66 protein-coding genes and 2 pseudogenes (2 of these 68 only partly in view) are annotated in these 53,536 nt (G+C 73.8%); 42 read left to right on the top strand and 26 right to left on the bottom strand.

The window, feature by feature from the left end; all coding sequences use genetic code 11:
- Both AC1VL8_RS13990 and AC1VL8_RS13995 read right to left on the bottom strand, forming a co-directional pair.
- Window positions 1-615: the start of a DEAD/DEAH box helicase gene (locus AC1VL8_RS13990; protein ID WP_483075577.1), read on the bottom strand. The gene continues 1,260 nt to the left of window position 1, outside the view; the window shows 615 of its 1,875 coding nt (coding positions 1-615); its start codon is at window positions 613-615; its stop codon lies beyond the left edge, outside the window.
- 221 nt (window positions 616-836) lie between these two features.
- On the bottom strand, window positions 837-1,253 hold the full coding sequence (locus AC1VL8_RS13995; RefSeq protein WP_483075578.1) for a CoA-binding protein: 417 nt from the start codon (window positions 1,251-1,253) through the stop codon (window positions 837-839).
- 151 nt (window positions 1,254-1,404) lie between these two features.
- Between AC1VL8_RS13995 and clsA the strand changes: the two genes are divergently transcribed.
- The 8 genes from clsA to AC1VL8_RS14035 all read left to right on the top strand — a co-directional run bounded on the left by clsA (window position 1,405) and on the right by AC1VL8_RS14035 (window position 6,896).
- The gene (clsA, locus tag AC1VL8_RS14000) at window positions 1,405-2,001 is read left to right on the top strand and encodes a cardiolipin synthase ClsA (RefSeq protein WP_483076260.1); all 597 of its coding nucleotides are present in this window, start codon (window positions 1,405-1,407) and stop codon (window positions 1,999-2,001) included.
- Window positions 1,998-2,975, top strand: a complete 978-nt coding sequence (locus tag AC1VL8_RS14005; protein ID WP_483075579.1) for a DUF881 domain-containing protein — start codon at window positions 1,998-2,000, stop codon at window positions 2,973-2,975. The genes clsA and AC1VL8_RS14005 overlap by 4 nt, the downstream gene beginning before the upstream one ends.
- Window positions 2,972-3,304 (top strand): small basic family protein, encoded by a 333-nt coding sequence (locus AC1VL8_RS14010; RefSeq protein WP_213282098.1) that lies wholly within the window; start codon window positions 2,972-2,974, stop codon window positions 3,302-3,304. The genes AC1VL8_RS14005 and AC1VL8_RS14010 overlap by 4 nt, the downstream gene beginning before the upstream one ends.
- Window positions 3,305-3,307: 3 nt before the next feature.
- Complete coding sequence (locus AC1VL8_RS14015) at window positions 3,308-4,096, top strand: DUF881 domain-containing protein (protein WP_483075580.1); 789 nt, start codon at window positions 3,308-3,310, stop codon at window positions 4,094-4,096.
- A 110-nt stretch (window positions 4,097-4,206) separates the two neighbouring features.
- Window positions 4,207-4,704 (top strand): FHA domain-containing protein, encoded by a 498-nt coding sequence (locus AC1VL8_RS14020; protein ID WP_389228798.1) that lies wholly within the window; start codon window positions 4,207-4,209, stop codon window positions 4,702-4,704.
- Between the two features lie 216 nt (window positions 4,705-4,920).
- Window positions 4,921-5,502 (top strand): transcriptional regulator FtsR, encoded by a 582-nt coding sequence (gene ftsR, locus AC1VL8_RS14025; protein WP_483075581.1) that lies wholly within the window; start codon window positions 4,921-4,923, stop codon window positions 5,500-5,502.
- Window positions 5,503-5,677: 175 nt separating this feature from the next.
- Window positions 5,678-6,115 carry a bifunctional nuclease family protein gene (locus tag AC1VL8_RS14030; RefSeq protein ID WP_483075582.1) on the top strand — a complete coding sequence of 146 codons (438 nt, stop codon included), beginning with the start codon at window positions 5,678-5,680 and terminating at the stop codon, window positions 6,113-6,115.
- A gap of 196 nt (window positions 6,116-6,311) precedes the next feature.
- Window positions 6,312-6,896 carry a MerR family transcriptional regulator gene (locus AC1VL8_RS14035; RefSeq protein ID WP_389228807.1) on the top strand — a complete coding sequence of 195 codons (585 nt, stop codon included), beginning with the start codon at window positions 6,312-6,314 and terminating at the stop codon, window positions 6,894-6,896.
- A 253-nt stretch (window positions 6,897-7,149) separates the two neighbouring features.
- Here the strand turns inward: AC1VL8_RS14035 and AC1VL8_RS14040 are convergent.
- Window positions 7,150-7,918 (bottom strand): annotated as a pseudogene (locus AC1VL8_RS14040) (ParA family protein).
- 102 nt (window positions 7,919-8,020) lie between these two features.
- On the opposite strand from AC1VL8_RS14040, the gene AC1VL8_RS14045 reads away from it, so the two are divergent.
- The gene (locus tag AC1VL8_RS14045; protein ID WP_483075583.1) at window positions 8,021-8,689 is read left to right on the top strand and encodes an MBL fold metallo-hydrolase; all 669 of its coding nucleotides are present in this window, start codon (window positions 8,021-8,023) and stop codon (window positions 8,687-8,689) included.
- 18 nt (window positions 8,690-8,707) lie between these two features.
- Here AC1VL8_RS14045 and AC1VL8_RS14050 read toward each other — a convergent pair whose 3' ends face one another.
- Window positions 8,708-9,703, bottom strand: a complete 996-nt coding sequence (locus AC1VL8_RS14050) for a LacI family DNA-binding transcriptional regulator (protein WP_389228816.1) — start codon at window positions 9,701-9,703, stop codon at window positions 8,708-8,710.
- 178 nt (window positions 9,704-9,881) lie between these two features.
- Here AC1VL8_RS14050 and AC1VL8_RS14055 point away from each other — a divergent pair, with 178 nt between their 5' ends.
- The gene (locus AC1VL8_RS14055) at window positions 9,882-11,063 is read left to right on the top strand and encodes an AI-2E family transporter (RefSeq protein ID WP_483075584.1); all 1,182 of its coding nucleotides are present in this window, start codon (window positions 9,882-9,884) and stop codon (window positions 11,061-11,063) included.
- A 21-nt stretch (window positions 11,064-11,084) separates the two neighbouring features.
- Here the strand turns inward: AC1VL8_RS14055 and AC1VL8_RS14060 are convergent, their stop codons facing one another.
- Entirely contained in the window at window positions 11,085-11,819 is a 735-nt protein-coding gene (locus AC1VL8_RS14060; RefSeq protein ID WP_483075585.1) for a class I SAM-dependent DNA methyltransferase, read from the bottom strand.
- 113 nt (window positions 11,820-11,932) lie between these two features.
- Here AC1VL8_RS14060 and AC1VL8_RS14065 point away from each other — a divergent pair, with 113 nt between their 5' ends.
- From AC1VL8_RS14065 to AC1VL8_RS14080, 4 genes are all read left to right on the top strand, one after another.
- Complete coding sequence (locus AC1VL8_RS14065; protein WP_483075586.1) at window positions 11,933-12,268, top strand: cupin domain-containing protein; 336 nt, start codon at window positions 11,933-11,935, stop codon at window positions 12,266-12,268.
- 165 nt (window positions 12,269-12,433) lie between these two features.
- The gene (locus AC1VL8_RS14070) at window positions 12,434-12,847 is read left to right on the top strand and encodes a YciI family protein (RefSeq protein WP_483076261.1); all 414 of its coding nucleotides are present in this window, start codon (window positions 12,434-12,436) and stop codon (window positions 12,845-12,847) included.
- Window positions 12,848-12,900: 53 nt separating this feature from the next.
- Entirely contained in the window at window positions 12,901-14,133 is a 1,233-nt protein-coding gene (locus AC1VL8_RS14075; protein WP_483076262.1) for an RNA polymerase sigma factor, read from the top strand.
- Window positions 14,123-14,956, top strand: a complete 834-nt coding sequence (locus AC1VL8_RS14080) for a phosphotransferase family protein (RefSeq protein WP_483075587.1) — start codon at window positions 14,123-14,125, stop codon at window positions 14,954-14,956. The genes AC1VL8_RS14075 and AC1VL8_RS14080 overlap by 11 nt, the downstream gene beginning before the upstream one ends.
- Window positions 14,957-14,979: 23 nt before the next feature.
- Here AC1VL8_RS14080 and AC1VL8_RS14085 read toward each other — a convergent pair whose 3' ends face one another.
- A complete protein-coding gene (locus AC1VL8_RS14085) occupies window positions 14,980-15,759 on the bottom strand; it encodes a glycosyltransferase family 2 protein (RefSeq protein ID WP_483075588.1) in 780 nt (259 codons plus the stop codon).
- 235 nt (window positions 15,760-15,994) lie between these two features.
- Between AC1VL8_RS14085 and AC1VL8_RS14090 the strand changes: the two genes are divergently transcribed.
- Entirely contained in the window at window positions 15,995-18,118 is a 2,124-nt protein-coding gene (locus AC1VL8_RS14090; RefSeq protein ID WP_483075589.1) for an EAL domain-containing protein, read from the top strand.
- A gap of 10 nt (window positions 18,119-18,128) precedes the next feature.
- On the opposite strand, the gene AC1VL8_RS14095 is transcribed toward AC1VL8_RS14090, so the two are convergent.
- On the bottom strand, window positions 18,129-18,281 hold the full coding sequence (locus AC1VL8_RS14095; RefSeq protein ID WP_483075590.1) for a hypothetical protein: 153 nt from the start codon (window positions 18,279-18,281) through the stop codon (window positions 18,129-18,131).
- Window positions 18,282-18,293: 12 nt separating this feature from the next.
- Complete coding sequence (locus AC1VL8_RS14100; protein WP_483075591.1) at window positions 18,294-18,947, bottom strand: maleylpyruvate isomerase family mycothiol-dependent enzyme; 654 nt, start codon at window positions 18,945-18,947, stop codon at window positions 18,294-18,296.
- A gap of 252 nt (window positions 18,948-19,199) precedes the next feature.
- Between AC1VL8_RS14100 and AC1VL8_RS14105 the strand changes: the two genes are divergently transcribed.
- Both AC1VL8_RS14105 and AC1VL8_RS14110 read left to right on the top strand, forming a co-directional pair.
- Window positions 19,200-20,237, top strand: coding sequence for an EAL domain-containing protein (locus tag AC1VL8_RS14105; RefSeq protein ID WP_483075592.1), 1,038 nt, complete (start codon window positions 19,200-19,202; stop codon window positions 20,235-20,237).
- A 68-nt stretch (window positions 20,238-20,305) separates the two neighbouring features.
- Entirely contained in the window at window positions 20,306-20,476 is a 171-nt protein-coding gene (locus tag AC1VL8_RS14110; RefSeq protein WP_483075593.1) for a DUF1059 domain-containing protein, read from the top strand.
- Between the two features lie 29 nt (window positions 20,477-20,505).
- On the opposite strand, the gene AC1VL8_RS14115 is transcribed toward AC1VL8_RS14110, so the two are convergent.
- A complete protein-coding gene (locus AC1VL8_RS14115; RefSeq protein ID WP_483075594.1) occupies window positions 20,506-20,892 on the bottom strand; it encodes an STAS domain-containing protein in 387 nt (128 codons plus the stop codon).
- A gap of 116 nt (window positions 20,893-21,008) precedes the next feature.
- Here AC1VL8_RS14115 and AC1VL8_RS14120 point away from each other — a divergent pair, with 116 nt between their 5' ends.
- On the top strand, window positions 21,009-21,470 hold the full coding sequence (locus AC1VL8_RS14120) for an ATP-binding protein (protein ID WP_483075595.1): 462 nt from the start codon (window positions 21,009-21,011) through the stop codon (window positions 21,468-21,470).
- Window positions 21,471-21,489: 19 nt separating this feature from the next.
- Here the strand turns inward: AC1VL8_RS14120 and AC1VL8_RS14125 are convergent, their stop codons facing one another.
- Window positions 21,490-21,831, bottom strand: a complete 342-nt coding sequence (locus tag AC1VL8_RS14125; RefSeq protein WP_483075596.1) for a YciI family protein — start codon at window positions 21,829-21,831, stop codon at window positions 21,490-21,492.
- Between the two features lie 79 nt (window positions 21,832-21,910).
- Between AC1VL8_RS14125 and AC1VL8_RS14130 the strand changes: the two genes are divergently transcribed.
- Entirely contained in the window at window positions 21,911-22,327 is a 417-nt protein-coding gene (locus tag AC1VL8_RS14130) for an HNH endonuclease (protein ID WP_483075597.1), read from the top strand.
- Between the two features lie 16 nt (window positions 22,328-22,343).
- Here the strand turns inward: AC1VL8_RS14130 and AC1VL8_RS14135 are convergent, their stop codons facing one another.
- Together AC1VL8_RS14135 and AC1VL8_RS14140 are read right to left on the bottom strand one after the other, a co-directional pair.
- A complete protein-coding gene (locus AC1VL8_RS14135) occupies window positions 22,344-22,565 on the bottom strand; it encodes a hypothetical protein (RefSeq protein WP_483075598.1) in 222 nt (73 codons plus the stop codon).
- A gap of 81 nt (window positions 22,566-22,646) precedes the next feature.
- On the bottom strand, window positions 22,647-23,222 hold the full coding sequence (locus AC1VL8_RS14140; RefSeq protein ID WP_483075599.1) for a hypothetical protein: 576 nt from the start codon (window positions 23,220-23,222) through the stop codon (window positions 22,647-22,649).
- 177 nt (window positions 23,223-23,399) lie between these two features.
- On the opposite strand from AC1VL8_RS14140, the gene AC1VL8_RS14145 reads away from it, so the two are divergent.
- The 3 genes from AC1VL8_RS14145 (at window position 23,400) to AC1VL8_RS14155 (ending at window position 25,983) form a co-directional block, all read left to right on the top strand.
- Entirely contained in the window at window positions 23,400-24,623 is a 1,224-nt protein-coding gene (locus AC1VL8_RS14145; protein ID WP_483075600.1) for an MFS transporter, read from the top strand.
- 176 nt (window positions 24,624-24,799) lie between these two features.
- Window positions 24,800-24,967, top strand: coding sequence for a hypothetical protein (locus AC1VL8_RS14150; RefSeq protein WP_483075601.1), 168 nt, complete (start codon window positions 24,800-24,802; stop codon window positions 24,965-24,967).
- Between the two features lie 119 nt (window positions 24,968-25,086).
- Entirely contained in the window at window positions 25,087-25,983 is an 897-nt protein-coding gene (locus AC1VL8_RS14155; protein WP_483075602.1) for an oxidoreductase, read from the top strand.
- A 30-nt stretch (window positions 25,984-26,013) separates the two neighbouring features.
- Here the strand turns inward: AC1VL8_RS14155 and AC1VL8_RS14160 are convergent, their stop codons facing one another.
- Window positions 26,014-26,394: a MerR family DNA-binding transcriptional regulator gene (locus AC1VL8_RS14160; protein WP_483075603.1), complete on the bottom strand. Its 381-nt coding sequence runs from the start codon at window positions 26,392-26,394 to the stop codon at window positions 26,014-26,016.
- Window positions 26,395-26,460: 66 nt separating this feature from the next.
- On the opposite strand from AC1VL8_RS14160, the gene AC1VL8_RS14165 reads away from it, so the two are divergent.
- On the top strand, window positions 26,461-27,144 hold the full coding sequence (locus AC1VL8_RS14165) for an SDR family oxidoreductase (RefSeq protein WP_483075604.1): 684 nt from the start codon (window positions 26,461-26,463) through the stop codon (window positions 27,142-27,144).
- Here AC1VL8_RS14165 and AC1VL8_RS14170 read toward each other — a convergent pair.
- The 5 genes from AC1VL8_RS14170 to AC1VL8_RS14190 all read right to left on the bottom strand — a co-directional run bounded on the left by AC1VL8_RS14170 (window position 27,141) and on the right by AC1VL8_RS14190 (window position 30,414).
- Window positions 27,141-27,713 (bottom strand): VanZ family protein, encoded by a 573-nt coding sequence (locus AC1VL8_RS14170; protein WP_483075605.1) that lies wholly within the window; start codon window positions 27,711-27,713, stop codon window positions 27,141-27,143. The two genes, AC1VL8_RS14165 and AC1VL8_RS14170, sit on opposite strands and share 4 nt — an antisense overlap.
- A gap of 154 nt (window positions 27,714-27,867) precedes the next feature.
- On the bottom strand, window positions 27,868-28,125 hold the full coding sequence (locus AC1VL8_RS14175; RefSeq protein WP_483075606.1) for a hypothetical protein: 258 nt from the start codon (window positions 28,123-28,125) through the stop codon (window positions 27,868-27,870).
- 131 nt (window positions 28,126-28,256) lie between these two features.
- A complete protein-coding gene (locus tag AC1VL8_RS14180) occupies window positions 28,257-29,252 on the bottom strand; it encodes a zinc-binding dehydrogenase (protein WP_483075607.1) in 996 nt (331 codons plus the stop codon).
- Window positions 29,249-29,698, bottom strand: a complete 450-nt coding sequence (locus tag AC1VL8_RS14185; protein WP_483075608.1) for a MarR family winged helix-turn-helix transcriptional regulator — start codon at window positions 29,696-29,698, stop codon at window positions 29,249-29,251. The genes AC1VL8_RS14180 and AC1VL8_RS14185 overlap by 4 nt, the downstream gene beginning before the upstream one ends.
- Window positions 29,695-30,414: a helix-turn-helix transcriptional regulator gene (locus AC1VL8_RS14190; RefSeq protein WP_483075609.1), complete on the bottom strand. Its 720-nt coding sequence runs from the start codon at window positions 30,412-30,414 to the stop codon at window positions 29,695-29,697. Before AC1VL8_RS14190 ends, AC1VL8_RS14185 begins: the two co-directional genes overlap by 4 nt.
- Window positions 30,415-30,496: 82 nt before the next feature.
- Here AC1VL8_RS14190 and AC1VL8_RS14195 point away from each other — a divergent pair, with 82 nt between their 5' ends.
- The 7 genes from AC1VL8_RS14195 (at window position 30,497) to AC1VL8_RS14225 (ending at window position 35,577) form a co-directional block, all read left to right on the top strand.
- On the top strand, window positions 30,497-31,222 hold the full coding sequence (locus AC1VL8_RS14195; RefSeq protein WP_483075610.1) for an alpha/beta fold hydrolase: 726 nt from the start codon (window positions 30,497-30,499) through the stop codon (window positions 31,220-31,222).
- A 68-nt stretch (window positions 31,223-31,290) separates the two neighbouring features.
- Window positions 31,291-31,686 carry a nuclear transport factor 2 family protein gene (locus tag AC1VL8_RS14200; protein ID WP_483075611.1) on the top strand — a complete coding sequence of 132 codons (396 nt, stop codon included), beginning with the start codon at window positions 31,291-31,293 and terminating at the stop codon, window positions 31,684-31,686.
- 40 nt (window positions 31,687-31,726) lie between these two features.
- Window positions 31,727-32,437, top strand: coding sequence for a helix-turn-helix transcriptional regulator (locus AC1VL8_RS14205; protein WP_483075612.1), 711 nt, complete (start codon window positions 31,727-31,729; stop codon window positions 32,435-32,437).
- A 119-nt stretch (window positions 32,438-32,556) separates the two neighbouring features.
- The gene (locus tag AC1VL8_RS14210) at window positions 32,557-33,237 is read left to right on the top strand and encodes a hypothetical protein (protein ID WP_483075613.1); all 681 of its coding nucleotides are present in this window, start codon (window positions 32,557-32,559) and stop codon (window positions 33,235-33,237) included.
- Window positions 33,238-33,612: 375 nt separating this feature from the next.
- Complete coding sequence (locus AC1VL8_RS14215) at window positions 33,613-34,392, top strand: DUF4184 family protein (protein WP_483075614.1); 780 nt, start codon at window positions 33,613-33,615, stop codon at window positions 34,390-34,392.
- Between the two features lie 146 nt (window positions 34,393-34,538).
- Entirely contained in the window at window positions 34,539-35,051 is a 513-nt protein-coding gene (locus tag AC1VL8_RS14220; protein WP_483075615.1) for a hypothetical protein, read from the top strand.
- A gap of 103 nt (window positions 35,052-35,154) precedes the next feature.
- Window positions 35,155-35,577: a VOC family protein gene (locus AC1VL8_RS14225; protein ID WP_483075616.1), complete on the top strand. Its 423-nt coding sequence runs from the start codon at window positions 35,155-35,157 to the stop codon at window positions 35,575-35,577.
- On the opposite strand, the gene AC1VL8_RS14230 is transcribed toward AC1VL8_RS14225, so the two are convergent.
- Both AC1VL8_RS14230 and AC1VL8_RS14235 read right to left on the bottom strand, forming a co-directional pair.
- Window positions 35,547-36,302, bottom strand: coding sequence for an ABC transporter permease (locus AC1VL8_RS14230; RefSeq protein ID WP_483075617.1), 756 nt, complete (start codon window positions 36,300-36,302; stop codon window positions 35,547-35,549). The two genes, AC1VL8_RS14225 and AC1VL8_RS14230, sit on opposite strands and share 31 nt — an antisense overlap.
- Window positions 36,303-36,700: 398 nt before the next feature.
- Window positions 36,701-37,228: pseudogene (locus tag AC1VL8_RS14235) on the bottom strand (ABC transporter ATP-binding protein); the annotation flags it as partial.
- A gap of 98 nt (window positions 37,229-37,326) precedes the next feature.
- Here AC1VL8_RS14235 and AC1VL8_RS14240 point away from each other — a divergent pair.
- A complete protein-coding gene (locus tag AC1VL8_RS14240; RefSeq protein ID WP_483075618.1) occupies window positions 37,327-37,956 on the top strand; it encodes a TetR/AcrR family transcriptional regulator in 630 nt (209 codons plus the stop codon).
- A 20-nt stretch (window positions 37,957-37,976) separates the two neighbouring features.
- Here AC1VL8_RS14240 and AC1VL8_RS14245 read toward each other — a convergent pair whose 3' ends face one another.
- The gene (locus AC1VL8_RS14245; protein WP_483075619.1) at window positions 37,977-38,414 is read right to left on the bottom strand and encodes a zinc-binding dehydrogenase; all 438 of its coding nucleotides are present in this window, start codon (window positions 38,412-38,414) and stop codon (window positions 37,977-37,979) included.
- Between the two features lie 214 nt (window positions 38,415-38,628).
- On the opposite strand from AC1VL8_RS14245, the gene AC1VL8_RS14250 reads away from it, so the two are divergent.
- The 6 genes from AC1VL8_RS14250 (at window position 38,629) to AC1VL8_RS14275 (ending at window position 45,995) form a co-directional block, all read left to right on the top strand.
- On the top strand, window positions 38,629-38,862 hold the full coding sequence (locus AC1VL8_RS14250) for a hypothetical protein (RefSeq protein ID WP_483075620.1): 234 nt from the start codon (window positions 38,629-38,631) through the stop codon (window positions 38,860-38,862).
- 175 nt (window positions 38,863-39,037) lie between these two features.
- The gene (locus AC1VL8_RS14255) at window positions 39,038-39,730 is read left to right on the top strand and encodes a tyrosine-type recombinase/integrase (RefSeq protein WP_483075621.1); all 693 of its coding nucleotides are present in this window, start codon (window positions 39,038-39,040) and stop codon (window positions 39,728-39,730) included.
- Window positions 39,723-40,091 (top strand): helix-turn-helix domain-containing protein, encoded by a 369-nt coding sequence (locus AC1VL8_RS14260; RefSeq protein WP_483075622.1) that lies wholly within the window; start codon window positions 39,723-39,725, stop codon window positions 40,089-40,091. The genes AC1VL8_RS14255 and AC1VL8_RS14260 overlap by 8 nt, the downstream gene beginning before the upstream one ends.
- Window positions 40,092-40,293: 202 nt before the next feature.
- Complete coding sequence (locus tag AC1VL8_RS14265; RefSeq protein WP_483075623.1) at window positions 40,294-41,544, top strand: Fis family transcriptional regulator; 1,251 nt, start codon at window positions 40,294-40,296, stop codon at window positions 41,542-41,544.
- Window positions 41,545-42,853: 1,309 nt separating this feature from the next.
- Window positions 42,854-44,260 carry an SIR2 family protein gene (locus AC1VL8_RS14270; protein WP_483075624.1) on the top strand — a complete coding sequence of 469 codons (1,407 nt, stop codon included), beginning with the start codon at window positions 42,854-42,856 and terminating at the stop codon, window positions 44,258-44,260.
- Between the two features lie 85 nt (window positions 44,261-44,345).
- Entirely contained in the window at window positions 44,346-45,995 is a 1,650-nt protein-coding gene (locus AC1VL8_RS14275) for a hypothetical protein (RefSeq protein ID WP_483075625.1), read from the top strand.
- 353 nt (window positions 45,996-46,348) lie between these two features.
- Here the strand turns inward: AC1VL8_RS14275 and AC1VL8_RS14280 are convergent, their stop codons facing one another.
- The 3 genes from AC1VL8_RS14280 to AC1VL8_RS14290 all read right to left on the bottom strand — a co-directional run bounded on the left by AC1VL8_RS14280 (window position 46,349) and on the right by AC1VL8_RS14290 (window position 49,297).
- Window positions 46,349-47,125, bottom strand: a complete 777-nt coding sequence (locus AC1VL8_RS14280; protein ID WP_483075626.1) for a hypothetical protein — start codon at window positions 47,123-47,125, stop codon at window positions 46,349-46,351.
- Window positions 47,126-47,442: 317 nt separating this feature from the next.
- A complete protein-coding gene (locus AC1VL8_RS14285) occupies window positions 47,443-48,183 on the bottom strand; it encodes a hypothetical protein (protein WP_483075627.1) in 741 nt (246 codons plus the stop codon).
- A 346-nt stretch (window positions 48,184-48,529) separates the two neighbouring features.
- The gene (locus AC1VL8_RS14290) at window positions 48,530-49,297 is read right to left on the bottom strand and encodes a hypothetical protein (protein WP_483075628.1); all 768 of its coding nucleotides are present in this window, start codon (window positions 49,295-49,297) and stop codon (window positions 48,530-48,532) included.
- A gap of 289 nt (window positions 49,298-49,586) precedes the next feature.
- On the opposite strand from AC1VL8_RS14290, the gene AC1VL8_RS14295 reads away from it, so the two are divergent.
- Window positions 49,587-50,024, top strand: coding sequence for a VOC family protein (locus tag AC1VL8_RS14295; protein WP_483075629.1), 438 nt, complete (start codon window positions 49,587-49,589; stop codon window positions 50,022-50,024).
- Between the two features lie 3 nt (window positions 50,025-50,027).
- Here the strand turns inward: AC1VL8_RS14295 and AC1VL8_RS14300 are convergent, their stop codons facing one another.
- Window positions 50,028-50,402: a VOC family protein gene (locus tag AC1VL8_RS14300; protein WP_483075630.1), complete on the bottom strand. Its 375-nt coding sequence runs from the start codon at window positions 50,400-50,402 to the stop codon at window positions 50,028-50,030.
- 59 nt (window positions 50,403-50,461) lie between these two features.
- Here AC1VL8_RS14300 and AC1VL8_RS14305 point away from each other — a divergent pair, with 59 nt between their 5' ends.
- Window positions 50,462-51,460, top strand: a complete 999-nt coding sequence (locus tag AC1VL8_RS14305; protein ID WP_483075631.1) for a GNAT family N-acetyltransferase — start codon at window positions 50,462-50,464, stop codon at window positions 51,458-51,460.
- A 21-nt stretch (window positions 51,461-51,481) separates the two neighbouring features.
- Here the strand turns inward: AC1VL8_RS14305 and AC1VL8_RS14310 are convergent, their stop codons facing one another.
- Window positions 51,482-52,162, bottom strand: coding sequence for a LysE family transporter (locus tag AC1VL8_RS14310; protein WP_483075632.1), 681 nt, complete (start codon window positions 52,160-52,162; stop codon window positions 51,482-51,484).
- Window positions 52,163-52,231: 69 nt separating this feature from the next.
- On the opposite strand from AC1VL8_RS14310, the gene AC1VL8_RS14315 reads away from it, so the two are divergent.
- The 3 genes in view from AC1VL8_RS14315 to AC1VL8_RS14325 are tightly spaced (at most 52 nt apart) and all read left to right on the top strand, a layout consistent with a single transcriptional unit that may run on beyond the window.
- On the top strand, window positions 52,232-52,663 hold the full coding sequence (locus AC1VL8_RS14315; protein ID WP_389228985.1) for an Lrp/AsnC family transcriptional regulator: 432 nt from the start codon (window positions 52,232-52,234) through the stop codon (window positions 52,661-52,663).
- A gap of 45 nt (window positions 52,664-52,708) precedes the next feature.
- Window positions 52,709-53,110, top strand: a complete 402-nt coding sequence (locus AC1VL8_RS14320) for a pyridoxamine 5'-phosphate oxidase family protein (protein WP_389228988.1) — start codon at window positions 52,709-52,711, stop codon at window positions 53,108-53,110.
- A gap of 52 nt (window positions 53,111-53,162) precedes the next feature.
- On the top strand, window positions 53,163-53,536 hold the 5' portion of the coding sequence (locus tag AC1VL8_RS14325) for a hypothetical protein (protein WP_483075633.1). 205 nt of this gene lie beyond the right edge of the window; the window shows 374 of its 579 coding nt (coding positions 1-374); it begins with the start codon at window positions 53,163-53,165; its stop codon lies beyond the right edge, outside the window.

Genomic DNA, 53,536 nt, shown 5'->3' on the forward strand with positions numbered 1-53,536 from the left:
GGGCATCGTCGCCGAGAACAGCGCGACCTGCTTCGTCCGCGGGGTGGCCGAGGCGATGCGCTCCACGTCCTCCGCGAAGCCCATGCGCAGCATCTCGTCGGCCTCGTCGAGCACGAGGAACCGGATCGAGTCGAGGTTCAGGCTGCCGCGGTCCAGGTGGTCGATGATCCGACCGGGGGTGCCGACGACGACCTGGGCGCCGTTGCGCAGCGCGCGCTGCTGGGGCAGGTACGGCGAGCCGCCGTAGACGGCGAGGACCTCGAGGCCGGGCATGTTGCGGGCGAACGACTCGAGCGCGTCGGCGACCTGCATCGCGAGCTCGCGGGTCGGGGCCAGGACGACGGCCTGCACCTCGCGGAGCTCGGGGTCGACGGCGGCGAGCAGCGGCAGCCCGAACGCGGCGGTCTTGCCGGTGCCGGTCTGGGCGACGCCGGTGATGTCGCGGCCGGACAGCAGCGCCGGGATGGCCTTCGCCTGGATGGCGGTGGGGGAGGTGAACCCGAGACCGAGGACGGCCTCGCGCAGCGCGGCGGGCAGGTCCAGGTCGGCGAACGTCGGGCCCTGGGGCTCGGCGGTGGCGTTCTCGGGCAGGGCGGCGTCAAGGGCAGACGTCATACGGGTGGCACCGTTTCGTGTCGTTGGGGGGAGCTGCTGGGCCGACCGTCCGGTCGGCTCGCGGTCGCACTCCCACACCCACACATCACGAGGCCGCGCTCAAGAGGAGGGGGCCTCGGCACGCACATCACGGGACACTGCGACGAACTCCGAGTTCCCCCATCGTAGCCGCCGACCGCCCCGGGTGGCGCTCAGGGCGACGGTGACCTCCGGCACAGCACTCACCCGAGGCCGAGGCGCCGCCCCTCGATGGCCGGGCAGGCGTCCATCACGACGTCCATCCCCGCGTCGATCGCCCGCTGCGCGGCGGCGTCGTCGACGACCCCCAGCTGGAGCCACACCGCGCGCGCCCCGACGGCGATGGCCTCGTCCACGACAGCGCCCGCCAGCCCCGAGTTCACGAACACGTCGACGACGTCGACCGGGCCGGGCACGTCGACCAGCCGCCGCACCCCCGGCTCGCCGTGCACCGTCTCCGCCCGCGGGTGCACGGGCACGATCCGCTGCCCGAGCTGCTGGAGGTAGGCGGCCACGCCGTGCGCGGCGCGGGCCCGGTTGGTCGACAGCCCGACGACCGCCCAGGTGCCGGGCGTGGTGAGCAGGCGGCGGATGACGGCGGGGTCGTTGACGGCGGCCATGCGCCTCAGCGAACCACAGCGGCGCCGCCGCGCCACCTACCGAACCCGCGGACGGGCCGCGTGGGTGGCCCGGGGCGCGGGCGCCGGGTGGATAGGATGTGGGCTTCATCAGGTCGGACGAGGCGGGAGTGCTGTGGGGGAGCCGGACGTGGTGGTGAGCGACCGCGTCGTGACCGTGCCCAACGTCATCAGCCTGGTCCGTCTCCTGATGGTCCCGGTCTTCGCCGTGCTCATCGCCCAGGGGCACGACGGGTGGGCCCTGGTGGTGCTGGCCGCCTCGGGCGCGAGCGACTGGCTCGACGGCGTGCTCGCGCGACGTCTGCAGCAGGTCTCCCGCCTCGGCCAGGTCCTCGACCCCGCGGCCGACCGCCTGTTCATCCTCGTCACCCTGCTGGGCCTGGCCGCCCGCGACGTCGTGCCGTGGTGGCTCGTCGTCGTGCTCCTCGCCCGCGAGGCGATGCTGCTGGTCATGCTGGTGTTCCTCGCCCGCCACGGCTACGGCCCGCTGCAGGTGCACCTGGCCGGCAAGGCGGGGACCTTCGCGCTGCTGTACGCGTTCCCCCTGCTGCTGCTCGCGCACTGGGGCGGTCTGGTGGGCGACCTCGCGTCCGTCCTGGGCTGGGCCTGCGCGTGGTGGGGCGTCGCGCTCTACTGGTTCGCCGGTGCGCTGTACGTCCGCCAGGCCTGGTCGCTGCTGGGCCCGCGGGGCGGCGCCGACGCGGGGGAGCCGCGCACGGTGGCTGCGTGACCGGGCCGGCGTCGCGCCGGCCGGACGCCTCGATGTCGCTGCTGACCGAGGTGACCCGCAACCCCCTGGACCCGGACTACCGGGACGCCGCCGAGCGCCGCGCGCGCTCCGGCCGCACCCGTCGCCGGGGCGGTCCCGGCACCGTCGCCGTCGCGCTGCTCGCCGTGGTCCTCGGGGTCGCCACCACCTGGTCGGTCATCGCGCTGCGCGCACCGAAGCCGTCCGAGCTCGCGGCCCGGCAGGTGCTCGCCGAGCAGATCGAGGAGCGCAGCGCCGAGCTCGACCGGCTGCGGGACCGCAGCACCGAGCTCGCCGACGAGATCGCGGTCCTGCAGGAGCAGGCGCTGTCCGCCGCCGACTCGCCGCTGCTCGACCAGATCGCCGTCGACTCCGTCGCGTCGGGCGCCGCCGCGGTCACCGGGGGCGGCCTGAGCGTCACACTCCAGGACGGCGAGCAGGTCGCGGGCGCGGACGACCCGGACTCGCGGGTGCGCGACTCCGACCTGCAGATCATCGTCAACGGCCTGTGGGCCTCGGGGGCGGAGGCGATCGCCGTCAACGGCCAGCGCCTCGGCCCGACCACCGCGATCCGCACGGCCGGGGACGCGATCCTCGTCGACGTCGTGCCGCTGGTCGGCCCGTACCGCATCGAGGCCGTGGGCGACCCGCAGCAGATGCAGACCCGGCTGACCCGGACCTCGGGCGGGCAGCTGCTCGCGGTGCTGCAGTCGACCTACGGCATCCGCACCCAGGTCTCGGCGCAGCGCGACCTCGCGCTGCCGGCCGCCGCGACCATCACCCTGCGCGCCGCGGAGCTGCCCGACGGCGTCGCGGTCCTCCCGGGCGACGCCGGGACCGGCCCGTCCGGGTCCGCGCAGTCCGGCACACTGTCCTCGGAGCCGGCGCCGCGCGCCGCTCCCGCCCCCGACGGCACGACCCGCGGGGACCAGCACGACGACGAGGGGGAGCTGTGATCGCGGTCATCGGCCTGGTGGTGGGGGTCATCGCCGGCCTGGTGCTGGAGCCCACCGTCCCGGCGGCCCTGCAGCCGTACCTGCCGATCGCGGTCGTCGCGGCGCTGGACGCGCTGTTCGGCGGTCTGCGGGCGGTCCTGGACGGCCTGTTCGACGACCGGGTGTTCCTCGTGTCGTTCCTGTCCAACGTGGTCGTCGCGGCGCTCATCGTGTTCCTGGGCGACCAGCTCGGCGTCGGGTCGCAGCTGTCCACGGGCGTGGTGGTCGTCCTCGGCATCCGGATCTTCTCCAACGTGGCGGCCATCCGCCGGCACCTGTTCAAGGCCTGAGCCGTGACGGACCCCGTTCCCGACCCCGTGCCCGACGCGCCGCCCCTGCCGCCGTCGACGCCCGAGCGCGTCGTCGGCTGGCGCGCCCTCGGGCGGGCGCTGCGCCCGCGCGCGACCCGCGCCCAGGTGCTCACCGGCGTGCTCTGCGCACTGCTGGGGTTCGCGATCGCGGTGCAGGTGCGCCAGACCGACCAGTCCAGCCTCAGCGTGATGCGCGAGTCCGAGCTGGTGTCGCTGCTCGACCAGACGACCCGGCAGGCCGACGAGCTGCAGGACCAGGTGACCGAGCTCGAGCGCACCCACACCGAGCTGCAGTCCGGCAGCACCGGCCGGGAGGCGGCGCTCGAGGCCGCGACCCGCAGCGCCGCCGCGCAGGGCATCCTGTCCGGCCGGCTGCCGGCCGAGGGCCCGGGAGTCGTCGTGACGGTGCAGGACCCCGACGGCGAGGTGAAGGCGCTCACGCTGCTCAACCTGCTGGAGGAGCTGCGGAACGCCGGCGCGGAGGCGGTGCAGCTGAACGACCAGCGGCTGACGGCGTCGAGCTACGTCCTCGGGACGGACGACGGCGTGGTCGTCGACGGCGCGGTCGTGGCGCCGCCGTACCGCTGGGTGGCGATCGGCGACGCGGACACCATCGCCACGGCCCTCGCCATCCCCGGCGGCGCGGTCGCGAAGGTGCAGATCGACGGCGGCACGGCCTCGGTCGCCACCGAGGACCGGGTCGAGATCACCGCGACGCGGGCGGTGCCGGAGCCCGAGCACGCCACCCCGGGCACGGGTGGCGGCGGCTGACACGCCGTGACCGGCGGACGGGCTGTGCTCAGGCGGGCCGGACCGCATAGGCTGTCGGGACCCCGGCCCAGGTCGGGGCCGGTGAGCGGTGCAGGTCTGGGAGGGGTGGCATGAGCGACGAGCAGCAGGTCCCGGGGGGCGAGCAGCGCCCGACGGCGCCGGCGGCCACGGACACCACGATCAGCTTCGGGTCGCTGGGATCGCTCGACCACGAGCCCGCGGGCCCGGTCGGGCTGACCGCCGAGCAGGCCGCCGCCGTGCAGGCCCTGCCGCGCACCTCGGCGCTCCTGGTCATGCAGCGGGGCCCGAGCTCGGGCGCGCGGTTCCTGCTCGACGCCGAGCGCACCGTGGCCGGTCGCAGCCCGAGCGCGGACATCTTCCTCGACGACGTGACGGTCTCGCGCAAGCACGCGGAGTTCGTCCGCGAGCTCGACGACTTCGTGGTCCGGGACGTGGGCTCGCTCAACGGCACCTACGTGAACCGGGAGCGGATCGACTCGGCCGTGCTGCGCGCGGGCGACGAGGTGCAGATCGGCAAGTTCCGGATGACGTTCCACCCGAGCCCGGCGTCCCGTCCGGGCGGCCAGCAGGCCGAGCCCGCGTCGTGAGCGCGGCGCGACCCGCCCGCCGGGCCGAGGCCGCGCAGGACGCCGCGCCGCAGGACGCCGCCGCACCCGCGGTGGCCCCGGAGCAGGCCGGCGCCTGGCCGCGCGGGCTGTCCCGCCAGGCGACCATGCGGATCTCCGACGTCCTCGCCGCGCTGCGGATCGAGTTCCCGGCGGTCACCAACTCCAAGCTTCCGGTTCCTCGAGGAGCAGGGCCTCGTGGACCCCGTGCGCACCGCCGCCGGGTACCGCCAGTACAGCCCGGCCGATCTCGAGCGCCTGCGGTTCGTGCTGCGCGAGCAGCGGGACCGGTACGTGCCGCTCAAGGTCATCGGGGAGCGGCTGGCTGCGCTGGACGCGGGCGAGGAGTCCGAGGCCACCGGACCTGCGCTGATCGTCACCGAGGACGGCGTGCCGCGTTCCGGCGGGGTCGAGGCCCGGTACACCACCGCCGCGCTGGCCCGCGAGGCCGCCGTCGACGAGCAGCTGGTGACCGACCTGGTGCAGGCGGGCGTCCTGCGGCCGTCGGCGTCCGGCCACCTGGACGCGTGGGCGAAGGACGTCGTGGTCGCGGCGTCGGCGCTGGCCGAGCACGGGATCGAGGCGCGCCACCTGCGGGCGTTCCGCAGCGCCGCCGACCGGCAGCTCGACATGGTCGAGGCCGTGGTGGCACCGTGGCGCGGGCAGTCGTCGCCGTCGGCGCGCGGGCGGGCGAGCACGGTGGCAGCGGAGGTGGGCGAGCTGTGCACCCGCCTGCACACGGCCCTCGTGCGCGCGGGCGTGGCGGACCTCGCCCCCTGATCCGAGGGCGTAACGAGGTCGCCGGGCGCGGACCGGTGCGCGGACGCGCGCGCGGACGTAGCGTGGGCGTCATGCAGGAGGACGACCTGGTCGAGCTCGACGTCCTCGGCGTCCGACGGCACCCGGGGGACGACGAGCTCGTCGTGCTGCTCCTGGAGCCGGTGGGGAGCTGGTCGTGCCGATCGCGATCGGCGCGACCGAGGCCGGGGCCATCGCCACGGCGCAGGCCGGCGTCGTCCCGCCACGGCCGATGACGCACGACCTGCTGCGGGACGTCCTCGCGGCGGTGCACGTCGCCGTGCGCCGGGTCGAGATCACCGAGCTCGTCGGGGGCGTGTTCCACGCGGCGCTGGTGCTGGGGGACGGGACCCGGGTGGACGCGCGGGCGTCGGACGCCATCGCCCTCGCGGTGCGGGTCGGCTGCAAGGTGATGTGCGCCACGGACGTCCTGGCCGAGGTCGGCCTGGAGGCGGCGCCGGTGAGCGTGGAGGAGGCCGCCGGCACCGGCGCCGGGGTCGCGGACCCGGACGAGCAGGTGGCGCAGTTCCGCGAGTTCCTGGACCACGTGGAGCCCGTCGACTTCGAGCGCGGGGAGCCGGGCGAGCGGCCGTGACCGCGGCCGCCGGGACCCCTAGGTTCAACTTCAAGTCGAAGGTAAGACACGCCGTGCGCGACACGCCGGGAACCGCGGGCGCGGCGGTCGTTGACCGGCCCTGGTGGCGGCCCTAGCGTTGCCCTCAGAACACCGCACGATGTGTGGACCGCGACCGCCGGACCGGCGAGGGCGGACGTGACGACTGGAGGATCCCGTGACCGGCACCGAGCAGGCAGCAGACGCTGCCGGCGGCGTTCCCCAGCGTGCCCAGGGCCTGCTGTTCGGCGACGACCTGCCGGACCTGGACGTCACCACCGGGTACCGCGGCCCCACGGCCTGCCGCGCGGCCGGCATCACCTACCGCCAGCTCGACTACTGGGCCCGTACCGGCCTGGTCGAGGCGTCCGTCCGGCCCGCGACCGGCTCCGGCACGCAGCGGCTCTACTCGTTCCGCGACATCCTCGTGCTCAAGGTCGTCAAGCGTCTGCTCGACACCGGCGTCTCCCTGCAGCAGATCCGCGCCGCCGTCGGCCACCTGCGCGAGCGCGGCGTCGAGGACCTCGCCCAGATCACGCTGATGTCCGACGGTGCGAGCGTGTACGAGTGCACCTCCGCCGACGAGGTCATCGACCTGGTCCAGGGCGGTCAGGGCGTGTTCGGCATCGCGGTCGGTCGCGTCTGGCGGGAGGTCGAGGGCACGCTGGCGCAGCTGCCCACCGAGCGCGCCGAGGACGACGCCCCCGTCGGCACCGGCCACGACGAGCTCGCGGCGCGCCGCAAGGCCCGCACCGCCGGCTGACCCGCACGACACCCCAGGCCCGGACCCCGCTGCTGCGGGCTCCGGGCCTGCGTCGTCCTGCCACCGGCCCGCACACGCGCTCGCCCGCGCGCCGAGATAGGACCGTCGCGCCGAGACAGGGCCACCGGGCGTCCTGTCTCGGCGCGACGGTCCTGACTCGGCGCAGGATGGCGGGCGCCGGGGGCACGGGATGGCGGGGACCGGCGGCGGGTGCAGGCCCGCGAGCCCGGGTGGCGTGGGCGACGGCCCGGGGTCAGCGCGGGGCGCGCAGCGCGCGGTCGAGGAGCTCGTCGAACGTCGACGCCAGCTCCCGCGCCCCCGCGCCCGGCCACGCGTGCACCGGCTGCGCGGCGCCCTGCGCCTGCTGGAGGGCCGCGCGCTCGGGGACGAACGGCGTCAGCACCAGCGGCCCGTACAGCCCGCGGAAGCTCCTCGAGCCGGAACGCCTGCTCGACCGACCGCGCCTTGACGCGGTTGACCACCACGCCGAGCGGCTGGAGCTGGCCGGCGGGCCCGCGGCGCAGCTCGTCGATGGTGCGCATCGCGCGGCCGACGGCGGTCACGGAGAACAGGCCCGGCTCGGTCACCACGACGGCGCGGTCGCAGGCGGTCAGCCCGGTGCGGGTGAGCCCGCCGAGGGACGGCGGGCAGTCGACGAGCACGAGGTCGTAGTCGTGCACCCAGGCCAGGGCGAACCGCAGCCGGTCGACGTCCGCGACGGCCCCGTCGTAGGCGTCGTGCCGCGAGGACGCGGCGGACCCGACCAGGACGTCCAGCCCGGACTCGGCCCACGCGCTCGGGGCGGTGGCGGCGGCGAGGGTCTCGGCGGTGGGGGAGTCGAGCAGCCCGGCCACGTCGCTCGCGGCGGGCGCGGTGGCGAGGGCGAGAGTGCTGTCGCCCTGCGGGTCGAGGTCGACGACGAGCGTCCGCAGACCCCGTTCGAGCGCGGCCGAGGCGAGCCCGAGGGTCACCGACGTCTTCCCCACGCCGCCCTTGAGCGAGCACACTCCCAGCACCAGCACGCGGACACGGTAGCCGGACCAGGCCGTTCAGGGGAATCCGGCGTCGGCCCGTGGTCTGCTCCCGGGTCGACGGACGCCGCCCCGCGGGGTGATGCTGGCGGCATGAGCGACCCGATGACCCTCACCCTGGGCGGCCACGCCTGCATCCGGTTCGAGCGGGACGGGCGCCGGCTCGTCGTGGACCCGGGGTCGTTCAGCGACCTCGCGCTGCTGGACGACGCCGACGCCGTGCTGGTCACCCACGAGCACCCGGACCACGTCGACCCCGCGGCGCTGGTCGCGGCCCTGGGCAGGCGCGACCGGCTGCAGGTGTGGGCACCGGCGGGGGTCGTCGACCAGCTGGTGGCGGCCGGCGCTCCCGCGGAGCGGCTGCACGCGGCCGCCGACGGGGACGCGTTCACCGCGGCCGGGTTCGACGTCCGGGCGGTCGGCGAGGCGCACGCCGTGATCCACCCGGACCTGCCGCCCGTCACGAACGTGGCGTACCTGGTCGACGGCACGGTGCTGCACCCGGGCGACTCGTTCACGCTCCCGCCGGCGGGCGTCGAGGTCGACCTGCTGCTGGTCCCGGTGAGCGCGCCGTGGCTGCGGCTCGCCGACGCGATCGACTACGTGCGGGCCGTCGGGCCGCGGGTGGCGTCGCCGATCCACGACGCGATCCTCAGCGACACGGGCAAGGCCCTGTGCGACCGGCTGGTCTCGGGGCTCGGCGGCGCGCAGGAGTACCGGCGGCTGACGCCGGGCGAGCCGCTCGCGTACACCGCGGTCTGACGGGAGCGGTCGTGCTGCTCAGCGCGGGCCGGTGGTCCCGCGGCGGACCAGCGCCGTGGGCAGCCGGACGTGCGGGTCCGGCGTGGGGGAGCCGTCGAGCAGGGCGACGAGCATCTGGATCGCGGCGGCGCCCATCTGCTGGATCGGCTGGTGGACGGTCGTGAGCGGCGGCTCGGTCATCGCGGACTCGGGGATGTTGTCGAACCCGATCACCGACAGGTCCCCGGGGACGTCGAGGCCGGCGTCGCGGGCGACCTCGAGCGTCGCGATGGCGGACAGGTCGTTGGCGGCGAAGATCGCCGTCGGTCGGTCGGGCAGCTCGAGCAGCTCGCGCACCGGCTCGCGGGTCGACTCCTTGCGGTAGTCGCCGGCGCGGACCAGCTGCTCGTCCACGGGGACACCGGCGGCGGCCATCGCCTCGCGGAAGCCCTGCTCGCGCAGCCGGGACGACTCGAGGTCGGCGCGTCCGCCGACGAAAGCGATCCGGGTGTGGCCGAGCTCCAGCAGGTGCCGGGTGCCCAGGACGGCGCCGGCGAGGTTGTCGGAGTCGACGGTGGGGAGGCCGGTCGGGCCGGTGTGCGGGTCGATCGCCACGACGGGGACGCCGGCGTCGGCGTCCACGACCGTCGGCGTGACCAGGACGGCGCCGTCGATCAGCGTCCCGCTGAGGCGCGACAGGTAGCGGCGCTCCCAGCCGGCGCCGCGCCCCTGCAGTCCGCCGGTGTAGGCGAGCAGCTCGTAGCCGGTGTCGGCGAGGGCGGTGGCGGCGCCCTTGAGGATCTCGGCGCTGAACGGCTCGAACTCCGCCACGAGGATGCCGATCACGTGCGTCCGGTGCGAGCGCAGCGACCGGGCGACCAGGCTCGACTCGTACCCGAGGTCGTCGATGACCTCCTGGACCCGCGAGGAGGTGGACTGCGCCACCCCGTACCGTCCGTTGATGACCTTCGAGACGGTCGCCACGGAGACACCCGCGGTCCGCGCCACGTCGGAGATGGTCACTCGCTGCCCCATGCGGAGGATCGTAGCGCGCCGAAACCGTTATCGATAACGTTTCACACCGCGTATGGCGCGCGGATGTGGCGCCGATCCGCGCGCACGACGTCCCCGACGCGTCGGTGAGCCCGCTCGCGCCGCCCGAGCCCGCCCCGTAGCCTCCGAGGTCGGACGGCGGAAGAAGGTGGTCGGGCAGATGTTCGGACGACGGAGGTCGGCCGCGCCGACGCAGGGTGACGCGGCGCGCGCGGGTCGGGTGACCCGGGGCGTCGACGACTCCCGCGACACCTCGGCCGGTGCGCTCTGGGCCGACGGGTTCGGCCGCGTGGGCACCCGGTCGGTGCAGGCGCTCGCGCTGCTGGCCCTGGTCACGGTGCTGGTGTTCGCGGTGACGCAGCTGACCCTGGTCGTGATCCCCGTGCTCATCGCCCTGGTGCTCGCCAGCGCCATCCACCCGCTGGTCTCGTGGCTGCGCCGGCACCGGCTGCCGTCGATCCTCGCGACGTGGATCGCCCTGATCGCGATCGTCGGCGTGCTCGGCGGCGTGCTCACCGCGGTGGTCTACGCAGTCGTGCACCAGTGGGACGACCTCGCGGACCAGGCCGTCGCCGGGTTCGGCGAGCTGCAGGACTCGCTGGACGGCCTGCCGTTCGAGGTCTCCGAGCAGCAGCTCACCGACCTGCAGTCGTCGGTCGGCGACTTCCTCACCAGCAGCAGCTTCGGCTCCAGCGCGATCGCCGGGTTCTCCGCGGGGGCGAACTTCGTCACCGGTCTCGTCCTGATGATCGTGGTGCTGTTCTTCTTCCTCAAGGACGGTCCGCGCATCTGGGAGTTCCTGCTCCGCCCGTTCGAGGGCGCGCACTACGAGCGCGGCAAGCGGGTCGGCGCGAAGACGGTCAGCACCATGGGCGGCTACGTCCGCGGCACCGCGATCGTCGCGGCCGTCGACGCGATCGGCATCGGCATCGGCCTCGCGGTGATGGGCGTGCCGCTGGCCATCCCGCTGGCGGTGCTCGTGTTCCTGCTGGCGTTCATCCCGCTGGTGGGGGCGACCCTGGCCGGCGTGCTCGCCGCGCTCGTCACCCTGGTCGCCAACGGACCCGTCGACGCGCTGATCGTCGTCGGCATCGTGATCGCGGTGAACCAGCTCGAGGGCAACTTCCTGCAGCCCGTCGTGATGGCCCGCTCGCTCGCGCTGCACCCGCTCGTCATCCTGGTCGCCCTGACCGTCGGCACCGTGCTCGCCGGGATCACCGGCGCGGTGCTGGCGGTGCCGATCGCCGCGTCCGTGTGGGGCGCGATGACCGTCTGGAACGGCCCGCACGAGGCCGCGCGGCCGGTGCAGCAGAAGCGGCGCGAGGTCGTCGAGGGACGCTGAGGCCGTCGGCAGGCCCGGCGGTCAGGCCGGGGTCCGCCACACCGAGACGTGCGACGTGCTCTCGGCGGTGAACGGCGCCGCCGAGAAGTCCGCGTACCGCTCGGTCGGCGCCATCCCGGCGATCCGGGCCATCAGGTCCAGCTCGGCGGGCCACACGTACCGGTGCGGGGACCGGCCGGTCGACGTCGACCCGTCGGCCTCGACCGTGTAGTGGTGCGACACCAGCCGCTGCTGGACGACGTCGTACCGGTCGAACCCGAGGTGGTCGTCGCTCACGTCGAACGGCAGCGCGACCTCCCCTGGTGGCAGCCGCCGCAGCTGCGGGACGAACACCTCGACGACGAACGCGCCGCCCGGCTCCAGGTGCCGGGCCGCGTTCACGAAGCACGCCACCTGCTCGTCCTGCGTCAGCAGGTTCGTGATGCCGTTGAAGACCAGGTACACCAGCCGGAACCGGCCCGGCGCCGTCGCGGTCGTCATGTCACCGAGCGTGACCGGCACCGCGTCGCCGGCCGGCTTCGCGGCGAGCCGCGCGGCCATCGGCGCGGACAGCTCGATGCCGTGCACGGGCACGCCCCGCGCGGCGAGCGGCAGGGCGACCCGCCCGGTGCCGACCGCGAGCTCGAGCGCCGCGCCGCCGTCGGCCCGCTCCGCGAGGAAGTCGACCGTCGGGCCCAGGACCTCGGGCGCGAACATCGTCGCGCTCGACGCGTCGTACCGGGCCGCGACCTCCGCCGTCCAGATGGTGTCCGTCATGGCCCCGACCGTCGCACCCGGGGCGCGCGGGGCGCCACCGGAATAGCCGTCGGCCGCCGGGACGTGTTGAGTAGGGTCCTGACCGCCGACGACGCCGGAAGGACACACCCCGCATGGACGTGCACCAGCTCGCGCAGGACCAGATCGCCGCCGCGCACGAGGACCCGCACGGGCGCAGCACCCACCTCGTCGTGCACGACGGGCCGCTGCGGCAGACCGTCATCGCCCTGACCAAGGGCACCCGCCTCGCGGAGCACAACAGCCCGCCCGCGGGGAGCATCCTCGTGCTGCGCGGCACGGTCGCGGTCAGCACGGCCGACCAGGTCGACACCCTGCCGACCGGGTTCCTCACCGCGGTGACGCACGACCGGCACGGCGTCGAGGCCCTCAGCGACGCGGCGATCCTGCTCACCACCGTGACCAGCCAGGGGGACCCGGCACACCCGTGACCGCGGCCGGGCGGGCTCGGGCCGCGAGCAGCGCGCCGAGGGCGGTGCACGCACGGGGAACCCGGTCCGCCCGGGGTGTCGATCCAGGGCTTCCCCGTTCGACTCCGAGGTGAGAGGGTCCGGACGGGACCCGCCCGACGCACCAGGAGGCACACCGTGAAGTACATGCTCATCATGCGGTCCAGCGAGGCGTGGAACCCGGAGGAGGCCGCGGGCCTCACGTTCGACGACATCCTCGAGTCGATGGGCCGGTTCAACGACGAGATGATCTCGGCCGGCGTGCTGGTCGCCGCGGAGGGGCTGGACGACGCCACCGAGGGGGTCGTCGTCGACTACTCGTCCACGCCCCCCGTGGTCACCGACGGCCCGTACGGCGAGGTCAAGGAGCTGTTCGGCGGGTTCTGGATCCTCGACGTCGCGTCGAAGGAGGAGGCCGTCGAGTGGGCGAAGCGCGCGCCGCTGGCCGGTCCCGGGATCAAGACGGAGATCCGCCGGGTGCCGAGCATCGACGAGTTCCCGCAGGACAACGTGTGGATCCAGAAGGAGCGGGCGTGGCGCGAGGCGACGGGCCAGCTCTGACGACCCCGACCGACGCGGGGACGGGCCGCGCCGCGGTCGAGGCGGTCTGGCGGATGCACTCCGCCCGGATCGTCGCGACCCTGGCGCGGTCCACCGGGGAGCTCGCGCTCGCCGAGGACGTCGCGCAGGAGGCGCTGGCCGAGGCGCTGGTCACCTGGCCGCGCACGGGTGCGCCCGCCAACCCCGCCGGGTGGCTGGTGACCACGGGTCGACGTCGGGCGGTCGACGCGTTCCGGCGCCGCGCGGCGCTCGACGACCGGTACGCGGCGCTCGCCCGCGACCTCGACCCGGGCGGGCCGGCGGTCCCGGGCCCCGAGGAGGCGTGGGACCCCGACCGCGTGGACGACGACGTGCTCGCCCTGATGTTCGTCGCGTGCCACCCGGTGCTGTCCCGCGAGGCGCAGGTCGCGCTGACGCTGCGGGTGGTCGGCGGGCTGACCAGCGACGAGATCGCCCGCGCGTTCCTGGTGCCCACGGCGACGGTGCAGGCGCGGATCACCCGCGCGAAGAAGACGCTCGCCGCGGCACGGGTGCCGTTCGCCGTGCCCGAGCCGCACGAGCGCGCCGAGCGCCTGGGGTCGGTGCTCAGCGTCGTCTACGTCGTGTTCACCGAGGGGTCGACCGCGACCTCCGGCGACGACTGGATCCGCCAGGACCTCGCCCACGAGGCGGTGCGGCTGGCCCGGGTGCTCGCGCGGCTCCAGCCCGCGGAGCCCGAGGTGCTGGGGCTGCTCGCGCTGCTCGAGCTCACCGCCGCCCGGTTCCCGGCGCGCACCGCCGCCGACGGCAGCCCGGTGCTGCTGGACGCGCAGGACCGGCAGCGGTGGGACCGCGCGGGCGTGCGGCGTGGCCGTGCGGCGCTGGCGGCGGCGGGGGCCGTCGGGCGGGGGCTCGGCGCGTACGGGCTGCAGGCCGCGATCGCCGAGGGCCACGCGGTCGCGCCGTCGGTCGCCGCCACCGACTGGGAGCGCGTGGTGCTGCTCTACGAGGCGCTCGGAAGGCTCGCGCCGTCACCGGTCGTCGACCTCAACCGCGCCGTCGCGCTCGCCCAGGCCCGCGGCCCCGCCGCCGCGCTGCCGGTGGTGGACGCCCTGGTCGGGGACGGCGCGCTCGCCGGGTCGCACCTGCTGCCGAGCGTCCGCGGCGAGCTGCTGCGCCGCCTCGGGCGGGACGCCGAGGCCCGGGCCGAGACCGAGCGCGCGGTGGCGCTGTGCGGGAACGCGGCCGAGCGCGCGGTCCTGCTGCGGCGGCTGGCGACGATCACCGAGGACCACCGTGCGGGTTGACCTGGTCGCGGAGCTGGTCGGGCCCGGCGCGCGCGTGGACGCCGAGACGTCCGGCGACGGCGGTGCCCGGACGTGGTGGGTGACGACCGCGAGCGGCGCACCGCTGGTGCTCAAGGTGGCGGACGCGTCCGGGCCGGCGCTGCTGCGCTCCGCCCGGGCCCAGGAGCGCGCCGCGAGCCTGGGGGTGCCGGTGCCACGTGTCGTAGCGGCGGGCGTCCGCGGCGACCGGCAGCACCTCGTGATGGAGCGGGTCGCGGGCCACCCCTGGCACGAGGTCGCACCGACCCTCGACCCGGCGGACCGGGCCGGGGTGCTCGACGAGCTCGCCGAGGTGCTCGTGCGGCTGCGGCGAGCGTCGTCGCCCGCGTTCGGCGACCTGGCCGACGACGCCACCAGCCCCCGCGCCCCGGCGCGCAGCGAGCTCGCGGCCCTGCGTGCCCGGACCCGCGCACGCATCGCCGACCCCACCCGGGCGGCGCTCGCCGACGCCGTGCTCACCGCGCACGCGGCCGCGTTCCGGGGCACGGCAGCGGTGCTCGTGCACGGCGACCTGCACCACGCGAACGTCCTCGTGCGGCCCGGGCCGCGCGGGTGGCGGCTCGCCGCCGTCCTCGACTGGGACAGCGCGTGGGCGGGACCCGCCGACGCCGACACCGCGCGTGCCTCGCTCTGGGACCACATGCCCGGCGACCCGGAGCCCGTCGGCGTGCGCGCGGCGGTCCAGCAGGTGCTCTGGTGCCTGGAGCACGAGGGGAGCACGCCACGGCACCGGGCCGACACCGCCCGGCTCCTGCACCACCTCGGCGTCGGGGCCGCGGGCTGAGTGGGACCCCGTTGCCGACGCGCTCAGCCGCCGACCCGGCCGAGCGCCCGACCCCACCGGTCGCGGACCGCGCCGGCCCGCGCCAGCACCCGGTCGCCCGCGAGCCGCCACGGCCCCTGCTGCGGCCAGTGCAGCACCACGGACCGCCAGCCGCGCGCGACGCGGCGCAGCATCCCGCGCCGCGAGTCGAACGGCCGGGACGAGATCGACACCGCGAGCCCCTCGTCGTACCGGATCGCGCCGGGGCGCAGGTGGAAGCTCAGGTCGAGGTCGTCGTGGACGTCGGCGTCCCGGTGCACGTGCAGGCGCACCTCGCGCCACGCCGCCGCCCGGACCGCGAACGCCGACCCGAACACCGGCGGCCCGCCCAGCGCCATGCCGGCGAGCAGGAAGTACGCCTGCATGTAGCACAGCTGCGCGAGCCGGGCGGAGGGCCGGCCCAGACCCCGGAACCGTCCCGGCCCGGTGACCGCGTCGCAGGTCGGGTCGGCGACCAGCAGCTCCTCGACCCGCGCCAGCCACCCCGGCGGCAGCACCGTGTCGGCGTCCACCCGGGCGATCACGTCGCCGGTCGCGGCGTCGTAGCCGGCCGCGGCCGCCGGCCAGATGCCCACCTCGGGCTCGTGCACCACCCGTGCACCCGCCGCCGCGGCGATCCTCGCCGTCGCGTCGGTGCTGCCGTTGTCCACGACCACCACCTCGTCCGGCGGGCGGGTCTGGGCCGCGACCGAGGCCAGGCAGCGGGGGAGCCGGTCGACCTCGTCCCGCGCGGGGATCACCAGGGTCAGGCGCAGCGGGGTCACGCGGGCCGCGGACGGTCGGGGGAGTGCACCCGTCCATCGGCTCACGGGGGCGGCAGCGGCGCAACCGGGGCCGCGGACCCGTCGCACGCCCGCCTGACCGAGCGGGTGATTTCCGGTCGCCCCGGCTGCTGACACGTCACCGAGCGCGTACGGTCGCCACGCCCGCGCCACCACGGCGCGCGAGGCCGGCTCGCACGGCCGCCGCCGGGCATCCCGCGCGAGCGGTCCCACGAGGATGGAGTGGTCGCCGATGTGGCTCGGGCTCGCCGCCGCCGCCGTGCTGCTGTGCACCGGGCTCGTGCACCGTCGCGCCGCGGCGCAGGACCGCGACGCGCGCCGGGTGCAGGCGTGGTTCGTCCGCGCGGGGACCGCCCTGGGGGCGGGACTCGCCGCCGAGGCGGCCCTCGCTCTGGCACCGCCCGCCGGCCACGGGGCCGGTCTCACCGTGGGGGCGCTCGTCGGCTGCGGGTTCGCGTACCAGGGGCTGGTGCTGTGGAACCGGAACGGCACCGCGATGTCCGACCCGAGCGACTGGCTCAACGGCGTCAGTGGGGTGCTGGGCGCGCTCGCGGTCGGGTTCATCGTGGTGGACCAGGTGCCCGGGGTGGACGCCCTGGCGCCGGTGACGCTCGCCGGCGGACTCGTCCGGGTCGCGGTGCTCACGGTGCTGCTCGGCACCGCGGGGACGGTCGCGGCCATCGCCGACCTGCGTCGGGAACCGCGCGCCGTCGCGCTGGCCGTGGCCACCGCGGTCCTGCTCGCCGTCGAGGTGGTGCTGCTGGTTCTCGCCGTGCGCACCGGCGCGCAGGCGCCCGCCATCGGCGTCCTGGGTGCCGCGTGGGCCGGGTTCGCCGTGCTGGTCGCGACGACCGGCCGCCCCGCGCCCGCGCCCGTGGCGACCCACGACGCGACACCGCAGGCGACCACCTGGGGCTCGGTGGTGGTCATCGTGGCGGGCGCCGTGGTCCTCCTGCTGTGCCTGCTGCTGCCCCGCGAGTCCCCGACCGCAGCCGTGCTCGCGACCGCGGCCGTGCTCGGCGGCTCGCTGCGGGTCTCGCGGCTGGTGCGCGACCTGGAGGCGCTCGCGACCTCGCGTGCCGAGGCGCGGACCGACACCCTGACCGGCGTCGCCAACCGGCGGGCCCTGCTCGAGGCCGTCGACGCGGGGACCGCCCGACCGGACGGCGCCGCGCTGCTCGTCATCGACCTCGACCGGTTCAAGGAGATCAACGACCGCTACGGGCACGCCACCGGCGACCGGGTGGTGCAGGTGGTGGCCGCGCGGGTGGCAGCCGTCACGGCCGGGTACGGGCTGCTGGCCCGGCTGGGCGGCGACGAGTTCGCGGTCGTGCTCGACGACGCCGACCCGGAGCGGGCCGTGGCCGTCGGCGACCTGGTCTGCGCCGCGGTCGCCGACCCGCTCGACGTCGACGGTCTGGCCCTGGTCGTCGAGGCCAGCGTCGGAGTGGCGAGCACGCGGCTCGGACCGGCGGACCGCGGGGACCTGCTGCGCCGCGCGGACGCCGCCATGTACGCGGCGAAGCGGTCCGGCGGCGGCGTGCGCATCCACGACGCGCAGGCCGACGCACGGGTCCGGGACCGCCGCGAGCTGGTCGCCGACCTGCGGACGCTGCTCGCCGGCGGGACCGGAGCGGGCGGCCTGCGGCTGGACACCCGGCCGCAGACCGCCGCCGACGACGAGGTGCTCGCCGTCGTGGCGCACGAGGTCTGGGAGCACCCGCGGCGCGGGCCGGTCGACGGGGCCGAGGTCGTGGCGCTCGCGGGGGAGCACGGCCTGCTCGAGCCGCTGACCGCGCACCTCGTCGACGCCGCGGTGCGCCAGGCGGCCCGCCGGCGGTCGGCCGGGCAGGAGCTGCCGGTGCTGATCGCGCTGCCGGAGGGGAGCCTGGAGCTGCCCGGCCTGGTCGGCACGCTCGAGGAGGCGCTCGCCCGGTGGCAGCTCCCGGCGGGGCTGGTCGGCGTCGAGGTCGTCGAGGCCGACCTGGTCCGCGACCCGGCGCTCACGCTCGACGTCGTCGGCCGGATCGTCGCGCTCGGCGCGCAGGTCGGGATCGCGGACTTCGGCACCGGGCACGCCACCTGGGCGCACCTGGGCTACCTGCCCGTCCGGTCGATCACCCTGGCCGCGACCTGCACGGTCCGGGTGGCCGACGACCCGCGGACCCGCGAGGTGGTCGCGGCCACGGTCGACCTGGCGCACCGGCTCGGCGTGCGGGTCGTCGCCGACGGCGTGGCGGACGAGGCCACGCGCCGCCTGCTGGTCGACCTGGGCTGCGACCGCACCCAGGGCCCGCTGCACGCCCCGCTGCAGCCGACCGCCCTCCCGGCGGCGGGCTGAGCCCCCCAGGTCAGGCGGGTCGCAGCAGGGCGCGCACGCCCGCGCGGGCGGCGAGGAGCGCCACGACCTCGAGGGCCACCTTGAGCAGCAGCGCCGTCAGCAGCGACAGCGTGAACCTCTCGCTGAGGACGACCGGCACGTGCTCGACGGCGAGGTTGAGCACCACCACGTAGTCTCAGCGGTTGGCGGCCCGGGGTGTCGCCGCCGCGAGCAACGGTGCCCCCTCGCCGGCGAGGCGCCCCACGGCGGCGGTGCGCCCGGCCATCGCGAGCACCAGGTCGAGCGTCGTCCCCTCGACAACCGGGCCGTCGCCGGCGCGGAACTCGCTGTCGGTCGCGACCAGGCGCAGACCCTGCGCCGTGCTGCGGGACCGGACCGCGAGGTCCTTGCGCGCGTACCCGTGGGCGACCGCGACCACCGCGTCCGCCGCGGGCTCGGCGGTCAGCCCGAGCGGCACCCGGATGTCGGTGGCGTGGACGATCACCTCGCCCAGCCAGGCCCACAGGTCGCCGGTGGGTGCGACGCGGGAGCGGACCACGGACTCGAACCGCGCGAGCGTCTCCGCCGGGGTCGCGCCGCGGTGCTCGGCGAGCCGCCGCTCGTTGTGCCGGTCCGCGTCGAACCGCGCGCGGACGATGCTGCGCAGCCACCGCCAGCGCCCGGTGCTCGCGGCGGCGGTGAGGTGCGCGACGACGTCCTCGACGGTCCAGGTCCCGCAGAGCGTCGGTGCGGACCAGTCCCGCGGGCCGAGGTGGTCGAGGTCCACGAGGAGCCGGGCGCGCTCGGCCGCGATCGCCTCCCAGTAGCGGTCGGGGGTCCAGCGGTCCATCGGCGGGCTCCTCGGTGTCCGTCGGGCGGGCGGGCAGGCCATGCGGTCGCGGGCGGGACACCTGCACCGTAGGCCACCGGGGCCGACCTCACCCGGGGGCCGGCTCACACCGTCCCGCGCGGCGCCGATGGGCAGCCCGGGACCCTGCACGGGCACCCGCCCCGTCCTGCGCCCCGAGGAGCGACCGCCATCGACAGCCAGCCGCCCGCACCGCCGGTCGACGACCCGCGGTGGCGTGACGTCCTGCACGGCGTGCTCGACGACCCCGCCGCGCACGTGCTGCACGCCCAGCCGGTCGTCGAGCTCGGGACGGGGTTCGTCACCGGCTACGAGCTGCTGTCCCGGTTCGACGGCCCCTGGCGCGCGACCCCGGACGTCTGGTTCGCCGCCGCGGACCGGTGGGGCCTGAACGCCCGGCTCCAGGCGCGCGTGCTCACCAAGGCGGTCGCCGCGCGCGCCGACCTGCCGCCGAACACGTTCCTCACCGTGAACGTCGACCCGCACCTGCTGGCCGACGACCTGGTCGCGGGCGCCCTGCTGCGGCACGGCGACCTGGAGCGCGTCGTCCTGGAGCTCACCGAGCACACGCAGGTGGACGCCGGCGGTCGGGCGATGGCGGTCCTCGGCCAGGTGCGGGCCGCGGGCGCCCTCGTGGCGATGGACGACGCCGGGACCGGGTACGCGGGCCTGCAGCTGCTGCTCGAGCTGCGCCCGGACATCGTCAAGCTCGACCGCGCGCTCATCACCGGCATCGACACCGACCCCGTCAAGCGCGCGCTGGTCGAGGTGTTCGGCGAGCTGGTCGGCCGGATGGACGCCTGGGTCCTCGCCGAGGGCATCGAGACCCGCGCGGAGCTGGACGTCCTGATCGGGCTGGGCGTCCCGCTGGGTCAGGGCTGGGTGCTGGGGCGCCCGCAGCCGCGGATGGTCCCGGCGCTGCCGGCGCACGAGGAGGCCGCGATCCGTGCCACCGCGGCGCGCACGTCGCTCACCGGCAACGTCGCGAGCGTCGTCCGGACCGCGCGCGCGGGGCAGGACCGCGCCGACTGCGAGGTGCTCCTCGGGCCGGGCGGCCTCGTCACGGAGGTCCGGGACGCCGCCGGCCGCTGGGTGCCGGCGATGACCGTCGCCCCCAGCGCGTCGGTCGTCGAGGTGACCCGCCGCGCGCTGGTCCGGCCGGCCGGGCGCCGCTGGGACCCGCTGGTGTGCACCGACACGAACGGGGGCGTGGTGGGGGTGATTTCGCTCGACGCGCTCGTGCTGGCGGTCTGCGACTCGTCAGGGACCTGACCCGCGGGCCGATAGGAACGCGACGGCCCGGACCGACGGGGCCGACCGAACCAGGAGGACCGCGTCACATGAAGGCTTTCCGCTGCGGCGACGTCGTGCCGGGCTGCGCCCGCACGTTCACCGGAACCGAGAACGAGATCCTCGCGGAGGTCGCGCAGCACGCGCAGCACGACCACGGGCTGGCCGAGGTCCCCGACGCGCTGGTGACCCAGGTGCGCTCCGCGATGGTGCCCGCCTGACTGATGGTGCCCGCCAGACGGAGGCGGGCTCAGGACGCGTCGGACTCCGGGGCGGCTCCGGCCGGCCCGGGAGTCCGGCCCGTCACGGCGACGAGGGGCAGCAGCCCGGAGATCTCCAGCACGACCAGGGCGAGCTCCGGCACGTCCCGGACCATCAGGGGATCACGCCCCGCGGGTCGGTTCAGCACCATCGTGGCCACGAGCGAGATGAGCGACGAGTCGACGAAAGTCACCCCGGCGAGGTCGATCACGTCGACCTCGACGAGCTGCTGGTCCGTGAGGGCGTGCCGGGCCGCGACCACGACGGGCTGGTCGACGTCGCCGGACATGTGCAGCACGCGTGCGTCAGAGGCGTCCAGCCGGATGCGGCCGTGCGCGACCTCGTCCGGCTGCGGGCCGTCAGGAAGAGAAGGCATCGCCCCAGTATCTCCTGCCGGGCGGATGACGCGAGCCCGCCGACTGGGGTGGCAGCGTACCCGCGGACCGGGCAGGCTCTCCCCAGACCCGCTGACGACGACCCCGAGGTGCCCCGATGACTGACGCGCTGGACCCGACCACCCGCGACGAGGGGCTGCGCGCCGCCACGCCGCCGGAGCGGTTCCGCCCCGTCCGCGAGTGGGTGCTGCTGGACACGCTGGGGCTCACGACGGTCCGCCGTGAGCTGCTGGACGAGATCACGGCCGAGAGCGCCGCCAGGCAGGAGGTCCTCGCCGGCGTCCCCGAGCGGATGATCCTCGTCGCGTCCGAGCTCGCGACCAACGCGCTCACGCACGGCCTGCCGCCGACGATCGTGCTGCTCAAGACCGACGGGCGCGACTTCCTGCTCGACGTGGCCGACCACGACCTGACGACCGAGCCGCGGGTCGCGGGGGAGCGGCCGGCGGGGGCAGGCGGGTTCGGGCTGCAGATCGCCCGCCGGCTCGCCCAGGATGTCGGGTGGTACGCGACGGCGACGACGAAGCACGTCTGGGCGGTGTTCGCCGCGCAGGGCTGAGCGGGGGCGTACGGCCCGGCTACGACTCCGGGTCGAACATGATCTCCCGGACCTCCTGCGTGCACCGGCAGCCCGCGGCGATCCGCCCGGCCCAGTGCAGCGCGTCCCCGCGGGACGCGACCTCGAGCACCGCGAAGCCCCCGACCGCCGCCTTCGCCCCGGGTTCGGGCCCGTCGGTCACCGACCCGTTGACGCCGACCAGCGCGGCCCGCTGCCGCTGCAGCCCACCGCCGAAGACCCACACCCCGGCGGCCTTCGCCTCGCGGACGACGGCGTGGGACTCCACGCCCGCCGCGGCGAGCTCGTCCTCGCCGAGGTGGTCCATCGCGCCGTCGTCGAACGAGACCAGGTAGCGCTGCACGGGGAGCTCCGTCCGTCGGGGCCGTACCAGCTGGGGCAGCCTCACCCTAGGGCGGCACCTCGCGCGGTAGCGTCGGCGCGTGCCACCCCGCCGCAGGACCTCGTCCGCCACCGCGTCCGCGGCGACGCGCGCACGGTACGCGAAGCGCCGCGCTCGGCGGGTCGCGGCGGCCGACAACGACCTGACCCCGGCGCAGTGGGACGCCCTCGTGGCGGCATGGGGCGGGTGCGCGTACTGCGGGGCGCCCGACCGGCTGCTCCAGCGCGACTGCGTGCAGCCGATCTCGCGCGGTGGCCGCTACACGCTGGCGAACGTGGTCCCGGCGTGCGGCTCCTGCAACGCGAGCAAGCACAACGACGAGGTCACGGGGTGGCTTCGGCGCAAGCGGCTCGACGAGCGGACGTTCCTCGAACGGCACGTGGCGGTGCTGAGCACGCTGCTGCCGCCCACCGGGCCGGAGCACCTGGCGGCACCCGAGGACCCGGGCGCCGCGTAGGGCCGGGGCGCCGGGGTCAGCGGCAGGTGCAGCGCGCCTCGGGCGCGACCGACGCCAGCACGTCGTCGGCGTGCAGGCCGCAGCCGTCCCACGTCGTGCGGCCGCAGGTGGTGCAGGTGACGGGGTAGCACACGGGCGTGTTCTCCTCGGGCTCGGTGGGCCGCCCGGTCGAGGGCGACGCCCGCAGGGTAACCAGCCCCCGCGCCCCGGGCCCGTCGGGCGCCGGGCGAGTGGTCACGACACGCTGGTCGTCCGGGCCTCGACCCCGCGTGTCGTGACCTCTCGCCGGAGGGGCGCGTCGGGTCGCGCGGGGGCCGGGTCAGGTCGACCGGGGGAGCGGGACGTGCGCGCGGCGCGGGCGGAGGGGGACCCTCGTGCCCAGGAGCAGCAGCGCCGCCAGGGCGGGCCAGAACCACGCGACGGTCCCGTGCGGCACGTACCCCGGGGGCGACCCGATCGCCGCGAGCACCACCTCGCCGCCGAGGCGCTGGAGCAGCGGCTGCGCGACGGCCACGACCACGGCGGCGACGGCCGCCGCCCGGAGGTAGGGCCCGGGCGCCACGAGCCGTCCCGCCGCCCGCCGGTCCGCGTGCCCCGCGTGCAGGGCGAGCAGCGCGACGAACCCGGCGACCAGCAGCAGCGTGCCCCACAGCCCGATCCGCGCGACCGACGCCTCGACCCGGGTGAGGTCCGACACCCACACCTGGGCGAGCGGTCCGCCGAGCGACTCGACGTGGTGGTCGGCCAGCGGGGGGTAGGCGGCGTCCGTGAGCGTCACGGTCGGGTGCGCGTCCTTGCGGGTCAGGCCGTTGACGGCGTACACGACCCCCAGGCCCGCCGCCGAGGCCGAGGCCACCCGCAGCAGGTCCTCCGTGGCGCTCCTCGGTCGACGCATGTCCCCACCCTCCTCGTGTCCCGCGCCACCCGGCCCCGTGGGCGACGAGAGGTCACGACACGCCGGCCGGCCGCACCGCGAACCCGCGTGTCGTGACCTCTCGACGAGGTCGGAGCGCGAGGAGGGCGCGGGGCGATCGGTGATTGCGTCGTCGCGCAAGCGTGCAAGGATCGGCGGGTGGAATCCGCCCTCGCCGAACCGACCTACCGCCGCCTGCTCGGCTCCCAGGTGATCTCGCTGGCCGGGACCGGGCTCACCACCGTCGCGCTCGGCCTGCTGGCCTACGACCTCGCCGGCGGGGGCGCCGCGCTGGTGCTGGGCACGGTGTTCGCGATCAAGATGCTCGCGTACGTGGCCGTCGCGCCCGTCGCTGCGGCCCTGCTGCACGCGGTCGCCCCGCGCACGGTGCTCGTCGCCGCGGACCTGGTGCGCGTCGTGCTCGTGCTCGGGCTGCCGGTGGTGTCGTCGGTGTGGCAGGTGTACGTCCTGGTCCTGCTGCTCCAGGCCGCCTCCGCGGTGCACACGCCCGCGTACCAGGCGGTGCTGCCGCGCGTGCTGCCCGACCAGCGGCGCTACACCCAGGCGCTGTCGCTGTCCCGGCTGACCGACGACCTGGAGATGCTGCTCTCGCCGCTGCTCGCGGCGGCGCTGCTCGTCGTCCTGCCCGCGTCGGACCTGTTCGTGGGTACCGCCGTCGGGTTCGCGGCGTCGGCGCTGCTGGTCTCCCGGCTGCGCCTGGACGGGCCGGCGCGTACCGACGACGACGGCACGGCCTTCGCCGCGCGCGCCCGGCGCGGGGTCGCCCACATGATCCGGACGCCGGCGCTGCGGGCCGTGCTCGCGCTGAACCTCGCCGTCGCGGCCGCGGGTGCCTACGCGCTCGTCCAGTACGTGGTGATCGCCCGCGACGTGCACGGCCGCGGCGGCGGGGCGACCGCGCTCCTGCTGGCGGCGCTCGGCGCCGGCTCGATCGCCGTGGCGGTCGTGCTGCCACGCCTGCTCGAGTCGGTGCCCGAGCGGGTGCTGGTGCTGGGCGGCTGCGGTGCGCTGGTCGTCGCGACGGCCGCCATCGCGCCCGCCCTGCGCGTACCCGGAACCCTCGGCCTGGTCCTGGTCGGCGCCCTGCTCGCCCTGGTCGGTGCCGGGTGGGCCGCCGCCGAGACGCCGGTGGGCCGGATCATCACGCGCAGCACCCCGGACGCCGACCGTCCGGCGGTGTTCGCCGCCCAGTTCGCGCTGTCGCACGCCTGCTGGCTCGTCACGTACCCGGTCGCGGGGGCGCTGGGCGGCTGGGGTCCGGGCACCGCCGCCCTGGTCCTGGCGGCGGTGAGCGCCGCGGCGGCCGCCGCGACCGCCACGCTGTGGCCGACCCGGGAGCCCGCGGCGGACGTGGCAGGCTGAGCGGATGAGCGCCGAGACCACCCGGGCAGCCGTCCCCGACGCCGAGCTCGACACCGCCGTCGACGTGCTGCGGCTGCTCGCGGACCGCACCCGGCTCGCCATCCTCGCGCTGCTGCACGACGGCGAGCTTCTCCGTCGGCGCCCTCGCCGACCGCCTCGGGCGCCCGGTCCCCGGCGTGTCGCAGCACCTCGCCCGGCTGCGCGCGGGTCACCTGGTCACGACCCGCCGCGACGGGGCGACGGTGCACTACCGGCTGACCAACGAGCACGTCGACGCCCTCGTGCTGAACGTCCTGCACCAGGCCGAGCACCTCCGCTACGACACCCCGCCGCACCACCGCTGACCGCCGCGGGCAGGACGAGTGGTCGCGACACGCCGCCCGCCGCCCGCCAGGACCCGCAGATCGTGACCGCTCGTCGCCCACCCACCCGCTCGTCGCCCACCCCGCCGCAGGAGGACCGCATGACCACAGCCCCGCACCCGCGCGTCGCCGTCGTCGGACCCGGCGCGATCGGCACGGTCGTCGCCGCGGCCCTGCACGAGCGCGGGCGGACGCCGTTCGTCGCGGGGCGCTCGGCGCGGGCGGAGCTGCGGCTCGAGTCCGAGCACGGGGTCGTCGTCGTGCCCGGTCCGGTCCGCACCGACCCGACCGAGGTGCGGGAGCCGGTGGATCTCGTCCTGCTCGCCGTGAAGGCGACGCAGACCTCGGCGGCGGGACCGTGGCTCGCGGCGCTCTGCGAGCCGGAGACCGTCGTGTGCGTACTGCAGAACGGCGTCGAGCAGGTCGGGACGGTCGCGCCGCTGGTCCGGGGGAGCGTCGTCCTCCCCGCCGTGGTCTGGTTCCCGGCCGTCCGGGAGGCCGACGGTGCCGTGCGCCTGCTCGCCGAGCCCCGGATCAGCGTGCCGGACCTCCCCGGCGCCGAGGTCGTCGGCAGCGCGCTGGCCGGCACGAGGGTCGCCGTCGACGCCGTCGCCGACTTCCCGACGGTGGCCTGGCGCAAGCTCCTGCAGAACGCCGCCGCCGGGCTGATGGCGGTGACCGGCCGACGGTCCGGCATGTTCCGTCGCGACGACGTCGCAGCGCTGACGCTCGCCTACCTGACCGAGTGCCTCGCCGTCGCGCGCGCCGAGGGCGCGCTCCTCGGCGACGACGAGCCACGCCGGCTCCTCGAGGCGTTCCAGACCGCGCCGGTCGACCGGGGGACGTCGATCCTCGCCGACCGCGAGCACGAGCAGCCGCTCGAGTGGGACACCCGCAACGGCGTGGTGCAGCGGCTGGGCAGGGCGCACGGCATCCCGACGCCGGTCAGCGACGTCGTCGTGCCGCTGCTCGCGGCGATCAGCGACGGACCGGGCTGAGCGACCCGGCACTCGCGGGGGACCGGGCGGTCACGACGCCTCCTCGCACCGGGCGCGCCCGGGTCCGGTGCGGTTCGCCTGCCCGAGCCGGATGACGTCGTCGAGCTTGTCGCGCGTCGCGGTGAGCTCGACGAGCTGGGCCTGGACGCGCTCGCGCTCGGCGAGCAGCCGGTCGTGCATCTCGTCGGTGAGGACGCCGTGCTCCATGCACGGCAGGATCCGCAGGACCGCTCGGCTGCCGAGGCCAGCGGCGTAGAGGTTCTGGATGAACCGGACCCGCTCGACCGCGCCGGGGGCGTACCGGCGCTGTCCGCTCGCGGTGCGCTCGGCCGTCAGCAGGCCCTGCTCCTCGTAGTAGCGCAGCGCGCGGACGCTGACGCCCGCCTGCGCCGCGACCTCCCCGATCCGCACCTCGTACCCCCGACTCGTCGCCCGGACTTGACCCTGACGTCAGCGTGAGGTCCTAGCGTGCCAGACATGACCACTGCACTCGTCACCGGGGCCAACCGCGGCCTCGGCCACCACTTCGCCGCCGAGCTGCTCGCCCGCGGCGCCACCGTCTACGCCGCGGCCCGCGAGCCGGCCTCGATCGACCTGCCCGGAGCCCGCACCCTCGCCCTGGACGTCACCGACCCGGACGCGGTCGCCGCTGCCGCCGAGCTCGCCGGGGACGTCGACCTGCTCGTCAACAACGCCGGCATCTCGACCGGGTCCCCGCTCCTCGGCGACCTCGACGGCGTGCGCGCCGAGATGGACGTCAACTTCTGGGGCACGCTGTCGATGGTCCGCGCCTTCGCCCCGGTGCTCGCGGCCAACGGCGGCGGGACGATCGTGAACGTCGCCTCGGCGCTGTCGTGGTTCGCGGCGCCGGGCGCCGGCGCGTACGCGGTGTCCAAGGCGGCGAACTGGAACATGAGCAACGCCCTGCGCCTGGAGCTGGCCGCGCAGCGGACCCAGGTCACCTCCGTGCACCTCGGGCTGGCCGACACCGACATGGCGCGGGCGATCGACGGCCCGAAGACCGACCCCGCCCAGGTCGTCCGCACGGTGCTCGACGCCACCGCGCAGGGTGAGATCGAGGTGGTCGTCGACGCGTGGAGCGCGATGGTCAAGGCCTCGCTGGCCGAGGACCCGCGGAAGTTCTACGCCCGGTTCCTCTAGACCGGCGCCGGGGTGGCGGCGGCGCGGGGCGCGTCCGCCCAGCGGAACCGGTCGACCACCCCGGCGACCGCCGGGACCCGCACGAGCGCCGCGAGCACGCCGTACCCGACGGCGCCGCCGACGACGTTGAACAGCAGGTCGTTCACGTCGGCGAGGTGCCCGCCGCCCAGCACGTGCGCCGTCACGTACTGGGTGGCCTCGATGCCCAGGCTGATGGCCGCCGCGACGAGCACCGTCCGCCGCCACGAGGGCCGGGCGGTCAGCAGCGGCACCAGCATCCCCAGCGGCAGGAACACCGCGACGTTGATCAGCGCGTCGTCCACCTGGTACCCGGCCAGCGGCACGAGGGTCAGGTGGTGCATCCAGCCGCCCTCGCCCGCCGGCTTGTCCAGGAAGATCGGGAACACGGTGTTCGCCACGATCCCCGCCGCGTACACCCCCAGCGCCAGGGCGACCGCGGCGCGCGGTGCCGAGAGCCGGCCGCGCCGGGCCAGGGCCGCGAGGAGCACCGCGGCGACCAGCGCGGCCAGGGGGACGACGACGGGCAGGACGGGGACCTGGCGGAACACGCGGGACGGACCTCTCGGACGCGGGTGCGGTGACGCGCCGGCGTGACCCGGCGACGTGCCACCGTGGCACCGACCAGCGGGTCCGGGCATCCACCCGTGGTCGGACGTGGTCGACCGACGTCTCCGACCGACGCGTCCGACCGTCGGGTGCGGGTCAGCCGCCGGACGACGGCCGGGTCGCGCCACGCCGTCGCACGGTGGCGGCCGCGCTCGCGAGGTAGCCGAGCCCGAGCAGCGTGAACAGGGCGGCGACCGTGGGCTCGACCCACCCCCGGTCCGGGTCGAGCCCCCACCAGCGCAGGACGCCGAGCAGCAGCCACAGGCCACCGAGGCAGAACCCGAGGGCCGGCGTGCGCGTCATCTGCCACCACGGCTTGGTCGGCTCGGCGTCACGGGTCGGCTCGGTCTCCACGAGGGCGACGGTACCGGGGCGATCACCGCGACCTGGCGCCTGGCGAGCGCCGAGGGCTGCCGGGCGGCCGCGGGCCCACCGGGGGTCCAGGGGATCGGTCGAGGAGGCCACTCCTGTCGAGCCCCGCGTGCCTACCCGGCAGATCCGGGTCGCACCAGCACGACACCCTTGCCGCCGACGACCCCGGCCTCCATGTCGGCGTGCGCCCGGGCGATGTCGTCCAGCCGGTAGACCCGGCCGACGGGGACGCGCGCCCGGCCTCGCCGGACGTCGTCGAGGAACGCCTGGAGCACGGGCGCGGGCAGGTCGGCGGCCTCGCCGGAGTACGCGGTCAGGCGCACCCCGTTGGGGATCCAGTCCATCGGGTAGAAGTCGGGGATCGCCCACTCGTCCGACAGCATGCCGGTGAAGCACACGGTGCCCCCGGGGCGCACGGCGCGCAGGGTGTCGCCGATGACGTTCGTCCCCACCAGCTCCACGGCGCCGTCGACCCCGCCCGGCACCAGCCGCCGGACCTGGTCGGCGACGTGGCCGTCGTCGACCAGCACGTGGTGCGCTCCCGCCTCCTGAAGCAGGGCCGCGCGCCCGGGTCGCCGGGTCGTCGACAGCACGGTCAGCCCCTGCAACCGGCCGAGCGCGGCCAGGGCGAGACCGACGGAGGACGTGCCGCCGCGGACGAGGAGCGTCTGCCCGGCCTGGGGCCGCACGCCGACCGCGAGCGTCCCGTGGGCGGTCTGGAGCATCTCGGGGACGGCGCCCAGGACGTCCCACGGGAGGTCGCTGGTGAACGGCACCACCTGGCCGGCGGGCACCACGACGAGCTCGGCGTACCCGCCGTCGAAGGTGCGACCCATCCCGCCCATCATCGTCATGACCTGGGTGCCGACCGGCAGCGCCCCGCTCGGGTCGGCGGCCACGACCCCGGTGGCCTCGATTCCCGGGATCCGCGGGAACGACCCGGTGGCGGCCTGCCCGCGGCGGAAGTGCAGCTCGGACCGGTTGAGCCCGAACGCGTGCACGCGGATCAGCACCTGGCCCGGGCCGGCGACCGGCACCGGGACGTCGCGCACCCGCAGCACCTCCGGGCCGCCGGGCTCGTCGACGACCACGGCACGCATCGTCGTCATCGGGACACCCCCGTCGTCGGGGCGCCGAGCCGTGCCATGAGGCGGGTCAGGAGGTCCGTGGCCTCCTCGACGCCCACCGCGTCCGCCAGGTGCTCCGCCAGCGCGGCATCGACGACCGCCACCCCCGAGGTGTGCGCAGCCTCGCCGGCGGGGGAGGGCGCCACGAGCGACGACCGGCGGTCGTGCGGGTGCGGGCGGCGCACCGCCAGGCCGTCGCGCTCGAGCCGGTCCACCAGCTTGCTCGCCGCGCCGACGGTGATGCCCAGGTCCGCGCGCAGGTCCTGCACCCGGCACTCCCCGGCGTGCCGTCGCACCACCCGCAGGGCGGACAGGGTCGAGAGCGCGACCTCGTCGGCCTCGGCGAGACAGTGGTCGAGATGGTTCCAGAGGTACGTCTCGTACCGCACGAGGGCGTCGAGGAACTGCGTGCCGAGCGTCGACTTCATGACACGGAAGTATATTCCCCGGAATCGAGATGCCGCACCGACCGCGCGGTCGGCGGGGGTGTGCCCACCTCGTCGACGCCGTGGTCGCCGCAGGGCGTCGTCGTCACGTCGGCGCGCTCGATCCGCGCGACCCGGAACCACCGGACGGCGCCGCGCAGCCGGCACCAGCCGATCAGGTACCACCGTCCGCCGCGCGACCCGAACATGATCGGCTCGACGTCGCGGGTGGTCGTCCCGCCGTCGCCCGCGCCGTAGCGGATCCGCAGCACGCGCTGCTCGGCCATCGCCTCCTCGAGCGCCGACCGGATCGCGCGCGAGGCGGGCGGGGGAGCGTCCACCCAGACGCGACCGGCGAGCTCGTCCGCCTTCCTGCGGGTCACCGGGTCGAGCACGTCGAGGATCTTGCGGACCCCGGCGGTCGCCAGGTCGGCGTAGGGGGCGTCGTGGGCGGCCGAGACGGCGGCGAGGAGCGCCACCGCCTGGGCGGGCGACAGGCTGACCGGCGGCAGGGTGGCCCGGGCGGCGAGCCCGTAGCCGCCGCCGGGTCCCGGGCGCGACCAGACCGGCGCGCCGCTGCTCTCGAGCGCGGCGATGTCGCGCTTGACGGTCCGCACCGACACCCCGAACTCGGCGGCCAGCCGGTCGGCCGTGCAGCCACGGGGGCCGGACCGGCGCAGCATCTCGGTCAGCGCGTGCAGCCGCTCGACCCGCCTCACCCCGGCGACCCCGTCGAACCCGTCCAATTCATGTCAGAGATCGTGACACACCGGTGTCCGCAGGGGCTGCGAGCATCGCCCCATGACGAACCACACCGAGCCCACCGACGGCACGACGATCCTCCTGGTCCCCGGGCACTGGCTGGGGGCGTGGGCCTGGGACGAGGTGGTCGAGCACCTGACCGCAGCGGGTCGGCACGCCGTCCCGCTCACCCTCCCGGGCCTCGACGCGACCGACGCCGAGCGGGCCTCGGCCACCCTCGACGACCAGGTGGCGGCGGTCGAGCGCGCTATCCACGAGACGGGCGCCGGGCGACCCGTGGTCGTCGTGGCGCACAGCGGCGCGAACGCCCCGGTCAGCCGCGTGCTCGACCGGCACCCCGAGCAGGTCCGGCGGGTGGTCTGGGTCGACAGCGGACCGGTCGCACCCGGCACCGTGCTCGCCCCGGACGCCGTGGGCGAGCTGCCGCTGCCGCCCTTCGAGGCGCTGGGTCAGCAGGCCTCCCTGGACGGACTCGACGACGCAGCGCTGGAGCGGTTCCGCGACCGGGCCGTCGCGGAGCCGCTCGGCGTGCTCCGGCAGCCGGTCGAGCTCACGGACGACGCCCGTCTGCGGGTCCCGACGACGCTGGTCTGCTGCTCGCTGCCCGGCGCGCAGGTCATGGAGCTCGCCGGCGCCGGGCACCCGGTGTCCGCCGAGGTCGCGCGCCTCCACGACGTCGACGTGGTCGACCTGCCGACCGGGCACTGGCCGATGTGGAGCCGCCCGGCCGACCTCGCACGGGTGATCGCCGCCGCGGCATCGTGAGCGGGCGTGCCGGCAGCCGGACGGAACACCGACACACCGTTGTCGCACCGACGTCCGAGCCTGGACGCATGACCGAGACCACGCACCCCTCGACCCCGTCCGCCCGCCGCTCGCTGGACCTGTGGCTGACCATGTGGAACACGGACGGCGAGATCGCCCGCCAGATCTGCGCCGACGACTTCCGGATCCACTTCGCCGTCACCGAGCCCGACGGCTCCACCCCGGCGGACGACATCCGCACCGCCGACGACTTCGCGCGGTACCTCGCCTGGTGGCACGGCCAGAACCCGGACGTGGTGTTCACCCCGGTCGCCGACGCGATCGACAGCGACCACGGCCGGCTGCTCTGGGACGTCGAGTCCGGTGGCACGCGCGCCGGCGGCGTGGACGTGTTCGACTTCGACCCGGACGGCCGGGTCCGACGCGTCTGGTCCGTGGGCGGCCAGCGGAGCATGCGGTCCTGAGCGGCGCGACCGGCGCCCGCACCTCTGGCACCCTGGCCGCATGAAGCGAGCCGAGCGGCAGTACGCCCTCGTCGACCTGCTCCGTGGAGCGCGTCGACCGTGGTCGGCCGCTCGGCTCGCCCGCGAGCTCGAGGTGTCCACCCGCACCATCGAGCGCGACATCCGGTCCCTCCAGCTCGCGGGCGTCCCGCTGTACGCCGAGCACGGCGCGACCGGCGGCTACGCGATCCTCCCGGAGTACTCGCTGCCGCCGCTGAACCTCACCGCCGCCGAGTCGCTGGCCGTGCTCGCCGGGCTGGCGCTGCTCGACTCCTCGCCGTACCAGGCGGCCGCCCGCCGTGCCCGCGCGAAAATCGCGGCGGTGATGGGGGAGGAGCACCGGGCGCCCGTGCAGGAGCTGCTCGGGCGGATGCAGGTCATCGACGCCGCCGTGCCGACCGACGGCGGGGTCCCCCTCGGGATGCTGTCCGACGCCATCGCCGCCCGGCGGGTGGTCCGGCTGACGTACGTCGGCGAGGACGCGGGCGACGGCGACCCGGCCGTGACGGTGCGCGACGTCGAGACGATGGGGCTCCTGCGCGGGGCCGACACCTGGATGCTCGTGGGGTGGTGCCGGCTGCGCGACGCGATCAGGGGTTTCCGCATCGAGCGGATCACGCGGTTGGAGCTGCTCGACGAGGTCGCGCCGGACCGCGACCCCGCGCTGCTGGAGGCCGACCAGGCACGGTGGCCGATCCGCCGCCTCGCGTGAGCCGCCGGCGCGGACGGCGCGTCACCCGCGAGGGACTTCGGTGAAGGTCCTGCGGCGATCGCGCCGGCCCCCGCCGACGTGCCGGACGCGGGGGTGCGGCACCGCCTAGCGTGCGCCGCATGGATGTGTCGACGGGTGCCGGGTGGCTGATCGCCCCCGCATCCGCGCTGCCCGACGACCCCGCGAGCGCGGCCCGCTGGCACCGCCGGGCCCGCACGCTGCGCTGGTCCGCCGGTGCGCTGCTCCTGACGACCCTGCCCGCCGCCCGGTGGGCCCTCACCGACCGCCTGCCGGTCGTCCTGGGCGACCTGGTGGTGCAGCCGACCTACGCCGGGGCGACCCTCGCGGCGCTCGGCAGCACCGGGGCGGTCCTCGGTGCGCTGGCGAGCTTCCGGGCGCAGGACGTCGGCGCGCGCGCCGGGAGCCGTCGCTGGTACGTCCGGTGGCCGGTGAACGCGGGCAAGGCGCTCGTCGTGGCCGTCGCGTGGTGCGCGGCCGTCGTCGCGTTCTGGTCCGGTTCGTTCTCGTCCGACCTCCGGGTGCTCGACCTCGCGAGCGCGAGCGGCTGCCGGGTCGCGGTCCTCGAGGGCCTGGGCGGAGGCACGGTGGCCGTCCTGGCCCCGGGTGCGACGACCCCGGTGCGGGTCGGCACGTACAGCGCCGACGACGGCTACGCGCCGGTCTCGCGCGGCACCTACGCGCTCGCGTGGGACGGCGAGGTCGCGCACCTCGAACTGAGTGGCACCGCCGACGCACCGGTCTGGTTCGACGACGGGGAGCCGATCGACTGCCGGGAGTGACCTCGCGGCGGTCGCGGACGGCCCGGCCGCGGTGAGGGTGGGATGGCGGACCGGGTCCGCGGCGGCGAGCGTCGACTCGAGGTCGCTCAGCTCCTGGGAGTCGTCCGAGGCGTGCCCGGCCGCTCAGCACCCGGTACAGGCGCTCGCGGGCGGGCTCGGGGGCGTCCCACCGCAGGTCCAGGTCGGCGAGGTGCCGGTCGGTGAGCAGCGCGTCCTGTCCCTGAGCGTCGCCTGGCTGCGGTGGCGGGTGGCTCCGGTCGCCCCCGTCCGGCCGCGGCGAGCCTGAGGAGCCGTCGCGACCGAGGGCCGACCGCAACGGCAGGATCCGACCGCAGGTGGACGACCGCGCGTCGTCGTCGCCCTCACCATGTCCCGGTGCCCTTCACGCTCGCCCACCCCGCGGCCGTCCTCACGCTGGCTCGCCGTCCCCTCGTCCCCGCGGCCCTGGTCGCCGGTGCGCTGAGCCCGGACGTGCCGTACTTCGTCCCGGTGCCCAGGTCGGCCGACGCCTGGTACGAGCCGTTCGTCAACGCCACGACCACCCACGCCTGGCCCGGCGCCCTGACGGTGGCGGTGCCGACCGCAGCGGTCCTGCTCGGGCTGTGGCACCTCCTCCGGGGGCCGCTGCGCGCCCTGCTCGGACGGGACGCGCGTCCGGCGGGGGAGTCACCGGCGCACCCCGGCCTCGCGGTCCGGGGTGCCTGGGTCGCCCTCTCGCTCGTGCTGGGCGTCCTGACCCACGTGGTCTGGGACGCCTTCACCCACGGCGACGGCGTGATCGTGCAGCACGTGGCGTGGTTCCGCGAGCCGCTGGTCGGCGACGTGCCCGCAGGCCGGGTCCTGCAGCACCTGAGCACGGCCGCCGGTCTGCTCGTCCTGGTCGTGTGGGCCGCGCGGGCCGTCCGGGCGTGGCACCGCGGGGGAGGCCGGCTGCTGCTCGACCGGTCGCGGATCACGGTCGTGGTGGCGCTCGTCGTCGCGGGTGCCACGGGGGCGGCGCTCGGCTGGTCGGACAGCGCCGGGTCCGGGCTCGAGGCGACGTTGTCCGGAGCGGCGAAGGTCGGCCTGGCGGCGTTCGCGGCGGCGGTCCTCGTCGCGGCGTCGGCGTGGTGGTCCACGCGGGGTCGGGCGGCCCTGGCGCTGCGCCGCACGTGACGCACGGCACGGCGCGAGGGAGCGGGACAGCCCGGAGGAGCGACGCTCGCGGAACGCGGCCGGCTGCTCGACCCACGGGTGGTGCCCGCAGCCGGCGAGCGTCGCCGGGGCGTGCAGGACGGGAGGGCCCGACTACCGTGACCTGGGTGGACATCACCTCGGACCCCCTGATGGAGGGGCACTTCGCGACGCTCGACGACGTGACGTACCAGGTCCGGGTCGTGAGCCCCGAGGCGCTCCTGGTGCACCGCGGCGCGCACGACCGGAGCGGCGCCTGGCAGCCCGACCTGTCGTCCGACCCGGTGGTGGAGCGCGTGCCCTGCGCGCACGCGTCCGAGGTGTTCGGGGTCCGGACCTTCGCGGTGTGGCGCGGCGTCGGCATGCGGATCACCGGGGTGGACCACGCCCGCGGGACCGCCACGGCCTGGTTCATCCCGCGCGACCTCGCGGCGTACGGCCCGTCGGACTGGCCGCGCCCCCTCGGGCTCCGGACGCCGCCCCACGGGGGCATGAGCTCGCTCAAGAGCCACGGGAGCGACGCGGACGACGAGTTCGCCGGCGAGGTGCGGATCCGGCTGCTCACGGACATCCGGCAGACGAGGATCGACTTCCCCCTCGAGGACGGCACCCTCGTGCGGACGCCGACCTACCACTTCTGACCGGGCCGCACGCCCGTCAGCCGGCCTCCGGTCGGGGCGTCCGCGCTGCGTGACCGACCGAGGTCCCGGGCGTCCCACGCACCCGCGGCCTAGCGTCAGGGGCATGCCGCTCGCCCTCAGCGCCGTGACCATGAACAGCCGCGACCCGGGACGGACCGCGGCGTTCTGGGCCGCCGCCCTCGCAGGTGTCGCCGTCGACGGCGGGAACGGGTTCGTGCACGTCCGCTCCCACGACCTCCTGCTCATCGTGCAGCCGGCACCCGACCGGGACCCGACCACGGTCACCGACGTCCACCTGGACCTGCGCGCCGACGACCGGGAGGCGGAGGTCACCCGGCTGCGCGCCCTCGGCGCGGTGCTCGTGGAGCACCGGTCCGACTCCCACGGGACGTGGAGCGTGCTGCTCGATCCCGACGGGCGGAGCTCTGCGTGGGCTGAGTACGGGGGAGGCGGGGCGAGGCGGCCCTTCGGGCGCACACGGCTGGGTACCGGGCGTCATGCATCCCGGGCCCTGAGCGCGAGGTGAGCGGCGAGCGTGGTCCAGAGGGTGAACACCGCCATCACGGCGAGCCCTCCCGAGCCGCTCAGGCCTCCGGTCCCGACGGTCGTGTACGAGGCCTGCCCGGCGGTGGTGGGCCAGTAGGTCCCGGCGAGGTCCCCCACGACGCCGGGCAGCCCGGGCGCGAGCGCCGGCACGAGCAGCGCCACGGTCACGACGACGGCCAGCGCGCCGGAGGACGAGCGGGTGAGGGCCCCGAGCGCGACGCCGAGGACCGCGGTGAGGACCAGGTAGCCGGCGGCGCACAGCATCGCCCGGACGTTGCCGGCGTCGGCGGGGTCCGCCGTCGGCAGCCCGGCGGCGGCGAGTGCCGCCTGGCTCGCGCCGAAGCTGCACGCCACGGTGAGCAGGGCGGTCGCGAGGGCGACGACCGCGGTGACGGCCAGCTTCGTGGCCAGCAGGACGGCACGCCGGGGGGCGATCGTCAGGCTCGTGACGATCTGACCGGTGGCGTACTCGCTGGTGAACGTCTGTGCCCCCAGGGTCGCGACGAGGATCTGGCCGACGAGGATGCCCTTGAAGCTGATCCCTGCCGGATCGAAGTCCGCGGGAAGGTCGGCCTGCCAGTCGGCCATGAGTCCGCTGATGCCGAGCAGGCTGACCACCACGGTGACCACGACGGTGCCGGCCGCCAGCAGCCACGTGGTGCGGACGCTGCGGGCCTTGATCCACTCCGAGGCGAGGAGGTCCATGTCAGGCAGATTCCTTCTGGGTCGATGTCATGGCGAGGAAGACGTCCTCGAGCGAGTCGCGGACCGAGCTGCAGCTCGGACAGCGCGACGGCGGCGTCGGCGGCGACGCGACCGACCTGGTCCGTCGTGGCGCCCTGGACGTCGAGCCCGTCCGCGCTCGCTGCGTCGGGTGCGGCGCGCACGCCTGCGCGGGAGAGCGCCTGAAGAAGCCCGTGCCGGTCCGGTGTCCGCACGCGGACGTGCTCGGTGGTGCGATCCGCGATGAACGCGGTCAGGGGCTGGTCGGCGAGGAGCCGCCCGTGGTGCACGACCACGAGGTGGTCGGCGGTCAGCTCCATCTCACCCATGAGGTGGCTGGAGAACAGGACCGTGCGACCCTCCGCCGCCAGGTCGCGCATGAGCGAGCGGGCCCACCGGATCCCCTCGGGGTCGAGGCCGTTCAGCGGCTCGTCGAAGATCACGACCGACGGGTCTCCGACCAACGCGGTGGCGATCCCCAGCCGCTGCTTCATCCCCAGGGAGAAGTCGCCGGCCGGCCGGTCGGCGACCGCACCCAGGCCGACGCGCTCGAGGGTCGGCGCCACGCGGGACCGCGCGACGCCGCCGGCGCGTGCGACCGCCGCGAGGTGGTCCCCGGCCGTGCGCCGGGGGTGGACCGCCCGGGCATCGAGCATCGCGCCGACGACCCGCATGGGGTGCGGCGTCTCGGCGAGCCGCAGCCCGCCGACCGTCGCCGCACCGCTGGTCGGCCTGTCGAGGCCGAGGAACATCCGCAACGTCGTGGACTTGCCCGCCCCGTTGGGGCCGAGGAAGCCGGTGACGACGCCCGGTCTGACCGCGAACGACAGATCGTCGACAGCAGTGAGCCGTCCGTACCGCTTGACCAGGGAGTGAGCCTGCAACAACACCGGGTTCGAAGAGTGCACGTGGGTAAACTACACCGTGTCGTGTAGATGTCGAGCGGCCGGTGTACCGTCACCGAGGAAGTCGGAGGGGAGCGATGGCGACAGAAGGAAGCAGGTCCGTGCGACAGGGGCAGGCGCACAAGCGTGCGGCCATCCTGGCGGCGGCCAAGGAGCTGTTCGTGCAGACGAGCGTGGAGCGCACCAGCATGGACGCGGTCGCTGCGCTCGCCGGCGTGTCGAAGCGGACGGTCTACGACTACTACGGGGACAAGCGCGGCCTCCTGCTCGGCGTCGTGGAGGACGCGGGGGAGAGGGCGCTGGCCACGTTGCGCGGGCTGGTCGAGCAGCACCTCGACCCGGCAGGCATCCGCGAGCTCGACGACCTCGAGCAGGCCCTCACCGACCTGGCCACCGCCCTCGGTCGGTCGCTGCTGCTGTCGGCGGACTACCTCGCCGCGGTCCGGCTGATCAACGAGAACGAGGCGCTGCTGCCGGAGCTCGACGACCATCCGCTCGACGAGGCGCACGCGCAGGTCCTCACCGACCGCGTCAGCCACTTCGCCCGCGCCGGCCTGCTCGACGCCGACGACCCCCGCCTCGCAGCCGCCCACTTCCACGCCCTGACCGCGCTGCGCGTGCTCAACGAGCCGCCCCGCCGACGCACCGAGGCGGCGCACGTCCGCCAGATCATGACCGACGGCGCACGTGCCTTCATCCGCGCCTACGGCGCGCGCGGAGCAGCCGCGTAGTCAGCCCACCGGCAGGGCGACTACCGCCCGCAGCACCACGACGACGTGCTGCCCACCACGCCGCCGGTCTCCATCGCCCGATGTGCGTCGGCGATCCGTGCCAGTGGCCACGTCGTGGCGATCACGGGTCGCAGGGCACCCGCCGCGTGGGCGAGCTGGACGGCCACGCACCCGACACCGCCGGCAGCACCGCGGATGAGCACCCGGTGGCCGCTCTGCAGCCGGCCGTGCGTGAACAGGGCGGTCAGCGAGGTGGTCCCACCCCCCCAGCAGCGCGACGGCACCGGGATCGTCCAGGACGTCCGGGACGGTCCCGAGCCGGTCTGCGTCCACGACGACGAGCTCCGCAGCGCTGCCCAGCGGCGCGAGCGCGGCACGGGCGGGCAGAGGAGGGGTGGCGCCGCCTCGCGTGTTACATCAGATGCAACACGCGGACTACGATCTGACATAACGTCCATTATCGGCGTTCAAGTAGGACGAGTTCCAACCAGGTGAGAGGACTCGTCTCATCGCACGATGCGGCATCTCCGCAGTTCAGGCGCGGCATCGAGGGAGCGTCGATGTCATCGGGGTCGGTCAGCGCCAGAACGTCGCACCAGGTCAGCAACCGAATCTCGCATCAGATGAGAGTTTCTCGCGTAGAGTCGACGCGTGCGAGCGATCCCTGGCGGCGTGCCCGAGCTGTTCACCTCGGGCGATGTGGCGCTGTTCCGCGCTGAGGATCGACTGTTCGAGGCGATGGTCGCCGGGTGGCGAGCGCAGATGCTCGCGCGGGGCCTGACGAGCGACACGATCAAGCAGCGCACGATGCACCATCGAACGGTTCCAGCGGTTCACGAACGACTACCCGTGGTCGTGGGGCGCGCAGGACGTCGACGAGTACTTCGCCTCGCTGCGCTCACGTGAGCGGCCGCTGGCCCTGACGACGTTGCGTTCGTACTCGGCCGCAGTGCGCTCGTTCTGCGGATTCATCTGCGATGACCGCTACGGGTGGGCAACACTCAGCGAGCGGCTGTTCGGAGCACTGCCGTCACAGGTCGTTTTCGAGTGGAACGCACCGCGGCACACGACGGACGACGCGGTGACCCCGGGCCGTCGCGCCTTCACGCGCCAGGAGCTGCAACGGTTCTTCGACTGCGCGGACGACGTCGTCGACACCGAGTACTCCGCCCGGTCGAAGCGGTGGCTGCCCGCGCTCAGGGACTCCGTGGCGTTCAAGGTCGCGTACGCCTTCGGACTGCGGCGCCGCGAGCTGGCCATGCTCGAGACGATCGACTTCGGCCCGAACCCGCGGGTCGAGCGGTTCGGGATGTTCGGGACGGTGCAGGTCAGGTGGGCCAAGGGCACCGCGGGCTCAGGGCCCCGCCGGCGTACGGTCCTGACCGTCCCGGAGTTCGACTGGGTCGTTCCGTTGCTGGAGTCGTGGTGCTCCCCCGCCGGCCGCGGCATGTTCACGACGGCCGACCGGTCGAACTCGTTGTGGCCCACCGAACGGGACGCGTCGACCGGGCTCCGGTCGTTCGACCGCACGTTCCAGCGCGTGCGGACCGACGCAGGACTACCCCGCGAGCTGACGCTGCACGCCTTGCGCCACTCGTACGTGACTCACCTGATCGAGGCCGGGTACGACCAGCTGTTCGTCCAGCAGCAGGTCGGGCACCAGTACTCGTCGACGACCGCGCTCTACACGTCTGTGTCGAGCGACTTCAAGCAGAAGGCGGTGCAAGAGATGATCGCGCGACGTCTACGGCTGGGAGGCACGGACGATGAGTGAACAGCGTCGGATCGGGTATCGCTGGCACCTGCGCCAGGTCATGGCCACCCGGAACCTCTGGAAGACCACGGAGTTGCTGCCCCTGCTGCGCTCGCGCGGTATCAACCTGTCGAATGCGCAGGTGCACCGCCTGGTGACCTCTACCCCGGAGCGGATCGCGGCGCACACCCTCGCAGCCCTGTGCGACATCCTCGACTGCACCCCGAACGACCTGTTCGAGCCGTACGTCGAGATGCGCGCCGCGCGCACCGCAAACGCGCCCACCGACCCCCGCGAACTGGGCATCGATACCAAGCGTGGACCGATCGCGCACCGCATCCGACTCGTGAGCGATGACGGTGGCCCGACCGAAGAAGCCTGAGGACCCCTTGGCCCACCCGGTGCCGTGCGCCAGGTGCGGAAGTCACTACCAGGTCGGGGCCTTCTGGCCCGACGGCGCGGTCTGCACCTACTGCTACCGGGCCGCCATCCGCACCCAGGGCACGTGCGCGTGCGGTCACGTCGGGGTGCTGCCCGGACGCATCGACGGCTCGCCGGCATGCCGCACGTGCTCAGGTGTGTTCGTGAACGTCCACTGCGCCGGCTGCGGAGCTGAGGACGAGATCTATCGGCACCAGCTGTGCCTGCGATGCGCGCTCGCCCAGCATGTGGATGACGCCTTCACCAACCCTCGCACCGGGAGCGTCGACGTCGCCTGGCAGCCGATAGTGCAGGCGCTGAAGTCGATGAACCGTGCGAACTCCGGTCTCGTGTGGATTCGACAAGCTCATGTCCAGGACTTCCTGCGCTCGATGGTGGCCAACGACGACGCCACCCACGCGGCGCTCGACGAGCTTCCGGCCGGGGCCACGCGAAACCACATGCGGCAGCTGCTCGTGGAGCACGGCGTACTACCGGTCCGCGACGAGCTGATCGCCACCTTCGAGTCCTGGTCCTCGGACGCCCTCGACCGGCTCGACTCCCCCGCACACCGGGACGTCATCGACCGCTACATCCGGTGGAAGCACCTGCGCACCATGCGCGCGCGGTCGCCCATCGCGCACGGGACGTTCTTGGTCGCCAAGCAAAGCACGACCGTCGCGATCGAGTGGTGCAACTGGCTGGACGCGCAGGGAACCGACCTCGGGCGCGCCGGCCAGGGCGACCTGGACCGGTGGATATCCGAAGGCCCGAGTACGCGGCTAATGGTCGAGAGGTTCCTTTCCTGGGCCCGGCCAGCTCGCCTGTGCTCGAGCACGTTGACGGTTCCCCGCCATCGGCGCGGAACCGCTACCAGGCTGTCCACCGCGGGCCAGGCGGACGCCCTGAACGCCGCGCTGCACTCCGGAGCCCTCGGCGCTCGCGATCGGCTCGCCGTAGTCCTCGTACTCGTGTTTGGGCAGCAGATGACTTCGATCGTTCAGCTGCGCTGGGCGCAGGTCACCATCACGGACACCGTGACCATTACGCTCGCGGGCCTGCCGATCCACCTCCCGCCTCCGTTGGACCAGGTGGTGCGCGACGTCCTGCACGAGCCGGCCCACAAGCAGACGGCCACCCACCCGAACAGTCCCTGGGTGTTCCTCGGAGGGCGCGCCGGCACCCACCTGCAACCGGGCTACCTGCGCAACCGTCTGCGGCCCGTGATATCGACGCTCTCCGCGCGCCTCGGTTCTCTCGGTGACCTGTCCAGACACACCCCCGCCGCGATCCTGGCCGAGACACTCGGATACCGACCCGAGACGCTCGAGGAACACGCGTCGGCGGTCGCCGACAACTACGCCAGGTACGTCGCAGCGCTTGACCAGCAGGCCGCCCCGGAAGCCCTGTTCTAGCTGGACTCGTGCCGCAGCAGCCTGTAGGTCGCCTCGTCGATCAGCTCCTCGACCAGCAGCATGCCGACCTCCCTGTCGAACGACACCGCCTCAGCGATGAACTCGCGACGCCATCGCCGGAAGCTCGGAGCGCAGCTCGTCGCGGGAGAAGCTCACCGACGGCGTGACGCTCGCCGATCTCGCGCACCGACGCGCCGCTGAACCCCAGCGGCACCGCCATAACAGGAGTCGCCTCAGCGTCCCAGGGCAGCTCCGCGGTCGACCTGAGGTCGGCATCGCTGACCGCGTCGATCAAGGAGACCCCCGCTTCGAGGGCCGCGAGCACCGCCCGCACATGATCGAGAGCAGCCAGGCGCCACCTCAGGTGTGCTACCCGCACACGTCGCAGGCGGTCTCGGTCGGCTCCATGCGAACCGAGGGTCGCAGTAGGGTTCCTGACGAAGCAACGCGACCCCCTCCCCCGTGAACCGGGCGACAAGGTTGCGGGTCCCAGGCCAGGGCGCACCGCGCCCGCTGCTGCGGCAGCCTGGGGGCCGCTTCGATCCCCCGATCAGCCCTCGAGACCTCGAAGCCGGTCGAATGCGCCTTCCCATGCCCGGACGTGCCGCGCCGGGAGCGTGGCTGGGGCCACAGTGCGACCAGATGTTCCCCGCTGAGGTAGGCCCGCAGGTCGCCTTCCGAACAGGCCTCACGGATGACCCGGCTGTACATCCACACCACGTCAGAGGTCGTTGCGAGGTCGTACGTCCGGCGCCCCGACCACTGGATGTGCAGTGGCAACGTGACCGCCCCCTCCGTCCGACCTCGCAGGTCCTCCAGGGAACGAGCTACTACCGGCAACGGTTGGTACCGGTCCCACGCACCTCGCGCCGCCACGCCTCCAGCCACGAAGTCACCCTCCCCACTCAGGTGATTCAGGCTATCCAGTGCACCTCACCCCCCGAACCGGTATGGAGGCGTGCAGTGCGCCCGTAGCCACCGCCATCCGTGACAGGAAGCGCCTCCACACCTGACGATCAGCATCTCGCGAGCGATCTTCACGTCCTGGGCGACCACGGCGGACGGGATCTCACTCGTCGTGAGCTAGCGCAGCGGTAGATTGCCCGAGCCTGCTCATTGGTCGGTCGCTTCCCAGGCACGCCGAGGGAGTATCGAGGGAAGTAGGTGTCCGGAGGCGATCGGCGCCACGCGACGACTCGGTTGACTGGGAGGCGATGTGTGGATCACTAGCGACGTTGAGCTTCCAGCCGCCCTCGTCGAGGCTCATTCGGACGGTCGACTGGTCCTCTTCGTAGGCGCGGGAGCGTCGATGGGCGCGCCGTCGAACCTGCCCTCCTTCAGAGAGTTGGCTCGCCTGATTGCGGCGGCTGCGCGGGTGCCGTTCAGCGAGGACACGGCGTTGGACCTGTTTTTGGGATCGATGCCAGCCGACTTTGAGACGCACGCACAAGCCCTGCGCATCATCAACCACCCGGATTCCGACTTCAACCCGACCCACTCCGCCCTCGTCCGGCTCGCCTCTGCGACTGGAGCGCCGCGAATCGTGACGACCAACTTCGACACTCACCTCACGGCAGCCATGACCTCGGCGCTCCTTCCGGAAGGCGATGTCTGGATCGGGCCGGCTTTGCCGCTCGGTGATGACTTCTCAGGCGTCGTGCATCTCCACGGCTCGGTCCGCCGCGAACCCGCGCAACTAGTGCTGACTGATCGCGATTTCGGCCGCGCATACCTCACCGATGCCTGGGCTACCCGGTTCCTACGAAGAGTATTCGACGAGTTCACCGTGCTGTTCGTGGGATACAGCCACGACGACCCGATCATGCAGTACCTCGCGTTGGGGCTCCCTTCGAGGACTCGACGCTACGTCCTGACCGACTTTCCGGACGATACGAAGTGGCACCACCTCGGCATCGTCCCCGTGGCGTATCCCGCCCCCAGAGGTGACCACTCGGCATTAGTTGCCGCGCTCGAAGCCTGGAATCGCCGAGCCCGAATGGGGCGATTGGACCACCAGGCTAGGATGAAGGAGATACTCGGAGCGGACCCACCACTCGACCCCGTCGACGAGGACTACGTGCGTCAACGCCTACGGGACGTCGAGGGTGCGCGCGAGTTTACCCAGTTCGCCAGAAGCCTTGCTTGGCTGCAATGGCTTGAAGGCATCGAAGGATTTCAGCGCCTGTTCACCGGCGGACCCGACACCGAAGCGTCGTCGGCGCTGAGCCAGTGGCTCGGGCAAATCTTTGTGTCTGATCCTGCGTTGAACGGCGCCGCGCTCCGGCTAGTGCAACGACTCGGCAGGCGCTTCTCGCCGTCCCTCTACCAATCGTTGAGTTGGGCCGCGGAGGCGCTAGCCGAAGCAGACGTAGACGCCAGCCACCGGTGGAAGGTGCTGCTGGCCACCTCAATCGACGGAATATCCGCGCCACCGGACCTCGGGATGCTCGTTCCGTACGACCCCGCCGAGAGTGCCGAGCACCTAGCCTTGATGCGCGTGGCGCTGCGCCCGTACCTCGTCCTCAAGGCTCCCTGGACGCTCGGCAAGGACGACCCAACATCTCCACCGGACGCGGATGCCGCGTGGCACTCGGGTGAGGACACGCTCACCAGGCACGTTCTGAAGAGTGTGGAGGACCGAGCGGCCGGCGATCCGGCGCTCGGCGGGCTGCTCGAGGACGCGCTGGAATGCGCCTATGAGCTGCTGACGAGCTGACCGCGGTCTGGGGCGCTTCTACGACAGCCTCAGCTCCCATCGCTCCGCGATCGAGACACATCCGCAGGACGAGTTCCGGCAGCCTGTGGATGCGCTGATCGACGGCCTCCGCGACTACGGAGTCAAGGCGCTCGCCCAGCGGCCGGACCTCCCCGACAGCTGGTGGTCCCGCGAGTCCACGCTATTCAGGCGACTCGCGCTACATCTGGTCGAGGTCGCTCCCGGACGCGACTCCGATGAGAAGTTGAGGTGGGTCCTCGATCGGGAAGTGTTGTTCGAGTCCTCGCTGAAGCACGAGGTGTTCCGCCTGCTGAGCACCGCGGTTTCGGGTGCGAGCGCAACTGGACGAGCCCGGCTGCTCACTGCGGCGATTGGAGGGCCCGACCTCCCGAGCGACCTCCCCGATGTCGAACGCCACAAGGCGTACTCCATCTACAACGCACTTGTATGGCTGAGCCGCTCTGACCCTTCGTGGGTCGACGCGCAGCGCGAGCTCGAGCGATTGCAGGCTGAGCACCCCACATTCGGACCACGGGAGTTTCCGGATCTCGACAGCTGGTCCACTGGGGTCACGTGGGGTGAGACGCTTCCGATGGAGGTCGATCAATTCGTGCATGACTTCGAGTCCGACGCAGAGGCGGCTATTGCCAGCCTGATGAAGCTCGACTACTCCGAGCGACGCATCGACGGCCCCACCTGGAGCGGCGCGCTCGTCCTCGTGCGCAGAGCGACGACTATGCGACCTGGGCTCGGACAACTTCTCTGGCAGGCCATTGAGGATTCGGGCTCTCTCTCGGAGACGAATGACGATCTATGGGACGCGATCCTCGACGGTTGGGAACAAGCTGATCTCGGCGACCAGTTGGTCGACATTGTCGCCCTAGTTGCCGAGCGCGCGGAGCTATCGCGCTCCACTCGAGCAATAACAAGGTTTCTTGTATCGCAGATCGAAAAGCACCTCGAGGCTCGGGAATCCCCATCCATTGCCGCTATGCGTGATCTTGCGAACAAAGTATGGGATTCGCAGAACGGAACCTTTGAGACCCCGTCCGGCGATGAGCCGAGCTTCCTCGCTCTCAACTCATGGCCAGGAGATCTCGCACGCTACTGGATCCTTGAAGTAAACCGACGCTGGCGTGAGCAGGGCGAATCCTGGATGAGCCTGAACGAATCGGAGCGACGAGCCTTCGAAATGATGCTCTCCGGGTCCGATGCAGAACTCGACGCGATCCGACCGGCACTCGGCGGGCACGCACACTTCCTCTTTAACGCCGATCGTTCATTTGCGACGAAGTACATCCTTCCTCTATTCAACGGACCCCATGCCGGACAGGCGTGGGATGCATACCTCTATCACCCCCGCTACAACGATCGGATGCTCGATGCCGGCTTCCTGCAGAGTGTTATTAGCGAATGGGCGCGCCTCGACGAGCTAGAGCGAGTCGGGCTGCGCGCGCAGTTTTACGGGCTTGTGGCTTCGATCGTGAACTTAGCGGACATCACGCGGGAAGAACGCCAAGAACTGCTGGACCAATCGGTTTTGGCTGACAATGGCGCCCACTCGACAGAATTTGCACGCACCATGCTGGCGTTCTTCAAGGACGCAGCAGATGGCGGCGGCGCATGGGTGTCCTGGGCCCGAGAGCATCTACAAGCGCGCCTCGCGGGGATCCCGCGCAACCCTCGACCGGCAGAGGCTAGAACGTTGGGCGGACATCGCACCGTTCGTCGGTGAACACGTCAACGAAGCGTTCTCGGTGCTGAGCGGGCACGGAATCGGACTCGGAGACGGATATCGCGCACCTAGCTGGCCGTCGGGACTGGTCGCCACTCAAGGGCCCGAACTGATTAGCCACCTCGCGGAGCGGATACGCAACTCGACCACGACGGATTGGGGCACCCAACTGGCCGTGCGACGGCTGATCACCGACCTGACCGCGGCTCTCGGGGAGGAGACCTGCGCGCCGCTCATCGAGGCTGCCGCGGACGCGGGGTTCCCTCGGCCGGACACGGCGTCACCGTGAAGTTCACCCTCGCCGAGGACGAGAGTGCCGCGCCGAACGCGGCATTGATCGGGGCGCGGCGCTACTAGGAAGCGATGGTCAATCGGGCAGCGTCAATGGGCCAGTCGATAACCAGCTGCCATCCGAGCCGAAGAACCTGTCGACGCTCGCCAGTCTCGCGGTGCGTGGCCTGGCACAGCAACACAGCGGGTCGTTCGAGTCGGGGGGCGTGGTAGCGAACATGAAGGCGGTTGAACCACGGACTCAGCGCGAGATGTTCGTCGTGAGCGTCTCGCCAGGCGACAAGCTGCCGGCGCACGAGCTCGGCTACCGGCCAGTCCCCCGGAACGGCCACAGCTTCCGGCGCGAGTGTGCACGCCGCCAGGTATGCGCTCTTCAACACGGACGCGTAGGCGCGACACGGGCAGGGCCGCTCAAGCTGGAACTCCCAACCCTCCTCAGTGAACATCGGGTCCGTCCATGACGGCCAGAATCCGTTCCAGGTTGAGAGGAGCATTCGCCCGTCGCTGTCACGACGAAGGACGACGTCGCTGATCCGCCGCTCGCCCCGGAGGCCGGGCGACCGCAGGGCCATCGTGTAGCGCTGCTCCGCGTGCTTCAGCAGAGCGTCTTCGTAAGTCCCAAACCGGTTGTTGCACTCCGGGCACGTCCGGGTCAGTACGGCGCCCCCGAGAAGGTCGGGTGGCACGTGCTCATCGGTGAGTGCGCCGTCAGCCCCGCAGATCGGGCAAGTCGGGAAGTCAACCCGTGGACACTCGAATAGCGGGTCGTAGTGCCAGTCGTCGGAGTCCTCTGTGCCGGTCAGGCTCCACGCCCCTTTCCCAGTGCCCTCGGTCTCCATAGCCAAAGTGCTGACGAGCGGCAACCCTCTCTTTCGCCGGTGTCGTCCTTCGGCCACGGTTACCGTGCCTGGGTCAGCCTCACCAAGAGTCAAGGACCGCCAACCAGCAACTTCCGGAGAGTGCGACACATCGTTTCCTCCCTAGACAGGCGTAACGCCGTTGTGCGCCTGACGCTCCGCTCACGGCTCGGCAACTACAGGTCTACGTGGGACACGCGGGACACGCGTCGGTACCAGTCAACTGGCGCGTGACTGCGCGCGGGAACTCACTGGCCATTCGTGCACCCCCTTGAACGCTGGCGGCTGGTCGACGGGGATCACTCGGTGGGAGCGGCGGAGACTCCCTCGAAATCCACGGTGACATCTTCGTCGGTGTCAGCGTGGCGAGTGACGTACTGACGCGCCAAGACCCGAATCACCGTCAGCGGTGCGTTGTCGTACTTCTCGTCCCCGTATGGGATGACGTAGACCGTCTCCCCGATGCCAAACGCGGGCGAGGGGACAGGTTCAGGAAACGTCTCAGCCATCTTCTTGACGCCAGGGTCATGGGCCCGAGACCTGGCGTTCCTCTTCCGTGTTGTCACTTCGACGGGCTTGTCGTGAGTGTCATCCTCGCAGACGAAGCCGGTCAGGCCCGGCGGCCGCACCGAGACGAAGGGGTGGCCATCGGGGCAGAGGCCGTACCAGGGGTAGAGCAACAGATTGGGCGAATGCGACGTGGCTCCAGAGCTGCCGAGCTCGATGGCCTTGCTCCGCCACACGTCTGAGTGCCCAGCTGCGACGCCCACGATGGCGTGCGCGACTTCGTGCCGGACCGCGTCGCGTCGCTCGTCCGGAAGAAGTATCGCCATGTGGGCAGCGCTGAAGACGATGCGCTGCGTGTGGGCGCGCGTAACCCCGCCGCCATCGCTGTTCTCCAACGACTCCGCCCAGAAGACGGACCAGTCATCTTCGAGGCCGTGTTGAGCAAGCAGGTCTTTGGCAAACCGGTGCACCTTCTCAAGATCGCGACCGACGGGCGTTACGTGCTGCGGACGGGTCTTGGCCGTTGCTCCCATCGGCCGATGATGGCACGCCCACAGTTCGGCCGGCGTCGTCCGCGCGGCGCGCAACCGCGCCTGCGTCGGTCTCTGGCGGCCAGTCCGTGGCGTCCGTCGCGCGGGCACTCGGGGTGTCGGTCTCTACCGTCCGCCGACACCTCCCCAACATGGGTGAGGCGTTCAAGCGGCCCACGCCGGAACTCGCATCTCACGAGCACGCACCTCTACCAGTCACTCGTCTCAACGCGATACGTCTCTGTACCAGTCGCGTCAGTCGGTGGGTCATGACACTGCACGAAGTGCAGCATCTACTTCTCTCATCAGATGAGAGTTTCTCGCATTCGTCCTGGGTGACCCGATCCGCTCACTGCCGCCTTTCCCCGCGGCGCAGCCCGGCAACTCGAACACTAGCGGCCAGGCGCCCCGAGCGAAGGGCCGAGAACCACCACACGGGCCGAGCGAACCATTGATGGGCCGCGCCCGAACGAAGCCGACGCCAGCCGTGCCAGATAGAGCCATACTGCAGCATGACCTTCAGACCCCAGGGGTCCCCCAGGGAGTCAAGCTGAGTTGGGGAGTTCCGGGTGACCAACCTCATGCCGAGCCAAGATCGGTAGACCAGGTCGGACGAAGCCGCGCCATCGAAGCCAAACCTCGCGCCCAGGAACAGGGCGCCTGGGCGCCGGCCCGCTGCGCGGGAGACGTCATCGAGGAAACGCTGCGCCTCCGCGGGTGATACGCTGATGCGCAACTCGTCCGCGACGTTCGAGACGGCTTTGATCGCGAATTCTGCGTTCTGACAGACGCTGAGCGGGTCCCAGTCGTACCACTTTGCCCACACGTAGGTGCCAGCTTTCCCCGCGTTCACACGCAGTACGCGCACTCCATCTTCGCGTAGAGAGCTTACCAGCTTGCCATGCAGGCAAGTGCCGATGCCCTGATTGTGCCACTCTTCGAGGATCAAGAAGTCCTGCGCGAACGCCGACCGTCCTCGTCGACCCCTGACTTTCAACGTTCGTTCCGCGATCACCAGCCCAGCACGCGTGTACTCGGCTTGGACGCACGCTTCGCGGCCATCGTCGCGCACGGACAGGGCCCTCACGTTGACCACCCCCAGGTTCGGGATGGTCACTTGGCCCGGGTCGACGCCCAGCGCGCGCCTCGCTATCTGCACTCGATCACGAACCACCACTGGACGCTTGACTCCCCTCCCCGAACACGGTCGGGGGCACTCTAGTTCTGGCCGGTATTCGCCGGGGTCGGTTTTCCCTGCGCCTGTGCAGCGACATGCGGGCTATTCGTCTCAACGTTATACGTCTCTGTACCAGTCAGGATGACCGCCGAGAACGCGTCGCGTCCGACCCACGCTGGACGACCCTCGTTCGCGGACCCTCGCGACGCCCGCGGCTACGGTGCACCTCATGACCATCCGGTTCGAGAACGTCGGCATCGCCGTCCGGGACATCGAGGCGGCGATCGCCTTCTTCACCGACCTCGGCCTGACCGTCGAGGGCCGCGACACGGTCAGCGGCACGTGGGCGGACACCGCCGTCGGCCTGGACGGCAACCACGCGCGGATCGCGCTGCTGCGGACGCCCGACGGGTCCGGGCGGCTGGAGCTGTTCGAGTACCTGCACCCCGCCGCGATCGAGACGGAGCCGACCCGGCCGAACGAGGTCGGGATGCACCGGGTCGCCTTCTCGGTCGACGACCTCGACGCGGCCCTCGCGGTCGCCGCGCGGCACGGCTACCACCCGCTGCGCGGCGTCGCGACGTACGAGGACACCTACCGGCTGACCTACGTCCGGGGCCCGAGCGGCATCATCGTGATGCTCGCCCAGGAGCTGCGTCCCGCCTGAGCGTCACGCCCGGTCGTGGATCGTGACCGCGTACCCGTCGGGGTCGGCGAACGTGAACGTCCGCCCGAACGGCCCGTCGACCGGCGCGGCCAGGATCGGCACGCCGGCGGCGGCGAGCTCGTCGTGCAGCCCCTGCGCGTCGTCGGCGTGCAGCCACAGCGCCACCCCCGCGCCCGGACGGGGCGTGACCGCATCGAGGTCGACCCCCGGCAGCGGCTCGCGGACGGCGAACGCGATCGGCGCGGTGTCGAACACGATGCCGTGCGGCGGGCTGACCGCGGCGCGACGCAGGCCGAGGTGCTGCTCGTAGAACGCTGCGGCGGCGTCGAGGTCGCGCACCTGGAGTGCGAGGAAGTCGGGTCCGGTGACGGTGGGCATGGCGGGCTCCTTGGATGTCAGCTGTATTGACATGCACCAGTGTATGTCAGACTTCTGACATGGCAACCCCCGTCAACCTCGAGACCTCCGTGGGCCTGGCGCTCAAGCGCACCGCCGCCGCCCTGCGCGCGGCGATGGAGACCGCGCTACGACCCCTCGACCTGACGGTGTCGCAGTACGCCTGCCTGGAGCAGCTCGCCGCGCGGCCGGGGCTCTCCGGGTCGGACCTGGCGCGGTCGACGTTCGTGACCCGCCAGTCGATGCACACCCTGCTGCGCGGCCTCGAGGAGCGCGGCCTGCTGATCCGGCCGGACACCGCACCCCACGGCCGCGCGCTGCCCACCGCGCTCACCCCCGCCGGCCGGGCCGCCCTGGACGCGGCGAGCGCGGCCGTCGCCGCCGTCGAGCGGACGATGACCGACGCCCTCTCCCCCGCCGACCTCGACCGGATGCGGCGGGGCCTCGCCGCGTTCACCTCGGCACTGGAGCCCGCGCCACCCGCCCCGCCGAGGTCGCACCTCACGGCCGAGGTCGCACCCCAGGAGGGGCGACGTCGGCCCGACGCTGCGACCTCGGCGGGCACGCCCGCGCTCGCCCTCGTCGACTGGGCGGACCCGCGTGCCGTGCGGATGCGCGCCGAGATGGACGCCGAGATGTCCGTCCGCTACGCCGATCTCGGGGGTACGACCGGGATGAGCGAGACCGTGCGCGCGGCGCTCGCCGTCGACCCGGCGACCGTGCGGCACACCGTGCTCGCCCTCGCAGCCGACGGCACGCCCGTGGGTCACCTCGCGCTGCGGGCGATCGACGGCGCCTGGGAGGTCAAGCGTGTGGTGGTCGCCGCGGCGGCGCGGGGCCGCGGGACCGGCCGGGCCCTGATGACCGAGGCCGAGCGCCTCGCCCGCGCGGCCGGCGTGACCCGGATGGTGCTCCAGACCGGCGACCGGCAGCCCGATGCCGAGGCACTCTACCTCGCGCTCGGGTGGACCCGGATCCCCACCTACCCGCCGTACGACACGGCGCTGCCGCAGTCGCGGTGCTTCGCCAAGGACCTCTGAGCCGCGCCGACTCGGGTCCGATCAGCCCGGCAGCGCCAGCCCCACGGCGAGCAGCAGCACCACGCCGTGCCCGACGTACGCGGTGCCGGCGCGGACGCCGGACGACATCCGGGGGCCGAGCCGCGCGGCGGTCAGCGCCAGCAGCACGTGCCACCCCGCCGACCCCGCCAGCACCCCGACCGCGAACCCGGTCCGCTCGGCACCGGAGCCGAGCGCGCCACCGAGCCCCGCGACCACGACGCCGAACGCGACGACCGTCGCGGGGTTGACGAGCGTCACCGCGGCGAACCGCGCGGCGGTCGCCACGGCCCGCGCGCGCCCGTCCGGTGCGGCGCTCGTGCGCCCACTCGGGGTCGGGTCGAGCACCGCGCCGCGACGGGACCGCCACGCTCCGCGGATCCCCCACCCCGCGACGGCCAGCAGGGCCGCCGCCGCCACCCGCCGGACGACCTGCTCGTGCGGTGCGATCCACGCCGCCGCGGCACCACCGGCGACCACCGCGACGACGGCGTACAGCAGGTCGACGAGCGCGACGCCGGTGGCCGCCGCGAGGCCGTGCGCCCGCCCTCGGGTCAGCGACTCCTGCAGCACCAGCACACCCACCGCGCCGAGCGGCACCGCCACGCCCAGACCGGCCGCGGCACCCGCCGCCGTCGCGGCCACCCAGCCACCCGACCCGTCGACCACCCCGTGCAGCACCATGTCGCCCAGCGTGCAGGGGCACTGCGGGATGCCCTGTCGGATCCACGGTGATCCTGCGATGATCGCGGCGTGGATGCCCTCGACCTCGCGATCCTCGACCGCCTGCGCCAGGATGCGCGGTGCTCGTTCCGCGAGCTCGGCGCGCACGTCGGCCTCTCGGCGAACGCCGCCGCGGACCGGGTCCGGCGCCTGACCTCGGACGGGGTGATCCGCGCGTTCACGGTGGTCGTCGACGAGCACGCGGTGCCCGACGCCCGGCTCGACCTGCTGGTGGACGCGCGCCTGCGCCCCGACACCGACCCGGCGTCCGCCGAGGCGGCGCTGCGCGCGGACCCGGCGGTCGTCGAGGCGCTGCACGTGACCGGCGCGTGGGACTACCAGCTGCGTGTCCGGGTGCCGAGCGCGCAGCACATCGACGCGCTCGTCCGGCGGCTCAAGGGAACCGGTGGCGTCGAGGCGACCCAGACCCGGCTCGTCCTCGGCGTCGTCGGACGGGACTGACCGCGCGGGCGGGCCGCTCCCGGCCGGTCCGCGTACGCTCGCCCGGTGCTCCACCTCTCCCCCGTGCGGCTCGAGTTCGTCACCGACCGGCACCTCGCGACCCTGACCACCCTGCGCCCCGACGGGACCCCGCACGTCGTGCCGGTCGCGTTCACCTGGGACGAGGACCAGGGCGTCGCCCGCGTCACCGCGAACCGGGCCTCCCGCAAGGTGCGCAACGCTCGCCGCGCACCGGGCGAGCCGCTGGGCCGCGCGGCCCTGTGCCAGGTGGACGGCCGGCGGTGGCTGACGCTGGAGGGGACCGTCGAGGTCGTGGACGACCCCGTCGAGATCGCGGACGCGGTGCGCCGCTACGGCGAGCGGTACCGGCCGCGCGACTTCGACCCGGAGCGGGTCGTGCTGCGCGTCGCGGTCGACCGGGTGATGTCCTCCTCCCACCTGGCCTGAGCGCGCACAACGGCCTGAGCGAGCGCCGCGGAGCTGCCGCTACCGTGCCGGGGTGACCCTGCGACTCGCGCCCTCCCTGCCCGACCGCGCGGACCGCGGACGGCTCGGCGGCCCGCCTCCTGCCGTCCTCGAGAGCCACCCGCTGCTCGCGACGCACCGCTACGTGCTGACGCTCCCGGCGGGCTGCGCGCCGTGGGCCACGGACATCGAGGTGTCCGTGCTGCTCCGCGCCGGGTTCGACATCGGCGACGACGACCTCGAGTACCCCGCGATGGCGATGCGCGCCCTCGTCCACGCACCCGCGCCGCGCGGCTCCCGGTCCGACCTCGGCTGGCCGGGCCTGCGCGCGACCGCCCTGACCGCCCTGCCGGACGACGACGACCGCCCGGGCCTGGTCCGCGTCGCCGACCAGCCCGCGCTGATCCA

The sequence above is a fragment of the Cellulomonas sp. KU4C genome, from assembly GCF_056868065.1.

Bases quoted from the DNA above. Each gene is read 5' to 3' on its own strand.
- AC1VL8_RS14065 (WP_483075586.1), top strand. From the start codon at position 11,933: ATGGACGTGCACCAGCTCGCGCAGGACCAGATCGCCGCCGCGCACGAG.
- AC1VL8_RS14270 (WP_483075624.1), top strand. From the start codon at position 42,854: ATGGGCGCGCCGTCGAACCTGCCCTCCTTCAGAGAGTTGGCTCGCCTG.
- AC1VL8_RS14060 (WP_483075585.1), bottom strand. From the start codon at position 11,819: ATGACGGACACCATCTGGACGGCGGAGGTCGCGGCCCGGTACGACGCG.
- AC1VL8_RS14195 (WP_483075610.1), top strand. From the start codon at position 30,497: ATGACGAACCACACCGAGCCCACCGACGGCACGACGATCCTCCTGGTC.
- AC1VL8_RS14155 (WP_483075602.1), top strand. From the start codon at position 25,087: ATGACCACAGCCCCGCACCCGCGCGTCGCCGTCGTCGGACCCGGCGCG.
- AC1VL8_RS14050 (WP_389228816.1), bottom strand. From the start codon at position 9,703: ATGGGGCAGCGAGTGACCATCTCCGACGTGGCGCGGACCGCGGGTGTC.
- AC1VL8_RS14180 (WP_483075607.1), bottom strand. From the start codon at position 29,252: ATGACGACGATGCGTGCCGTGGTCGTCGACGAGCCCGGCGGCCCGGAG.
- AC1VL8_RS13995 (WP_483075578.1), bottom strand. From the start codon at position 1,253: ATGGCCGCCGTCAACGACCCCGCCGTCATCCGCCGCCTGCTCACCACG.
- AC1VL8_RS14285 (WP_483075627.1), bottom strand. From the start codon at position 48,183: ATGGGAGCAACGGCCAAGACCCGTCCGCAGCACGTAACGCCCGTCGGT.
- AC1VL8_RS14245 (WP_483075619.1), bottom strand. From the start codon at position 38,414: ATGGACGTTATGTCAGATCGTAGTCCGCGTGTTGCATCTGATGTAACA.
- AC1VL8_RS14115 (WP_483075594.1), bottom strand. From the start codon at position 20,892: ATGCCTTCTCTTCCTGACGGCCCGCAGCCGGACGAGGTCGCGCACGGC.
- AC1VL8_RS14185 (WP_483075608.1), bottom strand. From the start codon at position 29,698: ATGAAGTCGACGCTCGGCACGCAGTTCCTCGACGCCCTCGTGCGGTAC.
- AC1VL8_RS14305 (WP_483075631.1), top strand. From the start codon at position 50,462: ATGGCAACCCCCGTCAACCTCGAGACCTCCGTGGGCCTGGCGCTCAAG.
- AC1VL8_RS14140 (WP_483075599.1), bottom strand. From the start codon at position 23,222: ATGCGTCGACCGAGGAGCGCCACGGAGGACCTGCTGCGGGTGGCCTCG.
- AC1VL8_RS14225 (WP_483075616.1), top strand. From the start codon at position 35,155: ATGCCGCTCGCCCTCAGCGCCGTGACCATGAACAGCCGCGACCCGGGA.
- AC1VL8_RS14205 (WP_483075612.1), top strand. From the start codon at position 31,727: ATGAAGCGAGCCGAGCGGCAGTACGCCCTCGTCGACCTGCTCCGTGGA.
- AC1VL8_RS14075 (WP_483076262.1), top strand. From the start codon at position 12,901: ATGCACTCCGCCCGGATCGTCGCGACCCTGGCGCGGTCCACCGGGGAG.
- AC1VL8_RS14295 (WP_483075629.1), top strand. From the start codon at position 49,587: ATGACCATCCGGTTCGAGAACGTCGGCATCGCCGTCCGGGACATCGAG.
- AC1VL8_RS14100 (WP_483075591.1), bottom strand. From the start codon at position 18,947: ATGGACCGCTGGACCCCCGACCGCTACTGGGAGGCGATCGCGGCCGAG.
- AC1VL8_RS14165 (WP_483075604.1), top strand. From the start codon at position 26,461: ATGACCACTGCACTCGTCACCGGGGCCAACCGCGGCCTCGGCCACCAC.
- AC1VL8_RS14070 (WP_483076261.1), top strand. From the start codon at position 12,434: ATGCTCATCATGCGGTCCAGCGAGGCGTGGAACCCGGAGGAGGCCGCG.
- AC1VL8_RS14280 (WP_483075626.1), bottom strand. From the start codon at position 47,125: ATGGAGACCGAGGGCACTGGGAAAGGGGCGTGGAGCCTGACCGGCACA.
- AC1VL8_RS14210 (WP_483075613.1), top strand. From the start codon at position 32,557: ATGGATGTGTCGACGGGTGCCGGGTGGCTGATCGCCCCCGCATCCGCG.
- AC1VL8_RS14055 (WP_483075584.1), top strand. From the start codon at position 9,882: ATGTTCGGACGACGGAGGTCGGCCGCGCCGACGCAGGGTGACGCGGCG.
- AC1VL8_RS14110 (WP_483075593.1), top strand. From the start codon at position 20,306: ATGAAGGCTTTCCGCTGCGGCGACGTCGTGCCGGGCTGCGCCCGCACG.
- AC1VL8_RS14200 (WP_483075611.1), top strand. From the start codon at position 31,291: ATGACCGAGACCACGCACCCCTCGACCCCGTCCGCCCGCCGCTCGCTG.
- AC1VL8_RS14020 (WP_389228798.1), top strand. From the start codon at position 4,207: ATGAGCGACGAGCAGCAGGTCCCGGGGGGCGAGCAGCGCCCGACGGCG.
- AC1VL8_RS14310 (WP_483075632.1), bottom strand. From the start codon at position 52,162: ATGGTGCTGCACGGGGTGGTCGACGGGTCGGGTGGCTGGGTGGCCGCG.
- AC1VL8_RS14230 (WP_483075617.1), bottom strand. From the start codon at position 36,302: ATGGACCTCCTCGCCTCGGAGTGGATCAAGGCCCGCAGCGTCCGCACC.
- AC1VL8_RS14300 (WP_483075630.1), bottom strand. From the start codon at position 50,402: ATGCCCACCGTCACCGGACCCGACTTCCTCGCACTCCAGGTGCGCGAC.
- AC1VL8_RS14090 (WP_483075589.1), top strand. From the start codon at position 15,995: ATGGAGTGGTCGCCGATGTGGCTCGGGCTCGCCGCCGCCGCCGTGCTG.
- AC1VL8_RS14260 (WP_483075622.1), top strand. From the start codon at position 39,723: ATGAGTGAACAGCGTCGGATCGGGTATCGCTGGCACCTGCGCCAGGTC.
- AC1VL8_RS14120 (WP_483075595.1), top strand. From the start codon at position 21,009: ATGACTGACGCGCTGGACCCGACCACCCGCGACGAGGGGCTGCGCGCC.
- AC1VL8_RS14045 (WP_483075583.1), top strand. From the start codon at position 8,021: ATGAGCGACCCGATGACCCTCACCCTGGGCGGCCACGCCTGCATCCGG.